This is a genomic window from Campylobacter concisus (genome assembly GCF_002165785.1).
Taxonomy (GTDB): domain Bacteria; phylum Campylobacterota; class Campylobacteria; order Campylobacterales; family Campylobacteraceae; genus Campylobacter_A; species Campylobacter_A concisus_W.
In genome coordinates this window covers 113,698-171,368 of sequence record NZ_NDYO01000004.1, presented here as the reverse complement: position 1 = coordinate 171,368, position 57,671 = coordinate 113,698, and the positions used below count along the sequence as shown (strand labels likewise).

Sequence of the window (57,671 nt, the reverse complement as noted above, 5' to 3'; positions counted from 1 at the left end):
TGCAAGGATAGAAACCGCAAGATAGGCCATCTCAAGCGGAGTTGTGAAGTTTGCGTGAAGCACCCTTTGGAAGAAATTTACGATTAAGACCATGACGATCACTTTGCCAAGCTTATCTTTTAGCTCATCAAGTGAATGCACTTCAAGTACCTTGCTCTGCTTTGACTGTTTTAGCTGTGTGATCTCTGAGATGAAAAGCTCGTAAATTCCAAAGCTAAATATATAAAGAACAAGTGCCATCAAGTATAGATCGATCGCTCCAACTATCTCACCGACAACTTCTGAGTGGAAATTTTCAACATGAAAATCTGCAGCAAAAAAATATTTATAAACCTCTAAAAGTACCTTGCCGACGTCATAGCTTGCAATGATAAAAAGTACGATCGCACCTAAAAGTCCAAAAACTACTGGAAAAAGTGTAAAGCTGTTGCTAGCAAGCAAAATTTTTTCAAATATCTTACGCAATAAAAATCCTTTTTATTTACTCTTGCATTGCAATCCACTTTTGTGCGATCCTGACGGCATTTGTCGCAGCTCCTACGCGGATCTGATCGGCACTACACCAAAGATGAAGCACATTAGGTCTGTAATTATCAACTCTGATCCTACCAACATAAGTCTCATTTGTATCGCTTGAAATGATAGGCATCGGATACTCTTTATTTGCTGGATTATCGACTACAACGACGCTTGGAGCTTTGCTTAAAATTTCTCTTGCTGTATCTGCGCTCACATCTTTGTCAAAGTGGATGGTGATCGCCTCAGAGTGGCTTCTAAGCACTGGCACACGCACACAGGTAGCGCTAACTTCGATATCTTTGTGAAGAATTTTTTGCGTCTCATTGACCATTTTCATCTCTTCTTTTGTGTAGTCATTGTCCAAAAAGACATCGATGTGAGGGATCACATTTAGTGCTAGGCGGTGCGCAAATACCTTTGGCTCGCACTCATCAAGCTTAAACTCAAAGAATTTTTGCATCTGAACGACAAGCTCTTCCATGCCCTCTTTGCCAGCACCGCTTGCTGCTTGGTATGTAGAAACATCGACTCTATTGATACTAAAAGCGTCGTTTAATGGTTTTAAAATTTGTACCATTTGGATAGTCGAGCAGTTTGGATTTGCGATGATACCGCGATTTTTCCACATAGCAATGTCGCTTGGATTACACTCTGGCACAACAAGAGGGATGTCTTTATCCATCCTAAAATGGCTGGTGTTATCGATGACTACTGCGCCACTATCAGCTGCAAATTTGGCAAATTTTTCTGAGACTGAACCGCCCGCACTAAAAAAAGCAATATCTATCTCATGCTCGCTAAAAACTTTTTCGGTTAGCTCTTTTACTTTGTAATATTTGCCATTAAATTCGATCTCGCTACCAGCACTTTTTGCACTAGCAAGCGGCAAAAGCTCTCCAACTGGGAAATCAACCTCTTCCATAACTCTAAAAAGCTCTTCGCCGACCGCTCCAGTAGCACCAACGACAGCTACGTTAAATTTTCTCATCTGCTCTCCTTATCTTTTTTAATTTTCGTAATTTTACTTAAATTTATGGCTATTTTTTGCTTCTGGCTTGTAAAAATAGATCTTTTGGAAAAATTTCATCGCCCTCGCTTAGTATCGCTGCACGCTGCACTACTGAAATGAGCTCTCTTATGTTGCCTGGATAGTCGTAGCTCAAAAGCTCCTCTTTTGCTGCTTTTGAGAAATTTTTAGCCTCAAAGCCATACTCTTTACAGCATTTGTCCAAAGCATCCTGCGCGATAGGTAAAATTTCATCTTTTCGCTCGCGAAGTGGCGGGATGAAAAGCGGGATCGTGTTTAGGCGGTAGAAAAGATCCTCTCTAAACCTACCTTCCTTCATTGCAAGCTCTAAATTTGCGTTTGTAGCACAGATGATGCGAACATCTATCTTTTCGCTCTTTGTAGCTCCAAGTCTTGTTATCTCGCGCTCCTGCAAGGCACGAAGCAGCTTTGGTTGTAAATTTATGGGCATCTCGCCGATCTCATCTAAAAATAGCGTTCCGCCATTTGCCAGCTCAAACTGCCCTTGTTTGGTTGTGACTGCATCAGTAAATGCGCCCTTTTCAAAGCCAAAAAGCTCACTTTCTATCAAATTTTCAGGGATCGCTGCCATATTTAGAGCGATAAATGCCGCATCTTTTCTAGGTGAGTTTGCGTGGATAAATTTAGCAAAAACCTCCTTGCCAACGCCACTTTCGCCACTAAGCATGACTGAAGCATCCGTTCTTGCCGCTTTTAGCGCGATATTGAGCGTAGTTTCAAGTACCTTTGAGGTGGCTAAAAAGCCGTTATTTTCGCTTTTTATTTCTACTTTTTTTATAGTTTTTGGAGTCTTTTGCTTTAGTGTCTGCACCCTTTTTATCGCCTCGTAAAGCGTTGAGACGTCAAATGGCTTAGTTAAAAAGTCCTTTACACCAAGCCTTACACTTTCGATTGCCTTATTTAGCGTAGCATTTCCAGTCATGATGATGACGTCAAATTTGTCATTTAGCTCTTTAATGAACTCAAGTCCATCCATTTTTGGCATATTTATATCAGTTATTATTAGATCAGTTTCGTTATCTATTTTTTTTAGAGCTTCAACAGCTGTTTTATAACTTTTGACATTTAGCTCTTCATACTCGCCAAGTGCGATCTCAAGCGACTTTCGCATATTGATGTCATCTTCTACTATGACGATATTCATTTGATCTCTTTTTTATTGAAGTGTGCCGATGATAGCGGATTTTGGCTTAAATTCCACCATAAATCTAACTGGCAAAATTTTCAAATTTGAAGCGTTTGAAATCTGTGCATTTTTGACATTAAGCTCATTTTTTATCATCACTTTTTTTAAGACAAAGCAGTCAAAAATTTCATCTTTATGTAAATTTAAAAAGCCAAGAGTTGTGGTGTTTTCATCTTTAAAAGCGTCTATCTGACAAAGAAATTTTGGTTTTGGATTTGGTGTTAAAGTCATCGCCTTTGAAAATGAAATTTCCTCAAAGGCAACTATTTGATTTTTCGTATCTACCTTTGCCCAGAAGATAAACTCCTCCAGACAAAAGGCAAAATTTAAAAGTATCGTTAGTAAGAAAAAACTTCTCGCCACTTATCTTCGTCTATCTTAAGCTCCATATTTACCTTATAAAGCCCGTCTTTGAAATTTTCACTTACGATCCTTGCGTTTTTGACAAGGCCTTGGACCTTTGAAGTGATAGATGAGTCGTTTAGCATAGCGTCTCTTACAGTATCTTCAGCGTTAATCTTTACGCCGTAGAGCTTGCCAGCAAGCTGCGAATAAGCATCAGCCATCGCTGCTCTTTTTGCTAAAGTTACAGACTGAGCATAAGAGAGCGAATTTAACGGAGCTATACCCTCACCTGTAGCTCTAAAAGTAGTCTCTCTTGGAGCACTATCATATATCATCTTCTCTTTTTTCATCACCTCTCTGAGATCGTCTTTATCGACCTTTTGGATGACTACATTGCGGTTTGATGTGCTTGTCGGCTCGCCCATAAAGCCATTAAATGTACAACCACTAAAAAGCGCCACCATTACAGCAAAAAATAAAATTTTAATCTTCATAAACAACCTTTTTATGCTTTTATTTAAAATTTAGCAGCAAAATTTATTCCAAAAGCCCCATATCTTCGCTTGGTACTTCTTCCTCGTCCTCGCCATCATCTGCCTTAGGGCATCTTGCGATACTTACAACATCATCGCCATCTACATTTACAACGATCACGCCACTTGTATTACGTCCTGCTTTGCGGATGCTTTGCATATCGACTCTTATCATCTTACCGCTTGATGTTAGTGCCATTAGATCTTGCTCTTCATCAACCATCACAACGCCCACTAAATCGCCTGTCCTGCTTGTTAGTTTCATACAGATGACGCCTTTGCCTCCGCGATTTGTCAAGCGGTACTCATCAGCGGTTGTGCGCTTACCGATACCTTTTTGAGATATGCTTAAAATTTCTTGATCATTGCTTTCGATGACAGCTGCGCCCACAACCTCATCGCCTGGCTCTTTAAATTTGATACCAGTTACGCCGCGTGCAGTTCTTCCCATTTGGCGAACTTTGCTGATCTTAAATTTAAGGCACATACCCTTTTTGGTAACGACAAATAGCATTGTCTCATCGCTTGAGTTTGCGTCCTCCTCAGCATTTGCATTATCTTCATCGATCTCATTTTGAAGCTCTTCAACTTCAAGCACCTCTGTCTCTACGCTTAGTTCATTTTCTGGGTCGGTGACCGGCATATCATCGTATGTCTGAGCGATGAGCGCAGTTACTAACTCGTCGTTCTCATCGAGGCTTATCGCTCTTACGCCAACTGAGCGAATGTTTTTAAATTCGCTTAAATTTGTGCGTTTTACGATGCCGTTTTTAGTAAAGAATGCTAGAGATTTACTCTCGTCAAAGTCAGTCGTTGGGATGATCGCTTTGATCTTCTCATCAGGCTGCAACTGGATCAAATTTACAACCGCTTTGCCCTTTGCTGTGCGGCTTCCCTCTGGGATCTTATAGACTTTTAGCCAGTATAGCTGTCCGCGGTCAGTCACAAACATAAGCGTGTCGTGTGTATTTGAAGTAAAGAAGCTCTCTATAAAGTCATCATCGTATGTCGTGACCGCTACTTTGCCCTTGCCACCACGTTTTTGCTTCTCGTATTGCTTGCTTGGCACACGCTTGATATAGCCGCGGTGTGTTATGGTTACAACCATATTTTCATTTGGTATGAGATCTTCGATGTCGATATCATCGTAGTCATCAACAATCTCAGTCACTCTTGGTACTTTAAATTTATTTTTGATCTCAAGAAGCTCTTCTTTGATCAAATTTTCAAGCAATGTCTCGCTCTTTAAAATTTCATCAAGTCTTGCGATCTCAGCCATAAGCTCAGCTAGCTCGGCCTCTAGTTTTTCTCTCTCTAGGCCTGTAAGCTTGCTTAGACGCATATCAAGGATAGCATTTGCTTGAAGCTCTGAGAGGTTAAATTTACTCATCAAGCCTTCTCTGGCAACCGCTGTATCGGCACTATTTCTAATAAGCTCGATCACCTCGTCGATATTATCAAGTGCGATCTTTAAACCCTCTAAAATGTGGGCTCTTGCGCGCGCTTTTTCAAGCTCAAATATCGTTCTTCTAATGATGACCGTTTTTCTGTGATTTAAAAATAGCTTAAGTAGCTCAATAAGGTTAAATACCTTTGGCTCTTTGTTATTAATAGCAAGCATAATAACGCCAAAAGTGCTCTCCATCGTGGTTGATTTAAAAAGATTGTTTAGCACGATGTCGCTCATCGCATCGCGTTTTAACTCGATGACTACGCGGATGCCGTCTTTATCAGACTCATCTCTAACCTCGCTGATGCCATCTATCTGCTTATCTTTTACGAGCTCAGCGATCTGCTCAATAAGCCTAGCTTTGTTTGTTTGATAAGGTAGCTCGTCGATTACTATGACGTCTTTGTTTGGCTTTTTTTCTATGTGAGTTTTGGCTCTTAGTTTGACCCTACCACGACCTGTGCGGTAGGCCTCTATGATGCCTTTTTTACCAAAGATGATACCGCCAGTTGGGAAGTCTGGACCTTTTATAAATTCCATCACCTCTTCAAGTGTCGCCTCTTTGTTTTCAAGAAGGAGCAAAAGACCATCTATTAGCTCATCAAGGCTGTGTGGTGGGATATTTGTCGCCATACCAACCGCGATACCGCTTGAGCCGTTTAATAATAAATTTGGCACACGACTAGGCAAAACATCTGGCTCAACCTCTCTATCGTCGTAGTTTGGCACGAAATCAACCGTGTCTTTGTCGATATCTTTTAAAAGCTCTTCAGTAAGCATAGTCATTCTAGCTTCGGTATAACGCATCGCAGCTGCGCTGTCGCCGTCTATCGAGCCAAAGTTTCCTTGTCCGTCAACAACTGGATAACGCATAGAAAATTTCTGAGCCATACGAACAAGTGCGTCATAAACCGCTGTGTCGCCGTGTGGGTGGTACTTACCGATGACTTCACCGACGATACGAGCTGACTTCATATAGGCACTTCTGCTGCCAACGCCAAGATTATCCATAGCGTATAAAATTCTTCTATGTACTGGCTTTAATCCGTCTCTAGCGTCAGGCAAAGCACGTCCGACGATAACGCTCATGGAGTAGTCAAGATAGCTAGTTTTTATAGACTCTTCGATATCAACTGATGCGATATCTTGGGTTAATTCAAGTAGATTGTCTTTCATTTTTTTCCTTAAATTTAGCTTGGCTGATTTTAGCTTAAAATTAATAAAAACTTGCTAAATAGCAAATCAGCGACTTTGGCAATAGAGCGATAAAAATTTTAGTCTAAAATTTTTACTATCTGCTCTTTTTTAAGAATAAAATCATAGCTAAAAGCATCAACAACGACTCCAGCGTAACTGCTCTCTTGTAGCATCGCAAGATACTCTTTTAGCCCTATCTCTATGCTCTCTTGCTCGCTATCGTTTCGCCAAAGCTTCATCGCCTCTTTGCTAGTAAATGCTGGAAAATAGCTAAGCTTCTCGCCCTCATCTTCAAGCAGGATAAATTTGATATTTGAGCCCTCTTCTTCATAAACCACACCACCATCAGGCTTTGCTAGCGCTTGGTTTAAAAGCACCGGAGCAAAAAAACTAGCCTTTTTCAAATCTGCTATCAAATTTATCTCATTTTGTTGGTTAGGCTCTTTTAAAAATTTATCCATCGCTTCTTGCATCTTAGCCCCTAAAAGCCTCGTCCACGGCCTGGCAGATTGTGTGAATGAAAAATATGTGCGACTCTTGAATTCTTGCTGTATCGCTTGAGCTAACGACTAAATTTAGATCACATCCTTCATTCATCGCACCACCGCTTTTGCCGCTAAGTCCGAGCACTGATGCGCCCATTTTCTTGGCACTTTTTATAGCTTCAAGGATATTTTTGCTGTTGCCACTCGTTGAGATCGCCACGAGCAAGTCGCCTGGCTGAGCCAAAGCCTCAAACTGGCGTGAGAAAACGTAGTCAAAGCCGTAGTCGTTGCCAATGGCCGTAAGTGCCGAAGTATCGGTAGTTAGCGCGATGCCAGGTAGTGGCTGGCGCTCGCTTTTATATCTGCCAGTTAGTTCAGCTGCAAAGTGCTGAGCGTCCGCCGCAGAGCCGCCGTTACCGCATATTAGCACCTTTTTACCATTTTTTAGCGTATCAGCCACCATCTGACAAGCGCGCTCTAGGCTACCTAGCAAATTTACATGCTCGCTAAAGGTCTTTTGGTGAGCCTCAAGCTCATTTTTTATCATCGTTTTTAGCATCTTTTATCCTTTTTATTATCCCTGTTGTGCTTTTGCCCTCGACAAAGTCAATCAGCCTGACCTCTTTTACGATCTCGCTGCCAACGACCTCTTTGCCCTTGTAGTCAGCCCCTTTTACAAGCACGTCAGGCTTTATCTTTGTTATTAAATTTAATGGCGTACCCTCATCAAATATCACGACATAATCGACAAACCCAAGCCCACTTAGTACGCAGGCTCTATCATCTTGCGAGTTTATAGGTCTAGCCTCGCCTTTTAGCCTCTTAACTGAAGCGTCTGAGTTTAGCCCGACAACCAAAAGATCGCCAAGCTCCCTTGCGCGCGCTAGGTATTTTACGTGCCCAGCGTGCAAGATATCAAAGCAGCCATTTGTGAAAACGACCTTTTTTTTGTCCTTTTGGCTCAAAATTTCTTCTAACTCTTCAACGGTTTTAAGCTTGTGCTCGAAATTTGCCCCAAATGAGCTATTTAACAGCTGTTCGATCTCGCTAAAGCTAGCTGTTGCACTACCTATCTTAGCCACGACAACGGCTGCAGCAAGATTTGCTATCTTTATCGCCTCTTTTATATCAGCCCCGTTTGCTAGCATGTAGCCAAGTGTGGCAAGCACCGTATCTCCAGCGCCAGTGACGTCAAAGACCTCTTTTGCTTTGGCAGTAAAGATATGTAGCCTATCATCATATAGCGCGATGCCCTCTTCTGAGATCGTGATGATCGAATAGGTCAAATTTAGCTCGTCTTTTAGCTGTTTTATCGCCTTTTCAAGCTCAGCTTTGTCTTTTATCTTTAAATTTGTAGCCTCGCTCGCCTCTTTTTTATTTGGCGTTAGAAGGGTTGCGTTTTTGTATTTTGAGTAGTCGCTACCCTTTGGATCGATGAGCACTGGGATCTTTAGCTTCACGCACTCATTTATGATCTCTTGACAGACCTTCTCACTAAGCACGCCCTTGCCGTAGTCACTTAGCAAGACGGCTTTGAAATTTGCAAGATTTTCTTTGATTTTTAAGACAAGCTCATCTTCTAATTTTATCTTGACAACGCTCTCTTTATCGATCCTGACAACTTGCTGGTGCGATGCCATGATACGGCTTTTTATCGAGCTTTCGCGTCCTTTTTCGATAAGGATTAGCTCATCTTTTACGTTTAGCTCAGCAAGCCTCTCTCTTATCTTTTTGCCAGCCTCGTCATCTCCTAAGACGCTAGCTACGCTCACGTTTGCACCAAGAGAAAGGAGATTTCTCACTACGTTGCCAGCGCCACCAAGTGTGTAGGTTTCGTTATTTATCTTTACAACCTGCACTGGTGCTTCAGGCGAGATGCGCTCGCAGCTGCCCCAGATGTAGTGATCTAGCATGAGATCGCCGACGACTAAAATTTTAACTCTCTTAGCCATTTATCTCTTCCTTATAAATTCTCTTTATCTCTGGCAAGTAGTCTTTTATCGCCTCTTCCAAGCTCCAAGTCGCGCTAAAGCCAAATGCTTCTCGAGCTGGGGCGACATCGGCCTCTGTGTGAAACTGATATGAGCCGATAAATGGGTTTTTGATGTATTCGTTGCCTAAATTTACGCCGATCTCACGCTGCAAGATGTCAGCGATATCTTGAAAGCTTCTAGCCTTGCCAGTAGCTGCGTTATAGACGCCACTTGGTGCGTCAAGCGCTTTTATGTTTGCGTCAATAATGTCTTTTATATAAACAAAGTCTCTTTTGATCTGGTCGCTACCTTCAAAGAGCCTTGGTGTCTTGCCGGCTAAAATTTGCAGGCCAAACTGAAGCACCATTGAGGCGGTTTTGTTTTTGAAAAACTCGCCCTTGCCAAAGACGTTAAAGTATCTTAACCCAACCACGCTCACGCCGCGCTTTGCATAAATTTTATTGATATTATCCATGCTAAGTTTGCTAAAGCCGTAAACGTTATTTGGCGCTTCGCACTCGCCAACGGTTTGTGGGCTCTTTGCGTTGCCATAAGTTGCCCCAGAGCTAGCGTAAATCATCTTTGCGCCCAAACTCTCGCAGATATCGAGCAAATTTACAAATGCGTTTATATTTGTTTTTATTAGCTCGTCTTGCTCTTTTACGGTCGTGTCAGAGATCGCTGCTTCGTGGTAGATGACATCTGGGCGAAAGCTCTTTATCTTTTCAAGTGTGCTCTCACCGTTTATGTCGCCAGCGTAAATTTCACCCTTAAATCCAAGTAAATTTTTAAAATGGCCAAAGCTTTTTAGGTTGCCATTGCTAAACGTCTCGTCGTTTCTAAATTTATCCACGACAAGCACGTGAGCATCTTTAAAATTTTCGTCAAAATAATGTGCTAGCGCCGAGCCTATAAAGCCAGCACCGCCAGTTATAACTATCTTTTTTCCATTTAAATTCATAGTGATTTTTCCTTTTTTAGCTTATTTAAAACATCTCTTACATCTTTAAAATTTATCCCATCAAGTAAGAAATTTCTACCAACCCCTGCCCTTTTGCCAGCCTTGACGTCGCTTGGCTTATCACCTATCATGAGCGAGTTTTCAAGGTCTATATTAAACTCATCGCAAGCATCAAGTATCATTTTTGGATTTGGTTTTCTGCAAGCGCAATCCGCCTCTGGAGCGTGCGGACAAAAGTAGACTTTGGTGATAAAAATTTGCTCTTTTTTAAAAATTTCAAGCATAAATTTATTTAGAGCGTCAAACTGCTCTTGCGTGTAGTAGCCCCTGCCGATACCTGATTGGTTTGTCACAACAAAGAGCTTATAGCCAGCATCGCTAAATTCTCTCAATGCGTCAAAAATGCCATCGATAAATTTAAAATCTTTTATCTCGTAAACATATCCAGCATCTTCGTTTATTACGCCGTCTCGATCCAGAAAAAGTGCTTTAATAGGCTCATTTTTATTCATTTGGTGATTATAGCCAAAATATTTTAACTAGCTTCTTGCGAATTTACCTTTTTGTACTATAATGCATAAACTTTTTTACAAAGGATGAAAAATGAAAAAATTACTAATTGTTTCTAGCGTTGCGGCTCTACTTTCAACTGCTGCCTTTGCTGCAGATGGTGCTGCTATCTACAAAAAATGCATCGCCTGTCATGGTGCAAAAGCTGAAAAAATGTTCAATAATAAAGTTCCAGCTTTAACATCTCTTGATGCAGCAGCTATCGAAGAGGCACTAAAGGGCTATAAAACAGGAGCAAATAAATTTGGTCTTGGCGCTATGATGAAACCAATCGCTACGCCAATGAGCGACGAAGATGCAAAAGCAGTAGCTGAATACATCCAAACTTTAAAATAATAATTAGGGGCATTAGCCCCTCCTGCATTTTTAAATTTATACTAATAATCCATAAAACAATACTAGGTGGGAATTTCTATTTTTATATTTAAAAATTATGAAACCTATTTTTACTAATCTTTCTTTTTACATATTAAAACAAAACTATTCTAGTCTTCAAAGCCATAAAACAACGCTTAGAAATAGCTAAGAGCGTAAGTAAAATAGAGGCTCGCAAACTCTTTACTGAAACAAAAACTAATGGAGTGCTTCGTATGGCTTACTACTGGGCGTATCAAGGAGCTTATGATGATTGTAGGGATTTACCATTAGATAAGTGTCCTATAACTCATCTAAACATTGATAGCAGCAGTAGAATGTGGAGTGCAGTAAAGACCTATTTAGGATATAAGGGAAATGATAGCACTCACGGACTATATGTATTACGCCATACAGTGGCTTCTAGGTTAGTGAGTTTGAAGGGATTTAATGCACATAAACTAATGAAATTTATGGGTCACAAGGATATTAAGAGTAGTTTGCACTATGTCCATCTAGGTGTAGAGGATATACGTGATGGCACAGGGCTTGGCGTTTAGCTTTTAGATGATAAAGATATGAGACATTTGGTTGCGGAGGACGGATTTGAACCGCCGACCTTCGGGTTATGAGCGTTATGGTCTTATTTTATGCTATAATGTTTCTAAAGGATAATTATGGAAAATAAGAATTTATGGGAGTTTTTAAAAATTAAACTCGATTTCTTAAAGCCTTTTCTTACCACACTTTTACTTTTAGATGCTGGTTTAATAGGTTTTATCTTTCTTAATTTTGATAAAAATGGGTTTATCTTAAATTTTTGCTCTACCATTGCAATCTTTTTGGTAAGTATTTTATTTTGTTATCTTTTGAAAGCGTGTTTAGACGTATTAAAAGAAATGAAAGGATTATTATAATGTCAATATTTGGTTTATTTTTAATAGTTGTTTTTGCTGTTTTAGTAACTTGGGCTGGCGTAAAAATATCTAAGGTTTGATCTTGAAAGAAGAATTTACAAAATTTAATTTAGAAGACTATTTAACAACCGATGAACTTAGAAAAGAATATTTAAATCAAGTTTGGTTTATGGCGATATCGAAGAATTTAAAAGGGCTTTGTTTTATATAGCAAAGTCAAAACCTAGATTTGAAAGCATATTTAAGGTTGTAAATGCTCTTGATATTAAGCTTGTTTATGCTTAATATCATTTTAGTCAAATTTAATTCATTTCTATTTTTATATCTTTTTTAATTTTTGTGTTCTTTGTTTGTCTGCTATCTCCCAGTCTTTTCATTTTTATTTTATCGCTTGTTTCTATTATTTCAACTAGGTAATAGTTAAAATCTATTTTCTTTATTATCTTTATATTGCTGTTTGTAGCTTTTTTAAAATATCCTTTAAATAATTTTTCTCCCTGATTGTCTTGGTTATAAAATTCTATGCTTATTATTCCTTTTTCTCTTGTATAACTCCATTTTTCGTGTATAAAATTTCCATTTTTTAGATCATATATAAAACCATCATCTTTAATTTCAATTTCCCATTTATTGCCGGCACTTGTAAGAAAATTAATAAATTGATTGTCTTCTGTTGTAATCTCCCATTTGCCCATTATATTTACATCTTCGCCAAAATCATAACTTAGTGCATTTGTTAAAAATATAAGTATTAGTAGTAATTTTTTCATTTATCTATCTCTTTTTTTAAAATTCTTGTTTTTATGTCTGAAATGTAGTATTGAATTTCTTGCTGTGATAGTTTTTCTAATAGTTCGATTAGCTCTTTATATGTAACATTTACGTATAAGTTTTCTTTATCTTCCTTTAAATTTAATCCATTTTCTATAACTTCAAATAATTCTTTTCTATTTTTTCGCCAGTTGTATATTGTTTTTTCGGCTATTTTTAGTTTCTTCGCGATTTCTGCATTTGTCATTTTTTTACCTGTAAAATTTACATATTTAAGCATTATTTAATTTTATATTATGTAATATTTACCTGTTGAAAATATGTAAATCTTACATATGTTTCGATTTTATCGAAATAATGTAAATTTTGCCCTGAATATGGCATTAAACTATTTTAGCCCCGTTTGGACGAAACACCTTTTCGGGGCTATGTTAAATGGTGTTTCAAAAAATAAATTAAAAAAGGTGTTAAAAATGCAAATCGTTAAATCTGAATATGATTTAAAGTATGTTCTTAGGGGTGGTCTTGTTAGAAGTTCGGCTTCTGGTAAGTTTGAAGGTAATGATTACTCTTCTTCTGTTCGTATTTCTTCATCAAATATCTATGACGTTGTTAATGAAAAGACTGGCTTTACTGATGAAGTAGAGCAAAAAGTAGTTTTTAAAATAATCTGCCCAGATAATAATACCGCTGGACTTGTAGCGGCTGCAATAAAAGAAAAATTTAAAAAAGGCGAAGAAATACCGGTTCAAGGTGGCTTCCCTAACGATCAAAGAATAATTACGATCGCAGATCCAGTTGAATACTTCCTATTTGATACAAAGCCTGCAAAAAAATCTGAAAATAAATAAAGGGGCCTATCCCCTTTAACTACTTATTTAAGTCCGTGTTTCCTTAGATAAGTAGTTAAAGGCTACTAAATTTAAACAAAAAGGGTTAGAGATGAAAAAATTTCTTTCTTCTACTAAAGCTAAGGTTCTAGGTGGTGTTGCTGCTGTTGGCGCAATGTCAAGTAATGCTCTTGCAGCTGGTATAACAATGGGTACAGATGGCACAGTAACTGGCGATCTTAATATTACTCCATTTATGGGCGTAGCTGGTGCAGTTATTGTTGTTTTGGCTGCAATTTTTGCTGTTAAAAAAGGTCTTTCTCTTTTAAAATAGCTTGTTCCCCTTTATTGGGGGGCTAATTTTTAAAAAGGTTAAAAGTGTATTTTGATTTTATAGACATTACGAAATTAGGATTTTTTCTAAATTCTTTCTTTGCTGTTGTAATTGTCTTTTTTGCTTGTGTTACTGCCATTACTTCCGCTTTTAGTCTTTTTAAAAATTAGCACGTAAATTTTAAAGCTTAAAGCAGAGTGCAAAGCAAAGCTTTAAGCCTACAAACGGAGTGCGTCAGTAATTTTTGGGGTTTAAATTTATGGATAAAGTCTTTCTTAACTTAACAATAGAGCAATATAACTTCTTGATGTCTACCACTGGGACTTTATGCGGTTTCTTGCTTTGCTTGTTTATTTTCATAATTCTCTCGAGAATTTAAAAAAGGTGTTTAAAATGTTTAATGTTATTGGTATTCCGGCTTTTGATTACTTCTTTTCTATCTTTATATGGTTTATGGTCTTATCTTTACCTATTTGTGCTGCTTTAACTCTTTTAACAAAAAGATTTTTTTAAGGCTTTGTGATGAAATTTCTGGTTAGATCTTTCATTTTCTTATCTCTTTTATGCTCTCTTGCTTTTTCTAAAAATTGCGCTAGTGGCTTATGTTCGGTTATTCGTGATAAAGACTTTGATAGCAGTTTTAAGCCTATCGATGGCAAATTTTTAAAAGGTAATAATTATTACGGTCTTAGATCGCCTGAAACTGGTTATTACTTTATCTATTCTTTTACAATTACTCAAGAAGCTTATTATTTTTTAGGCTCAAAAACTCCTGGTTTTTATGTTGGGTTTAACTCTAATCATGTTTATATAGGTGGCGAGCGTAGAACTGGCCGTTTTGGTCAGCGTGGTGGTGGTGGTGTTTTTGATTATTTTGTTGCTTCTGATAATCCTAAAGATCCAGTTTTTAATTATTATGATTTTATTGTCTTTGTTTCTCATGATGTTGCAAGATGTAAGCTAAATCAAGAATTTAACACCGATACTATGCAATGCGTTGATACTTGCCCAGCTGGTCAAAAATGGGACGTTGATATTAACGCTTGCGCTAATGATTGCACTGATAAAAATTTAAATAAATTTGGTTATTTTAATGGCACAACACAAGGAAAATGTGTTGATTGCTCAAACGTTTATAGTGATAGAGATATAGCTACTTGCCTTTGTGTTGGTCTTGGCTCTTCTTTTGGTGGTTCTGTTGTTTTTGTCTCTGATACTGAAAATCCAAGCATTGTTCGATCTTCTTGTGCTGATGGGACTCCGATTATTTTTAAACGTCGTTCAGATGAAGACCCAAATAAAGACAAAGACAAAGACAAAGACAAAGAAGATCCAAATAAGGATAAAGACAAGGAAAATCCAAATAAAGATAAAGACAAAGAAGATCCAAGCAAGGATAAAGACAAAGACAATAACAATTCTACGCCTGGCAATGGTGGTGGTTCTAGCGGTGGCAATAATAACGGCTCTGGTGGCAATAATGGCGGCACTGGTGGCGGTTCATCTGGTGGTACTGGCGGCACTGGTAGCGGCTCAGGTGGCGGACAAGGAAACGGTAATTCTGAAAACGCTACACCTGGCAATATAGATTATGGCGAGCTTGAAGAAAGAACCGCTGATCTCGCAAATACGTATAAGGAAAATATTAATAATCTTTTTGAGCCTATTGATGGTATTAAAAAAAGCTTAAATGATACTATCTCAAAAATCAAAGATGGCAATCTAATGAGCTTAAAAAAAGGCGGTATTCCTAATACTTGCCCTTTAAATTTTGATGTAGATATGGTTTTTTTCAGTAAAAAAGTTGTCTTTGATTTTTGTAGTATTCTTTCGCCGATTGCTTCTTCTCTTTATGTCTTTTTCTTTGTAGCTTTCTTTTTGTTGTTTTTATTTTTAATAGCCAAGCTATTTATTTTTACTTTTATGGGGTGGTAAGATATGCAAGCAATTATAGCTACTATTGTTTTATTCTTTCGCTTTTTTAAATGGGAAAATGCTATTAATTTTGTTTTTAAAGCAATTACATTTTCTAAAATGGTTGTTATTAACGTAATTTTAGGTGCTCTTGTTTTATCTTACGCTGCTGCTGTTATTTATATTATTAATTTCATCTATTCTAAGATTAACTACATTATTGATTATGTTAATAATCTCTCTATTGGTAGTGATAGGATCGTTACGACTGCTATTTCTGTTTTAAAATCTCTTGGTGCTTGGAATGCCTTTTGTGATGTATTTTCTATATTTTCGCCTATTCTTTTGTCTTTCTTTATAATTTACGCTACAAAAATAGGCATTACTGTTTTTAGATTTGTTCGTGAAACTCTTGTTACATTTATTTTGGCAAAGTTATAAAAAATGATTACTTATTTAGTTGGCAACCCTGGAAGCGGTAAAACATATTACGCAGTATATATGATTTATCAGATCTTTTTATTTGAGCCAAAGAAAACATTTTTATCTAAATTTTTTAAGCCTAAAGAAAAGCCTAATTATTCATTTTGCTACACAAATATAAATGAGTTTAAATTTGAATTATCAGATAAATTTAAAAAGTTCGATTTTGATGAGTTTTATCTAGGCTTAAGAAATTTATACGCTCTTTATAAAAATGGTGCAACTGATAATGAAGTTAATGAAAAAGCCAAAGAGCTAAATTTATATGGTTGCGTATTTGTTCTTGATGAGTGCCATAACTTTTTTAAAGATAAAAAAGACGAAATTTTAGTTTGGTGGCTTACCTATCATCGCCATTTATACCAAGATATTTATTTAATTACTCAAGATTTAACCTTAGTAAATAATGAATATAAACGTATAGCAGAGAAATTTTATAGGGCTGTTGATAGCGCAAAAAGATTATTTTCAAAGAAATTTCGTTATGAAGTTTTTGCTTCATATAGGCTTTATAAAAAAGATAGATTAGAGATTATTAATATTCCATATCTTGAAGAAGTATTTAATTTATATCACTCTGGACAAAGTTCAAATAAGAAATCATTTGTAAGATTTTATTTTTTACTGGCTATTGTTGTATTTATTTTTCTTTTGCTTTATTTTTATTTTGTTGTTATGTCTATTTTTAAGCCTGACACTCCAGCCGAAAACAATTTATCAATTCAAGATAAAACTTCTTTTCCAAATTCTCAAAAAAATAGTATTTCAGATTTTCCAGACATATTCAAAGACAATTCAAAACATAACACTAAAAATAGTTCCGATATACCAGAAATTTATATATATAACATTACTTGCGTTAATTCATCTTGCCATTTTGACGAAGATTATCATCTATATCCATTATCATTACTTAGCTACATATCTTCAATGTATACGCCATTATATTTCTATTATGAGCCAAAATCTCACGAGCTTGTCAAATATTACTATGTATTTGACAAGCCAGTTTTTCAAAATTTAATTTCAAAAAATAACAAAGGTGTTTCCGATGAAAAGTTTAATCAAGTTCCTAGTTCTTCCACTTCTGTTTTTAAATAGCTTGTTTGCTGCTGAAATTTATACTGATCTTTTAGATTTCGCACGTCTTACAAGTAAGGCTAACAATATAGCCATTGTAACCGATGAAAGCATACACCAGGGCGAATATTATTTCATTTATGAAGACGAAGTTAAGATCACTATTGCAATGTTTAGAAAAATGCTTGAAGCTAAGAATTTATACCTTTATAAAAAGGATAATTTCTACTACGTAAGCTCTCAAAAATTGCCTGATTATGATCTTAGGCGTATCGAGCTAAAGAATTATGTTTACGATGATGTAAATAAAATTCTTGGCCAGTTTGATTTAAATGCTACTTACTCGACGTCTTCTAATTCGGTTTTCTTTAGAGCTGATGACTATATATTTGACCAAATTAAAGAAGCCATTTCAAAGATTGATAAGAGCCTGGAGCAAGTAACTTTTAAGCTGACTATCACTGAAACAAATTTAAAAGACATTAAAGATTTAGGCACAAATTTAAAAGGCTTGCTTAAGCCACTTAATCACGGCGATTTAGCTTATTATATTAATCTGCTTACTTCTCCTTATATTTCTAATTCAAATATTATTAAAAACGATGATAGAGCCTTTTTTGGCATATTAAATTTTCTTGATACAAACGGCATTACAAAAATTATCTCATCGCCAGTATTGACGGCAAAAAATTACACTGAAGTTTATTTTAGTTCCGTTCAAAATATCCCTTACCTAGTTTCAAAAACTGATATATCAAACTTAAATTATCAAAAGACTGATAGCTACGAATATAAAGACATTGGTTTAAAGATAAATTTAAAGCCTATCATTTTATCTGATCATATTGATTTTGATTTACACTTAATACTTGAAGATATTCTCTCTCAAAGTACATCATTAACGCCCATTGTTTCAAAAAAGGAGCTTAAAAGCTCGTATTCTTTAAAGCGTGGCGACGTTCTAGTTCTTAGCGGTATTAATAAAACGACTACTTCTAAGCAACGTAATGGCGTTCCCATACTTAAAGATATATGGCTTTTAAAGTATCTTTTTTCAGTCGAGCAAGACAGCGAGATAAATTCTGTTCTAACGCTCACAATTCAAATTATTTAATTGTTTTAGGGGTGTAGGGGATTTCCCCTACAAAAGGCGAGAAATAAAGCTTATTGGCACGTTTTGCTTAATCGAGCCGTGCAACTAATATGTTTTTTGGGTTTAAAACACCCCCTTTCGCCTATATGTGTTTTGGCGTAGCCAAAAAAGGCTGCCTTTGGGCGGACGAAGTCCGCCACAAAGCAGCCCTTGTCAAATTAATAAAAAACTCTTAGGTTTAAGGAAGCGATTATGCGAGCGAGAAATTTATATGGTGTTTCTCCCCTTGACGTTGAGCTTTGCCAAGCAAAGCTTGATAGCCAAAGGGAATATATGCGCTCTTTCTCTTTTGTTAATGTTAATGGCCAGATTAGAAATTTGCTAGATATTTCAATGTCGGCCAACTTTAGCGATAAATATTACGCCGAGGTGTCCAACCGCGTGAATGTGTTTAGCTCTTTTGCGATAGATTATTTTCAAGTCCCAGTATTTTTAACCATCACTCTTAACGGCTGCTTTAGGGGCGCATTAAATGGCGATTATTCTAAATTTATGCCGATTGATTATAGATATTTGCCTGATGAAGTTAAGTATAAGGCTAAAAATTCAGCGCCTTTAAGTATTTCTGATTTAGTAGCCGTTCTTAATCATCAATGGAATTTATTTATTATGCGATATTCCTATAAATTTAAAAATATCGATAGAAGCTATATAAGGTGCTTTGAGCCACACAAAAAAGACGGCGTGCCACACATTCACGCTTTATTTTACGTCCCAGCTCACACAATAGATTTTATGAAAAGAATTTATACTGATATTTTTTATGCTCCACAAAACCTAAAAACAAACGCTATCACAAGCGAGCAAGAAAAAAACGGCGAATTAAACGGCTTTCAAACCAGTATCAATAATCCCAGCGGTTATGTTATGAAGTATATCCAAAAGACTTTCATCAACCTAAAAGAAACGCAAGATTTTGATGAGCTTTCAGCCTGGTATGTAAAGCATAAAGTAAGAAGATTTATAAGCTCACGCACTAAAGTGCCGTTATGGGTATATAGAAAGATTAATTTTATTAGCACAATGCAAGACTTTTATCACTTAAACGACTTAAAAAACGATCATAGAGCAATACTCGAGTGGAATAAAAAAGATGATTACATATATATAAATTTGCCTTTTAACAAAGAAGAGATTATTTATTTAAATGGCAGATTGGAGCATTATATAAGTGGTAGGCTTATGAATTTTTACGATAGATTGAAAATTGATGGCCAAAAAGATGAAAACGCAAAAGATGAAATAAAAAGCTTTGGCACTAATTTAAAACAAAGACAAATTTTAAAGCTTTGTGATGAGCTTTTTAAAAGCGATGAAAAGTCTAAACCAGTAAGCAGAATGAAAGATTACGAGTTAGTTAATTATTATCAAAGCTTGGGCGGTGATGTAAATGCCCAGCATTTAGCCTATGTTGAAAATATAATGCTCGATAGGGAATTAGATAACTTCACACACTATCACAAAAAGCACGATCTAAATGCCCCTGATATTGATAGTTTTGTAGATAGACTTTTAATATGTAATGAGTTTTAAGGAGTATATTATGAAAAAATTATTAGTTGATTGTTCTCACTATCCTTGTTATTATTTTCCACAATTAGATTTAGGCATTTCCGTAGAAGAATTTGATTTATATAATTATGAAGAATTTGATACTACTTTTTTTGAAACTTATTATTCTTTTTCTAAATATGGTTTACATGATTTTTCTAGTTTTGGTGATCTTCTTGATGCCTTTGCTAAAAAATTTGATTATGATTGTTTTGAGTATATTTAATGACACTAAATGAGCTTTTTAATAATTACATTAGCTTTTACGAGCTTATTTTAAGTCCGACTACTTTAAGAAGTGATATAGCTACTTATAACAAGCATTTTAAAAACTCACTTGGCTTAAGAGAAATAGAAGATATAAATTTTATCGATATTCAAAAGTTTTGCAATGATCTTATCAAGCAAGACTACAAGATAAAGACTATTAAGAATATCGTTGCAAAGCTTAAGGTTATTTTCAAGCTTGGTATCAAACTGGAGCTAATAAATAAAAATCCTTGCGATTTTATTGAGCTTCCAAAGTTTGATAATAAAAGGTATTTTGATTACTCGATCACTATTCAAAAACGCTTTATCAAGGCTATTTGTGAAAATACCGATCCAAGCTGTGATATATTCTTTTTTCTACTTCATGGCAGACGAAAGAATGAAGTATTAAGCTTAAAATTTAGCGATATAAATTTTAAGACCAGGACTTATATTATCCCCTTTAAAATCAATAAGGCTAAAAGAAATATGATTTATAAAATGAGCGATGAGCTGTTTAATCGTCTTTATAAAAGATTTTTGATAGCCAAAAAAGAAAATAAGCTAAATGATTACGTCTTTATTAATCCTATGACTAACGATAAATTTAAAGATTTACGTAAAAGCTGGGCTTCACTTCTTAAAAAAAATAATTTACCTAAAATCAGGCTTCATGATATAAGGCATCTAATTGGCACATATTCAATTAATTATTTAAAAATTCCGATCGAGCAAGTGTCTTTTACATTGGGGCATACAAATATAACTACAACACAAAAATATATTACTGCAAACGTCAAAAAATCAAAAGAAACTATCGAAAATTTACTAAAATCAATTTCAGAATAATTTAAGCATTTTAAAAAGTGTTTTAAACATCGATAAAATGGGCATTTGGTTGCGGAGGACGGATTTGAACCGCCGACCTTCGGGTTATGAGCCCGACGAGCTACCACTGCTCTACTCCGCGATAAGTATTATTTAGGATTTAAAAAGTGGATGGGGTAAGAGGATTCGAACCTCTGAATGACTGGACCAAAACCAGTTGCCTTACCGCTTGGCGATACCCCAATGTTTTTAAGAATTGTAATTATATAGATTTTAATGTGCTTTGTCAAGACTTTTTAGAATTTTAAAAAAATTAAAATTCTAAATTTAGAGCAACTTACATCTTTAACTATAAAATTTCCCTTTGTCCTTTTGCATTCACTGGGCTTAAAATACCCATTTTTTCCATTTGTTCGATTATATTTGCAGCTTTGTTGTAACCTATTTTTAGACGTCTTTGCAGATAACTGATCGACGTTTTTTGCTCACTTAAAATGATCTCTTTAGCCTCTTCGTAAAGCTCATCAAGTTCATCTTCTCCTAGAGTACCAGCGGCCACACTTCCGCTTGTGCCTTCTTCTATTAAAAATTTCTCATCATAAACTACATCTTGTTGCTCTTTTAAGAAATTTACAACCGTTTCTATCTCTTTTTCGCTAGCAAATGGTGCGTGAAGTCTTATCACACCAGGGCTTCCTGGAGGTGTAAATAACATATCTCCGCGTCCGAGCAAGCTCTCAGCTCCCATTTGATCAAGGATAACCTTACTATCGATCCTCTGCCCTACCCTATAGCTTATCCTACTTGGTAAATTTGCCTTTATGAGGCCAGTCACGACATCAACGCTTGGACGCTGGGTTGCCACTATCAAGTGTATGCCGCTAGCCCTTGCCATCTGTGCTAGACGGCCGATATAAAGCTCCACGTCTTTGCCACTAGTCATCATCAGATCAGCAAGCTCGTCGATGATCACAACGATGTATGGGAACTGCTCACCGCATTCCTCTTTCATCTTTTCGTTGTAACTCTCTATATTTTTCGTACGAGTTTGGCTCATTATCTTATATCTTCGCTCCATTTCAGCGACCATATTGGCAAGTGCAGTGATTGCTTTTTTAGCCTCTGTAATAACCGGTGTTAAAAGATGTGGAATATCGTTATAAATACTAAATTCAAGCATTTTTGGATCGATCATCATTAAACGCAAAGTTCGTGGGCTATTTCGGTAAAGCAAGCTTAGAAGCATTGCATTTATGCCCACGCTCTTACCTGATCCAGTAGTTCCAGCGATAAGTAAATGCGGAAGCTTTTTAAGATCGGTCACAAAAGGTGCACCAACGATATCTTTACCAAGAGCCATGGTTAGTGGACTGCTAGCGTTTTTAAATATCTCGCTCTCTAAAATTTCTTTGAGATAGATAGTCTCTAAATTTTGATTTGGCACCTCGATGCCTACGACGTCTTTACCAGGAATCGGCGCTTGGATACGGATCGTTTGAGCTTTTAGTGCCATCGCTAGATCATCTTGAAGTGTTAAAATTTTACTTACCTTGATATGTGGAGCTGGACGAAACTCAAATGTCGTGACAATAGGGCCAGTGTAAGTTCGCACCACATCGCCATCTATCTTAAATTTTCGCAGCTTATCTAGTAAATTTGAAATTTGCTGATCAATCTCGGCTTCATTGACATTGTGCGAGCGTTTTGGTGGATCGTTTAAAAATTTAAGTGGTGGCAGAACAAAGTCTTTTGGCTTTTCGACCTTGCCTCGCTCTATTTGATCAAGTAGCTTTTTGTTTTCAGCCACTTCATTTAATATCTCTATGCCATTGATTGTCGATGTCTTGCTCTCTTTTACTGGTTCAAGCTCCAGCTCTTCATCTAAATTTTGCTCATCTTCATTTACCACTTGAGCATCTATTAGCTCTTCTTCTTTTATCTCTTCAGATTTTGATCTCTTGCGTTCTAACTTTGGAATTTGTCTTGGTTTTATATCCTTTAAATTTTTGCTCTCCTCGTAGCTTTTTGGCTCTCTATCGACAAAAGCCTTTCTCAAAACGATAATAAAATTTTCTCTAAAGGCAAGCCCAAGTGAAATAATAAACATCATAAGTATAGCAACCGCAGTGCCGATAGAGCCGATCACCTCTTTTAAGGCACTAACTATAAAATTTCCAATTATACCGCCATTTACACTTGAAGCACTCAAGGCTTGAAACATCAAAAAAGCTACAAAAAAGAGGAAAATTCCTACTAAAAACTGAGCAAAATCAAAGTCAAATTTCTTAAAATTTTTATAGACAAAATAGCCTAAAATGATCAATAAAAATGGATAAACATACGCGATAAGTCCAAAATATTTGATATTTAAAATACCAAGGCTTTGTCCAAGCGAGCCAACAAAGTCAGCAGTTGGAGCAGCTGTAGCGATACCAAAATATATAAAAATGCAAACAAAAATTGTAAATAAAATATGTCGTAAAATTTTAGATCCTTTATAAAAAAGGCTTATTATAGCACGCTTGAGTTTAATTTTAAAAAATCAGCAAGCTCAGCGGCCTGCTGATTTAAATTTTAATTTAAATAATTTAGCAAGCTTAGTTGATTTATCTTTGCACTTGCTTGTAGGGTTGCTTGATAAGATAGTGAAAGCTGCGTAAATTTCAAATATGACTCCGCATAGTCTGCATCAATTACATCATTTTTAACAGTTTGCACATTCACTTTCATTACTTCGGCTCGCTCTTTTGTAGCTGTTAAAAGTCTTGATTGAGAGCCGATCTTTGTAAGCTCTTTATTTGCATGATCTATTAAATGATCAAGCCTTTGTAATGCACCTTGCATGCCGGTATTTCGTGGATCATTACTATTTGCATCAGCTCTATAATATCCCTTTCTAACAGCTTCGATCATATTATCAAGGTCTTGAAAAACGCTCGTACTTGGCTCATCAATAGTTAAGGCATTATTTTCATTAAAGCTAAAGACAGAACCCTTTCCTTGAGGATGGCCAGCATTACCAGCTGTATCTCTACCAGTACTATCGCCATCAAATTTATCGCTATTTTTTGCATCATGCATAGTTACTTCTATGTTTGTTACTGATTTTGTCTTATCAGTTAAAACCATTCTGCCTTTATCATCTAAAGTTGTCTCTACCGCGCCCTTTGTTTTTGATAAAGCCTCTTTATAGGCATTATAGTTTTGATCTCTTTTTACTTTTTCTATATCTGTATCAAAATTTGCGTTTTCTGCATGTGGAGGGTTTGGAATATTATCGCTTGCTGCCATAGCAACGATATCCATAAGCTGCCTATAAGTAAAATCGCTAGCGTAAGTTCTATAACTTCCAAACTCATCTGAGTTATAAACTGTTAAAGTTCTAGTTGCAGAAGGTGTGCCGCCTGGTGATGTAGATGTTATTTCAAATTGCACTGGAGTATTTGTACCCCCTGCTGTGCCCATTTTTACCTTTATGTCATATTTTGTACCAGTGATTGACTTTACTTGTAAATTTATCTCTTGGTTGTCGATATTAAAAAGCTCTCTCTTTCTAGCGTCAACATCTTTTGGATATAAATTTCTATCGTAGCTCTCTTTTGTACCAGAAACTTCGCTTAGCTTTGTCTGATCTGTTGCATATTCGCCCGTTCTTCTAGCTACTTGAGGTAAATTTGCGATTAGCTCATTATCCTTTCTTTCAAATCTAACCTTATCATAGTCAAATGCATTTGTCGCGTTTCCATCTTTATCGGTATATTTGCTCTTTACAAACTCAGTGATATGAACCGTTTTTGGAACGTTATTTGCCATAGTTTCAAGATCTTCAAGAGAATTTACCGCATCAAGTGCGTTGTTTTGAGCGATTGCACCGCGATTTGGTGCTACTGATGTGGCTGCAACCATATGAAAGTCAATAGTTTGATTACCTTTAGTAAGATCTTTTATATTAAATTGTCCATCGTTATTTATGCTTACATCAACAACCTTTGTTGTTTTCGTATTACCAAATTCCATACCGATTTTTTCCATAAGTCCAGCCATTGTTGTATTTGCACTCATCTTAAATTTGCTAGTAAATGTCGTGCCGTCTGGCTTTTTGCCTTGCATGAAAAAATATGTATCCGGAAAATTTACATTTGAATTATCTAAAAAATCATAATCCGGATTTATTGTTCCATTGTAAGAGCCATCACTTCTAACCACTGAATCACTAGCGTAATTTAGCCCAATCATATTTTTTATCTTGCTATTATCGTTTAAAAATTTTGGTGCATAAGAGATGTCGGTTCTAGTTTGATCAGCTAAACGAACATTTGTGGTCAAAATTTTACTGTAATCACCATCTTTTCCTAAAAATAGATCATATCCTGGGATATTGTAAGGAAGCTCAACCTGAGCGCCAGCTGATGTTTTCATATAGTCACGGTTACCTTGATACTTTCCTGCACCATCTATTGGCTTTGTATCAACGGCGCTTCCAGAAAACAAAAACTGCCCATTAACCGAAGTGTTTGCAATATTCACAAGGTGATTTTTTATACCTTGAAGGTCATTTGCCAAAGCCTCTAGCGATGTCTTACTATGCACGCTGCTAGCTGCTTGGACTACTTTTGTCTTAAAATTTTCAAGCTGTTTTTCAAACTCTTGCAATGCATTATCTGTATTTTTTGAGAAATTTACAGATTTACCAGTGGCATCAACTACTTGAGTGAGAGTAGTCGCTTCATAATCAAGCCTCATTGCATCATTATAAGTCGCAGCACCATCGTATGGATCTTGAATTTTCAAACCATTTGAGAGCTGCTTATAGCTTTTATTTACACCAGTCATATTTTTTTGGTAGTCATGTAAAGTCTGACTAAAACGTAGTTGGTTTGTTATTCTCATAATTTTTTCCTAAATTTTTATTCACTCTAAGCAAAAATGATTCCGCTTGTTTTTATATCGGTAAAAATTTGATTTTTTTTAGCACAAAAAGTTTATTGTATAATCCAACAAAAATTTATATATAAAATAGGTAAGAAAAATGGCACTAAAAATTCTCTTTTCTCCAAGCGAAAGCAAAATTTCTCTAAATACGAATAATAAATTTAATGGTAGGGATTTGATATTTCCAGAGCTTTTTGACAAAAGAGTTGAAATTTTAAACAGATACGATGAGTTTTTAAAAAACGCAAATTTAGACGAGATAAAAAAGCTTTTTGGGCTAAAAGAGCTTGAAGAGAGCAAGCAGCTGCGAGAAAGCCTATCTCAAAAAGGCAGCATAAAGGCCATCTTAAGATATGATGGAGTGGCTTATAAACATCTAAACTATCGTGGTTTAGACAATGAGGCACAAAAATATATAGATAATAATGTTTTAATATTTTCAAATTTATTTGGACCTATCTTGGCAAAGGATGAGATACCAGAGTACAAACTAAAACAAGGTGAAAAGCTAGATGGCTTTGAAATTTCAAAATTTTATGAAAAAAATTTTAGTAAAGCGGTTAATGATTTTTTGCAAAATGATGAGATTTTAGACCTTAGAGCTAAGTTTTATGAAAAATTTTACACTATAAAAAAAGAATACATAACTTTTTGTTTTGTAAAAAATAAAAAAATAGTGAGTCATCACGCAAAAGCGTATAGAGGCGAAGTCTTGCGCCAGATAGCAAATAAACTTATAAAAAATAAAGATGAACTATTGAGTTTAAATTTTAAAAATTTAAGGCTTATTGATATGAAGAAGATGGGGTTAAAAAATGAAATCACATTTGAAATTTGCGAGTAAAGGTTTAAAAATTAGCTTTTTTGTTAAAAAAATATAAAAAAAGAGCTAAATTTGGGGAAAAAGTATTGTATTTTTTTTTAAAAGAGTGTAATATAGCCACATAACTTCTTAAAAGGATGGTTCATGAAAAAAGCTGAATTTATTCAAGCTGTTGCCGACAAGGCTGGTCTTTCAAAAAAGGATACTCTAAAAGTTGTTGATGCTACTTTGGAGATAATCCAAGCAGTTCTTGAAAAAGGCGATACAATTAGCTTTATAGGCTTTGGTACTTTCGGTACTGCTGACAGAGCTGCAAGAAAAGCTAGAGTTCCTGGAACTAAAAAAGTTATCGACGTTCCTGCTAGCAAAGCAGTTAAATTCAAAGTTGGCAAAAAACTTAAAGAAGCAGTTGCTGCTGGTGCTGCTAAAAAAGGTAAAAAGAAATAATTTCTTTTTAGGGGAGCAACTCTCCCCTTTTTTCTTTCTTCTCACAAATCTAAAATTTCAATCTTAACTTAGCCCGAGTGGTGAAACTGGTAGACGCGCCAGACTCAAAATCTGGTAAGGGCAACCTTGTGTCGGTTCAAGTCCGACCTCGGGCACCATTATATACCTAAATACTTTCTAAATTTATCCGATATTATCTGCAACATCTTTAAAAAGGATTTTAGATGAATATTGCATCATTGAAATATAACTTTATAAATTTAAAAGATTTAGAAAATCATACAGATATGCTCCATGCCTTTAAGGATAAACAAGATTTAGAGATAAACAATGAACAAATTTCAAGTCTAAAAGAAAGTATAAAGGCAAGCAAAGTTATAAATATCACTGATGCTGAGATAAAAGAGCAAAACAGACACAAAATCCTACAAAAAGTAGAAGAAATTTTAAATAACTACTCAAAAAATTTCATCTACAGCAACAATAAAATTCACTCCGATGGGCTTTCTAGAGGCTATAATTTTAATGAAAATGCCTACTTTAAAAATATAAAGGCTTTAGATAGCAGCAGCATGCTAAATACACTAAAAAGTGGATACCTAGAAAATACAAAATTTAAAAATTTAAATGATTACGCTTATTCAAACACTCTAAAAACAAAATATGGCGAAGTAGAAGTATTTTTAGATATTTACGGCGATAACGATAAACTTGGCACTACAAAATTAGAAAATAATAGCTATCTTTTTAGCTTTGATAGCAACAATGACGGCGTGCTAGACCAAAAAGATATACTCTTTGATAAGCTAAAAGTAAGAGGTTATGACAAAGACGGAAATGAAAAAATAGCAAATTTAAGCGACGTGATGCCAAGGGTTGATCTCAGGCAGTTTATCAGCACAAATGTCATAAATCACAACCAAATAGAAAGAGAAGAGCTAAATCGTAAAGCAACGATCACAAATAATCCCGATCTTTACGTGGATACAAAAGATATTGATTATAGGTACTCTTACTACGCCTCAGATCCAAATACTTTGTTCGCTGCAGAAAACAGATATGAAAAGATAGAGAAAAATGATATAAATAATTTCTTTAAAAAATATGCCCAAAAAGATGGCTGGGTCGATCTAAGACACAATAACATCTTTGGCAAAGATAGCTCTTTTAAAAATTTTGCCTATCTTAAAGTGGGTTTTGATGACACTGCAAGACTAAGCGAGTTTAATCCGATCATTGAGCCGAGCAAAGATTACAAAAAAGATGAAAATTTCTCATATATAAAATTTCAAAAAGATAGTTTTATGAAATTTTACAAAGATTATAACGCTGAGTTTGACGCATACAACAAAATGATAGAAAATCTTGGCAATAATTTAAAGAAATTCGAAGAAAATTCAGACTCTTATATATCAAAGCTTGAGAAGACAAAATCAGCCAAAATGATCGCGATGGAAAATGAATTTAAGCAAGTAACTGGGTTTGAGTTTAGTATCTCGAATTTAAAAAAGGTAAAAAAGGCTTTTATAACAAATGAAGCCACAGCTGCCGCATCTTTACAAGATAGCGATAGCGTCATAGCTATGAAGCTAAACAAAGATGGTACCATAAGGCTAAAATTTGATAGTGGTAGAGAGATAGACGTAAAAGAGCTTTATAACGATACTGGCAAGCTAAATACATCAAGCGAGCTAAAAACTAGCATAAATTTAGAGGCAAAAGATATGAATAATGTGCAGTTAAATAGCTTGGATTTTAAGGATATTGGCTTCATGCAAGGTGATAAAATCGTAAGCCTAAAAGATGCTGGAGCGATCGCTATTGCCAATCTATCGAATAAATTTGAGAGTAAATTTTTAATCAGTCTAAATAATGGCAAAAGCATATCTACAAGAGAAATTTATAATATCAGCTATCTTGAGAATGATTTAAAGAGTAAAGAAAAGATAGATGAGAGAGATAAATTTTATAAAAAAGTTGATATTAAGGCATAAATTTTGAGAGCAAATTTTAAAAAAGGTTTATTGTAATTTAATCTTATGGGTCCTATAATCAATTTTCCGTAAAAATTTAGATTTATAAAGAGAATGCTATGAACTTCACTCCACTTTTTGCAATTTTTTTCATAATCGCAACTGGTTTTTTTGCTAAAAAAGTCGGCATTGTTGAGCAAAAGCACTCAATCCCATTTGTGGATTTTGTCCTTTGTTTTGCAATGCCTGCGCTAATCTTTGACAAAATTTACCACGTCAATGTTGATGTTTCACTCATAAACACCATTTTAATCGGCTTTGGCTCAACAGCTATTAGTGCTGTCATGGCATTGGTGCTTGGTAAGATCTTTAAATTTACTAAAGTAACAACTGTCAGCATGGTCATGCTAAGCCTTTTTGGTAATACCCTATTTGTCGGTATGCCTGTCATTCAAGGCTTCTTTGGCGATGCGATGGTAAATGAAGTCATCTTTTACGATCAAATAGCCACTGGTATCCCGCTTTCGATCCTTGGGCCACTTATTCTCTCTTTTGCTGCACCAGAGAAGGTTTCCCTATTTCAAAATACGATGAAAATTTTAAAATTTCCGCCATTTATCGCGCTTATTATGGCTCTTATCTTAAAAGAAGTCCCTTTGCCAGAATTCATCTTTGCTCCACTTAGGATGTTTGAGGGTAGCGTTACTCCGGTGGCACTTTTTGCGATTGGTGTTGGACTTAACTTTAGTAGTATCACAAGCTCATATAAAGGCGTTAGCGTTGTGCTTTTGTGTAAGATGATCTTACCAGCTATCGTATTTTTCATCATATTAAAATTTTCAGGTATCCAGATGAACAAAACTTGGGTCGTTGGCCTCTTTCAATGTGCAATGCCAACATCAGCCCTTGCAAGTGCGATGGTCATAAAAGCTGGCCTTGATAGCTCGCTAGCCATCTCATCAGTGGCCATAGGCGTGCTTTTTTCATTTATCACGCTTCCAGTTATATATTTTGTATTTGCGTAAATTCACGCTCACTTCACACTAAAGAGATAGTATTTCATCATATTTCATTTAAAGGAGACGTTATGAAGAAATTACTACTAGTTGCACTTGGTGCTATGTTTATGCTTGGTGGTCTTGCAAATGCTACTGAAATGATGAAAAAAGATGACATGGGCAAAGACGAGATGATGAAGAAAGAGCAGATGATGAAAGATGACATGGGCAAAAAACCCATGATAAAAAAAGATGAAATGAAAAAAGATGACATGGGCATGAAAGACGAAATGAAAAAAGATGACATGGGTATGAAAAAAGACGAAATGAAAAAAGGCATGTAAAGGTGCTTAATGGTTAGAATTTTGCTCGTTGAAGATGATGAAATTTTACTTGATCTCATCAGTGAGTATCTAAGCGAAAATGGCTATAAGGTCACTACTTCAGATAATGCCAAAGATGCACTTGATCTCGCCTACGAGCAAAATTTCGACCTGCTTATACTTGACGTCAAAATCCCACAAGGAGATGGCTTTTCACTTCTTTCTTCCTTAAGAGAGCTAGGTGTTAGCGCACCTAGCATCTTTACCACCTCGCTAAATACCATTGATGATCTTGAAAAAGGCTACAAAAGTGGCTGCGACGACTATCTAAAAAAGCCATTTGAGCTAAAAGAACTACTCATACGTATACAAGCACTTCTAAAGAGAAATTTCTCACATCACAGTGGAGATGCGATCAAAATTTCAAGCGATTTTAGCTTTCATCCACAGAGCAAAACCCTAAGTAAAAACGGCGAAAATGTAAATATCTCGAGCAAAGAGAGCGACCTGCTCGCCCTATTTTTGCAAAACAAGGGCAAAATTTTAACCAAAGATGAAATTTTTAATAAAATTTGGAAATATAACGAGGAGCCAAGCGAGCTTAGCCTTCGTGTATATATTAAAAATTTACGCCAAATCTTAGGCAAAGAGGCCATTTTAAACAAGCGTGGAGACGGCTACATCTATGTCTGAAAAGACACAAATTTTATTTAAAATTTTATCCCTTTACCTTGTTAGCTCTGTGCTATTTTTGAGCTATTTTTTTATACACGACTACCAAAATAAAAAAGAAGCACTCATCTTAAATGAGGTAAAAAGCCTAAAAGAGATCAAGATGGGCATATATATGAAAGCCAGAATGAGTGGCCTAGGCTCGGTCTCAAGCCTCACAAACGAAAAGGGCGTACATGCTTGTATCGTACTGGAAAATGGCGAGAAAATTTATAAAGATTTTGAGTGCAAAAATATTAACAAAGGCAAAAATGTAAATTTAATAGACGGCAAGGTAGCGATCTTTGAAAAGATCCAGTATATGGAGGATAACGCCACGGACGAGCTCGCACGCGCAAACATCTTTCTAGTTGGCAAAAATATCAACGGCGAAATTTTATCCTTGCAAATTTCGACCACACTAAAGGCTGCATTTTTCCTATTTGCCCTGCTCTTTGTCGCCCTTTATCTAGCAAAACTAAGCCTAAGACCGCTTTATGAAAAGATAGATACACTAAACCGCTTCATAAAAGACTCCACGCACGAGATAAATACGCCACTTAGCGTCATCTCTATGAGCATTGAAACAGCTGATCTTGAAAATTTAAACGATAGAAATTTAAAGCGTTTTAACAACATCAGCCTTGCCGCAAAAAATCTAAGCGGAATTTATGACACGCTTGTACATCTATGCTTTAATCTAAATAAGCCAATTAAAAAAGAGATAATTGATCTAAAGCTACTAGTATCACAAAAGATTAACTATTTCTCGCCATTTTTTGCAAAACGTGGACTTAAGATAGATGCCAGTCTAAAGCCAAGCTTCATAAACGCAGACCTTGAAGATATGGGTAAAATTTTAGATAATCTCCTAAGCAATGTCGCAAAATACGCAGAGCCGAATACCGAGGTCGGTATCATTTTAGAGCAAAATTTCTTTAGCATAACTAATCTAGGTCACGGCATCAGCAAGGAACAACAAATGCAAATTTTTGATCGCTACACGAGATTTAACGACGATCAGGGCGGCTTTGGCATAGGACTAAGCTTGGTTAAGAGTTGCTGCATAAAAAATGGTATAGAAGTAAAGTGCCAAAGCGAACTTGGCAAAGAAACTACTTTTTCACTTTCTTGGAAAGACTAAACCTAAAATTTCTAATATTAGATAATAAATTTTATTAAAAAAAATAATTTATAGTAAAAATTTATTTTTGATAAATTTTATTAATATTATAATCCTTTTACAAAATCTTAATCAAGGAGAAAAGTATGAAACTACTTGAAAAATACGGGCTTTTCATAAATGGTGAGTGGCGTGACGCAAAAGACGGCGCTACCCTTGATGCCAAAAATCCAGCAAACGGCGAGCACCTTGCAAAGATCGCAGATGCGACTGAAGAAGATGTAAATGATGCAGTTCGTGCTGCACGTGAGGCTTTTAATAAATTTAAACATACCACAGTTAGCGAGCGAGCAAAACTGCTAAATAAGATCGCTGACATCATCGATGAAAACAAAGAGCATTTGGCAAAAGTCGAGAGTATGGATAACGGCAAGCCGATCCGCGAAACGCTAAATGTTGATATTCCTTTTGCAGCAGAGCATTTTAGGTACTTTGCTGGCGTTATCATGGGCGAAGAAGGCAGCGCGAATGTGCTTGACGAGAAGCAGCTTTCTATCGTTTTACGCGAGCCACTAGGAGTTGTGGGTCAGATCGTTCCTTGGAATTTTCCATTTTTGATGGCAGCTTGGAAGCTAGCTCCAGTGATCGCAGCAGGCGATGCGAGCGTATTTAAACCTTCAAGCGAGACAAGTCTTAGCGTGCTTGAGCTATTTAGGCTGATAGATAAAATTTTGCCAAAAGGTCTTATAAATATCATAACTGGTAAAGGCAGCAAGAGCGGCGAGTGGATCAAAAACCATCCAGGCCTTGACAAGCTAGCATTTACTGGCTCAACAGAGATCGGCCGAGATATCGCTATAGCTGCTGCTCGCCGTATCATCCCAGCCACACTTGAGCTTGGTGGCAAGAGCGCAAATATCTTCTTTAGCGACGCAAATTTAGACAAAGCGCTTGATGGCCTTCAGCTTGGAATATTATTTAACCAAGGTCAAGTTTGCTGCGCAGGATCGAGAATTTTCGTAGAAGAGAGCTTTTATGACAAATTTATAGAGGCTGCGGTTAAGAAATTTAGTACCATAAAAGTTGGCGATCCGCTAGATCCAAATACCCAAATGGGCTCTCAGATCAACAAAAAACAAGCTGAGCAGATATTAGAGTACGTCGAGATCGGTAAAAAAGAAGGCGCACAAGTAGCAGTCGGTGGCAAAGCCTACACCGCAAATGGTTGCGACAAGGGCGCATTTGTCGAGCCAACACTGTTAGTTGATGTGACAAACGATATGAGAGTGGCTCAGGAGGAAATTTTTGGACCAGTTGGCGTTGTGATCAAATTTAAAGATGAAGCCGAGCTTATCAAAATGGTAAATGATAGCGAATATGGCCTAGGTGGCGGTATTTTCACGCAAGACATCACAAAAGCGCTAAGAGTTGCAAGGTCTATGGAGACTGGCAGGGTTTGGATCAATACTTACAACCAAATCCCAGCAGGCAGCCCATTTGGCGGATATAAAAACTCAGGTATAGGCCGCGAAACACACAAGATCATACTTGAGCACTACACTCAAATGAAAAATATCATGATAGATCTCACCGGCAAGGTTAGCGGCTTTTACGCACAATGATTTTAGGGAGCTTAGGCTCCCTTCTGCTTTAAATTCCTTAAATTTTAAATATCTTTTACTAGGTTTTAATTTTATATATCGCTAGCATTACGCCAATATAGTACAGCTATACAAAAGTGTTTTCTTTACACTACATTTTTAAGCTTAATAGACTAAAATTTGGCACAAAGGAGAAAAATTGAGCGAGCAAATTTATATCATAGGCGATGTGCACGGCTGTTTTAACACACTTTTAGAGCTTATCAAGCAGTTTCCAGACAAAGAAAAATCACAAATTTGCTTTGTCGGAGATGTGATAGATCGGGGGCTTTTTAGTTGCGATGTAGTCGAGCTTATCATACAAAATAACTATAAAATGGTAATGGGAAATCATGAGCGCAGGCTGCTAAGTAATAAACTTGAATTTCTAAACAACAAAGTGCCATTTGACAGGAGCTGGTTCTTTGGAAACGGCGGAGAAGAGACATATAGATCATACCTTGGACAAAGTGTGGAGTTTAAGCAAAGGCATGTGGATTTTTTAGAAACAAGGCCAGTTTATCTGGAGTTTAAAGAGTGTAAAAACCAAAATGGCGAGCATTTGGTCGTTTCGCACTCGGCTGTTGGTAAATTTTGGACTTTAAGAGATGATGATAGCTCAAGAGATGAGTTTAGAAGGCATGTACTATCAGGCAGAGGCGATATGATGCAAGTTGAAGGCATATTTAATGTCTATGGCCACACGCCAGTGCGCGAGGCTAAGCTCTATACAAATAGCGCAAATATCGATACGGGATGTGTTTTTAATGAAGAAGGATATGACAAGCTAAGTGCCTTAGAATTTCCATCGATGAAAATTTATACGCAAAAAAATGTTGAAAATTTTAATAAACAAGGATAAAAATGTGGTTTTCTAAAAAGAGCTCTAGCTTTGCAAGCAGGGTTGATAAATTTTGGAGCGAGTTTGGCAAAAATTTAGACGCCATCAAACAAAATTTAGAAGATAAAAATTTTGAAGCTGCAAGTAAAATGACCGAAGAAGCGCTAAATTTATGTTTAGTCGATCCAACTTTTATGATAGGCCTTATTGATGGAAAGATCGATCTAGTACTCACTCCAGAAGGACTTAAACATAGGCTTTTGTGGCTTAAATTTATAAAGTCACGCATGCCAAAAGAGTATGAGTCAAAGCTTACTTGCACACTTGGCAAGCCACGTGCACCACGAAACGTCGCTACTATACAAATGTATGGCGTAAGCGTTGATGCAAATAAGGTCATGGTCTATGCAAATTTCAACGACAAAAGCGTAGATATGTGCCTATATAACGAAACTCTAAGCAAGCTTAAAAGCGAAGATGAAAATAAGGCTTATACATTATCGCTCATACTTTGTGACAACGTAGTTGGCGAGATGATCATGATAAATATGCTTGGAGAGTTTGAGATAATAGACGAGCCAAGAGAAAAAGGCGTGCCGCTAATCGACTTTGCCGATCTTATAGATGAGAAATTTGGTAAAGAAGCCTCAAACGAGCCGCTTAAGAATTTTATGGTCTATGAGCTAGAGCCTCGCTCAAACAAGCTACGTGACGACGTTTTCACAGGATATACATCTCTTAGCGAGCTACTAAACGAATACTACGACGGCGCAAGCGATACTTATAACGAAGCTTTTGAGCTTGGTATAAATTTTTGCTTTTTAGCCATATCTCACGGTGGCGACATACAGTTTGGCGTTGATAGCAAAAACAAAATTTCAGACGCGCTAAAAGAGAGTGAAATTTGTGAGATCATAGGTGAAGCAAATGGCGAGATGCGATCTTACATAGATCTTATCTGCTTTGACAAAGATGAGCTAGAGAAAAAGGCTAAAGAATTTAGTAAAGAGCTTGGCATAAAGATAGAAATTTGCGAGTTTAAACGCTGATTTTACATAATATTCTACATAAAATAATACAAATCATACTAGCTGGTAAATTTATAAAAATATATTGCCAGCTAGTACTAACTATTAAATTTATCTTTTAAATTTGGAGCTATTTGAAAGATAAGCACAAAGCTTTAGTCCATATAAAAAGATGATCCACGAGATGTATATCCAGACAAAGAAGAAAAGTACGGCTGAAAACGAGCCATAAACGCTTAAATAGGTTTTGTTATAAAGGACGTAGTAGACAAAGGCCGACTTGCCAATATACCAAACAAGCGAGGCGGCAAATGAGCTAAAAAATGCGCTTTTAAACTTTATCTCGTCATTTACTGAGATGAGATATGTGATGCAAAATATCGCCCAGATGATGAGATATGGAAATATGCTCAAAAAATTTATCGAGTTTGTGATCACGTTTGAGTTTAACATCTCTTGAATGAGGCTTGAAAGATAAAAACTACCAGCAAGACCAAGTGGTGCGAGCGTAATAAGCGTCCAATACGAGCTAAGTGCTGACCAAAATCCTCTAGCCTTACTTGCACGTGTCACTTTTAAAACTACATATTCATAGTCGCTAAAAAACATGGCTGATGTAAATATCATCGCTACAAAGCCAACTAAGCCTAAATTTCCGCTATTTTGTAAGAAATTTTGCAAATAGTTTGAGATGATCTCTTGATTACTTGGCAAAAGAGCCGAGAAGATAAAGTCCTGAATCTTGGCGTAATAATCCTCAAAACTAGGCAGTTTTGTAAAGATAGAAAACGATATAAGAAGTATCGGAATGATCGATAAAATCGTATGAAAACTAAGGCTTGAGGCGTAGTGAAAGAGCTCTTTGTCCTTAAGCGTTGGGAGTAAATTTAAAAACTCCTTTAAATTTTGCTTACTTAAGGACAAACGGCTCATTTATCAGTTATCTTCTTCGAAAAGTTTTTCGTAGTGAGCGTCGTAGTTGTTAATGTGCTCGCTATTTAGCTTCCAAAACACAGTGTCTATGTCGCTAACTCTTGTATAAAATGGTAGCTGATAGTACTCAACCTCGCCACTTTTAAATTCTTTTAGCACTTTAAAGCTTTGGCAATCGGCAAAAACGCTTCTGCCATCCATCGCTACGAAAATTAGACCAGCTGCACTTTGAGCACACATTTTTCTAAAGTCATCTCTACTTGGATTTGGCTTGTACTCATAGCTTAGATATGCTCCAATAAGATCTGGATGGATAAATATCATATTTGGAAACGCAGATGTGATCTCTTCATAAATTTCTTTATTTGGCACGATGATTAGTGAGCGATTGTAAAGATAGTTTAACACGACCATATCGCCACTTGCAGGTGCAATGCCTGGAAGTGGAAGTGCCTTTTGCTCTAATAGGTCAAACACCTCAAATCTAATCTTAGCAAAGCCAGAATTTTTTGAGATAACGCTAACTCTTGCGATGATAGAGCTATCAGTATCAAATTTATGAAGCACAACGCCACTTGAGCCGATTAAAATTTCTGGACTATCAACTATCGTCGCTGTGCCATCACTATCGACGCTAATTATAGGAGTTCTATACTCATTTAAAGAAAAATCGGCCCCAAAAGCAAAGCCAAAAACTAGCGATAAAATCACAAATATACGTTTCAAAAATATCTCCTAGGTTTAAATTTTTAGAGCGATTATAGCCTAAAATGCTTTATCTTTTGCAAAATTAAAGCAAGTTTTAGTTAAAATCCCGCCAGCTTTTTAAAAGGACATTAATGCCTCGTATTTTTATAATTTTTGCAATATTATCTATAAATTTATACGCTATAAAGCCAAGTGTCGAAGAGCTTAGCTGGCCAAATGGAAGTAACTTCTTAAATTTCTTAGAGACAAACAAAATCCCACTTTCACTTTACTATAACTTAGCAACCGAAGATCAAGAGCTAACAGAAGAGATCATCGCTGGCACAAAGTATCAAATTTATAAAGACGACAACGGTAACACTAAACAAGTACTAATCCCTGTTAGTGACGAGCTTCAAATGCATATTTTTAGAGATGACAATGATAAATTTAAGCTCGAATTTCTTCCCATCTCTTATCAAAGTGAGGATAAATTTTTAGCCTTAAAGGTGGACAAATCAGTCTCTGAAGACATTTTTGACTACACTGGCTCTGGCACGCTAGCTCTTGGCTTTAAAGAAATTTTTAAAGGAAGTGGCATTGATTTTAAAAAGATAAACAAAGGCGATACGATCGCTATCGTTTATAATCAAAAAATACGTATGGGCCGCTCTTTTGGCACTCCAGAAATTTATGCTGCGATGATAGAAACAAAAAATAAACGATACGTTATGTATAAATTTGAAGATAAATTTTATGATAAAAACGGCAAGAAAAATGATAAATTTTTACTAGTCCGCCCTCTTGCAAACGCTAGAATCACATCAGCTTTTACCCTAAAAAGATGGCACCCTATTCTTCAAAGATATAGAGCACACCTTGGCGTTGACTACGGTGCTCCAAAAGGAACACCAATCAAAGCTGCAGGCGATGGTACGGTTAAATTTGTTGGACAAAAAAGCGGATATGGCAGAACCGTCATCATCTCTCACGCTGGTGGCTATGAGACGCTTTATGCCCACTTAAATGGCTTTGCTAAAGGCATAAAAGGTGGTCTAAAAGTCAAGCAAGGTACGCTTATAGCCTACGTTGGCACAAGCGGTATGAGCACAGGGCCACACCTGCATTTTGGTCTTTATAGAGACAATAAGCCTATCAATCCAGAAAGTGCAATAAAGGTCGTCAAAAGCCTAGAAGACAAGAAAGAATCAGCTAAATTTAAAGCAGTTGTTAGCAAAAATGATGAGCTAATAAAAAATGCTTTAAATAATGAAAAAGAGTACCACAAAGTGGAATTTTTCCCTAATGTAATAGAATTTTAAAGGCAAATTTTGAATCAAGAACTAGATGAAGCAAAAGAGCTGATAGATCAGCATTTGGATGAAAATTTAGAAGACAATGAACTCTCACCTTATGAGCTAGCCCAACACCTAAAAACACTTAAAAAACATGACGAAGAGCTTTTTGCTAACTATCTTGAGAAGCTAGACCCTGAAATTTTAGGCGACGTTGCTATCGAATTACCTGATCACATGCTAAAAGATGTGATCGAACAACTTCCAGCTGAAAAGATAGTAGAGGCACTTGAAGAACTAGAGAGTGATGATGCGACTGACTTGCTTCAATACATCGAGGACATTGACGAGGATAAAGCTAGAGAGCTTTTTAACGAGCTTGATAGAGAAAACCAAAATGAAATTTTAAGACTTAGAAGCTACGAAGAAGATAGAGCTGGTGCTCACATGCAAACAGAGCTTTTTTCGGCTCATCTTGAAGAAAAGCTTGGCAATGCAGTAGCAAGACTTAGACGAGAAAAGCAAGAAGGCAAGCTAGAAAATATCTCTCAGCTTTTTATCATCGATAAAAATGGCGTTTTACAATACGCTATCCCACTTGAAGATCTTATACTTTTTGATTTTACAAAGACACTAAAGCAAAATATCGAGTCAGCACAGATCGATCACTACAAGCCACATGTTGCAAATGATATGGACCTTATGCAAAATGTCGCTGATATGTTTCAAGAGTACGATCTAAACGTTATTGCAGTTACTAGTAGCACTGGAATTTTACTAGGTCGTATCACGTCTGATGATATTCACGACTACATTCAAGAGAGTGCAACTGAGCAAATTTATAACCTAGCCGGCGTTGATGACGAGTCAGAAGAGGATGATACGCTATTTAAAGCAGGTCGTGGTCGTGCGGTTTGGCTTGGTGTAAATTTACTAACAGCTCTTTTTAGCTCATCCATAATCGGACTTTTTGATGAGACAATCGCAGCCTACGTCGCTCTTGCTGTTTTAATGCCAATAGTTGCATCAATGGGCGGAAATACCGGCACACAAGCGCTTGCCGTTACGGTTCGTCGTCTAGCACTTGGTGAGATCGAGTTTAAAGATGCCAAAAATGTTCTAAAACGTGAGGTTAGTATTTCACTCATAAATGGACTAATCTTTGGTGTGGTAATGGGCATAATCGCCTCTGTTTGGTTTGACAAAGGTATGCTTGGCGTTGTTATCGGGCTTAGCATGGTTACGAATTTATTCTTTGCTGGCTTTTTTGGCACGATCATACCTTTAACGCTAAGGCGCTTTAACATAGATCCTGCAGTCGGCTCAGCCGTCATTCTTACTACTTTTACTGATGCGATAGGATTTTTTAGCTTTTTAGGACTTGCAAAATGGATACTACTATAACTAATTTAGAAATTCTGCCTCTTGGTGAGTCAAAATATCTAAAGCCATTTAAGATGAAATTTATGCAAAATGGTGTCCAAAGAGATTGGGACTGCGTAAAAGTGATGAATAGTGTTAGTATTTTTTTATATCACGAGCAAAAAGATGCCTTTTTGTTTGTAAAGCAGTTTCGCCCGGCTGTTTGGTACTCACAAGAAAAAGAAGGCATCAAAACAAATGAGCAAGGCTTTACTTACGAGCTTTGCGCAGGACTTATGGATAAAGGACTTAGCGAAGAGCAAACAGCCAGAGAAGAAGCGATCGAAGAAGTAGGCTATGAGCTAAAAAAGATAGAGCGTATCACGATGACGTACGGTGCTTTTGGCTTTGGAGGCAACACACAAACTATGTTTTACGCAAAGATCGATGAGAGCATGAAGGTAAATTCTGGTGGTGGCGTCGACGGCGAAGATATCGAGCTTGTTTTCATAAAACGAGAAGATATGATGAAATTTGCCTTTGACGAGAGCAAAGTCAAGGGCTTTGGGCTTATCTTTGCTTATTTGTGGTGGGAGAAATTTAAAAGCTAAAATGATATCTTTTTAATAAGCGCAAAAACAACGACTGCCACTAAAAAGATACCAACTAATATCACATAATCAGACATAACAAGCCTTTAAATTTAAGTTTTGGCCTATTGTAACCAAAATTTTAAATAAAGTAAGAACTTTATAACCGCACATATCATAAAATAACTCAAAAACGCACAAGGAGAAGATGATGAGCGAAAATGAAACTCTTTTTATAAACCGAGAACTAAGCTGGCTACGCTTTAATTCAAGGGTGCTCGCTCAGTGTGAAAAGGAAATTCCTTTACTTGAAAAGCTAAAATTTATAGCCATTTATATGACAAATCTAGACGAGTTTTATATGATCAGAGTTGCTGGCTTAAAGCAGCTTTTTGCAGCTGGAGCTACTACAAGCAGTGGCGATGGTATGAGCCCACTTGATCAGCTAAGAGAGATTAGAAAATATTTACAAAATGAGCAAAATTTAGTAGAAGATCACTATAAAAAGACAGTAAATGCTCTTAGTAAAGAGGGACTTTTTATAAAAAATTATGACGAGCTTGATGATAGTTTGAAACAAAAGTGCGACGAATACTTTTTCTCAAATATCTTGCCAGTCATCGTTCCTATCGCTGTTGATGCGACTCATCCATTTCCGCATCTAAACAACCTTAGCTTCTCTCTTGCCGTTAAGCTTGCTGATATTGAGCATCCAGAAATTTTAAAATACGGCATGATAAGAATTTCAAGAGTCTTGCCACGTTTTACACAGCCAAGTAGTAATGTTTTTGTGCCGATTGAAATGATCGTACACCGCCACGCAGAAGAAATTTTTCCAGGGTATAAGCTACTTAGCTCGGCTGCTTTTAGAGTGACAAGAAATGCTGATATCGTCATCGAAGAAGAAGAAGCAGATGATTTTATGATGATACTTGAGCAAGGGCTAAAGCTTCGCAGAAAAGGAGCTTTTGTTCGTATGCAAATCGATAAAAACGTAGATGCTGATATCTTGGAATTCTTAAATTTTCATATGAAAATTTTTCATAAAGATGTCTATTTTTCAAGCATTCCACTCACTCTTAGCTCGCTTTGGGAGATAGCTGGAAGTAAAAATTTTACCCACCTAGCAAATACACCTTACGTTCCAAAGACACTACCACCATTTGGTAATGGCATATCTGTATTTGACGCCATAGATAAAGAAGATGTGCTCTTAGTGCATCCATTTGAGAGTTTTGATCCAGTTGTAAGCTTTATAAAAGAAGCTAGTAAAGATCCAAAAGTCATATCTATTCGAATGACACTTTATAGAGTCGATAAAAGCTCACCAATAATTCAAAGTCTAATAGACGCCGCAAGTGACGGCAAGCAAGTAACCGTGATGGTTGAGCTAAAGGCAAGGTTTGACGAGGAAAATAACTTGCACTGGGCAAAGGCACTTGAAGACGCAGGTGCGCACGTGATATATGGCATCACAGGCTTTAAGGTGCATGCAAAAGTTAGCCAGGTCATCCGCCAAATCGGCGATAAGCTTAAATTTTATATGCACTTTGGTACAGGCAACTACAACGGCAGTTCGGCTAAAATTTATACTGATGTTAGTCTATTTACGAGTAAAGAAGAATTTAGCCAAGATACGACTTCGTTTTTTCATATCCTCTCAGGATATAATAAAAATCGCCGTCTAAACGCTCTTAGCATGTCGCCTTTTCAGATAAAAGAGCGCATTATCGAAAAGATAAGAGTGGAAGCTAGCAAAGGCAGCGAGGGTAGGATCATCGCCAAAATGAATGCGCTAATCGACGAAGATGTGATAAATGAGCTTAGCCGCGCATCAAACGCAGGCGTGAAGATCGATCTTATAGTTCGTGGTGTGTGCGGACTAAGGCCTGGCATAAAAGGCAAAAGCGAAAATATAAAAGTTCGCTCAATAATCGGCAAATACTTAGAGCATGCTAGAATTTTATATTTCAAGCACGCCAATCCAAAAATTTACATCTCAAGTGCTGACTGGATGCCAAGAAATCTAGAGCGTCGCTTGGAGCTTATGACGCCTATTTTTGAGCCAAGGCTTCAAGAGAGGTTGCTTGAAATTTTAGAGCTTCAGCTAAGCGATAATGACCTAGCTTTTGAGCTACAAAATAGCGGTGAATACGTAAAAGTAGCAAGAAGTAAAAATGAAAAAGTAATATCTTGCCATGAAGTTTTGGAAAATTATATATCTAAAATTTATAAATCCGTAAAAAAAGATACAGATAAAGCAAAAGCCGATATGCTCGCAAGCAAGCTCTTAAAAGAGAGCTAAAAACAAATTAAGCTTTTAGACCCAGTCTAAAAGCTATTTTTAAATTAGCATAAAAACACTAGCGTTTGATTAAGTAAGTCTTATTAAAAATTTCAAATCCGCAGCAAAAAGCAAAATTTATAAATTTACTTGAGTACCTCAAAGCTAACCAAATATTTCAAATTTTTTAAATAACTCTGGCTCATCTTTTACGATACCGCGCTTAATTAGATCAACAACTACTTCGCGGTCACAATCCGTTTGTAACGGCCAATCTCTCGTATATCCCTCACGCTCATCTTTACTAGTGGCATCTACGCAGAAATTTTCGCCCTCGATGTAGATATCACGCAAGGCATCGATATTATTTGTCACACGCCAAAGTAGCATATATGGGTTTTCAAGGTGATTTTGCATATCTACAACGATAAGGAGTTTGAAAAATTCTCTAAATGTCAAAAGCTTGTCAAAAAGCTCTTTTACCGCACAGTCTTTTTCAAATTTCACTACACAAATAGGCGTTTTGGTATCCGTTTTAAACTGCCTAAGCTCTTTTACATTTGGAGTAACGCTTTGAAATTTAGCCAAAAGCTCGCTGTCGCTTAAAACCACAGGGCTAAATTTACAAAAGTTTTGCGTCGCATCTACGCCGAGTTTGCCACCAAAACACGAATTTGGACTAGCATGATCAAGCTGATCGCACACACCTTGGCTTATTAGCACACTTTGGCTACCAAAATAATTTAAAACAAAGCTAGTAAATTCATCATAGTCTTTAAGCTCAGGCGCATCAGCTCCAACAAAAATGGCATGTTTTACAAAACTCATCTGTCCAACGCCCCAAAATGCGTGCATAGCCTGCTTTGCATGAGCTGGATAGAGCGTATTTATCTTGGCTAAGATTAGGTTGTGAAAAACGCCATTTTCAGGCATATTGTAGTCCAGTAGTTCAGGCACGGTCGTTCGCAAAAGCGGCAAAAAAACCCGCTCAGTCGCCCAGCCCATATATTTATCCTCAAGTGGTGGCTTTCCAACCACAGTCGCGTGAAATATCGGCTCACGCTTACTAGTTATCGCCGTTACATCCATCACCGGAAAAGGCTCGATAGGTGTATAAAAGCCAGTGTGATCGCCAAATGGCCCCTCGAGTTCGCTCTTAGTAGTATCCACGAAACCCTCTATCACGTAGTCTGCATCGTGCGGGACGCAAATTTCATTCGTTAAGGATTTTACAAGTTTGGCTGGCTCTTTGCGGATAAAACCATAAAGCAAAAGTTCAAAAACTCCCTTTGGAAGCGGTGCTTGCCCACACCAAATATAAAGCGGATCACCGCCAATGGCTACTGAAACTGGCATTTTTTTGCCTGCACGCTTGTACTCGTGAAAGAAATTTGCACCGTCTTTGTGGATCTGCCAGTGCATGCCAAGGTGGTTTTTGTCATAAATTTGTAGGCGGTACATGCCTAAATTTTGCAAATTTCCATCCAAGCTTTGCGTATAAACCTGCCCCATCGTAATAAAAGCGCCACCATCATGCGGCCATGTTTTTAGTGCTGGGAGTGATAGCAAATCAGCATCCTCACCTATAAATTTCACCTGCTGGCACTCACCCTCACCTTTTAATCTCTTAGTAAAAATTTTTCTCATGCTAAAAAGATAGGCTAAAAAATCAAGCTTTTCTTTGAAATTACGAGGTTTTTTGGGTTTTAAAAGCTTTTCTATCTCTTCTGCTATCTCATCAGGCTTTAGCCCAAAGATAAGCTCAAGCGCGCGTTTTGAGCCATAGATATTTGTAAGCACTGGGGCAAATTTACGCCCAGTTTTTTTGCAAACTGGGTTTTTAAAAAGTAACGCTTGCGAGCCCTCACGCTTGACCTCGATATAGCTTGCATGCGCGATCTCAAGATCAATATCTGTTGGCTCATCGATAACACAAAGTAGATTATTTTCTTTTAAAAGCTTGATGTAGTCCATATTTCGCCTTTTTGATTTTTGGGCGATTTTAGCCAAAAATAGCTGAAAAAGGCTAAGCAAAGCGGATGCCTATTATTTATCACACTTATCAATAGTTATCAGAGTATTTGATCGCTATCTCGGAGCCACCTTTGCGATATTTCCTCGCCGTTTAAATAGACGCAAGTACTCTAAATTTATACTCCATTGTCGAATGTGCGCAAACTAGTGTTCAACGCACAGCCACACATGGCCAGCATACTTACGTCTTTTCCAAAGTAATTCATCACAAATTTTTTGTTAGGTTAAACACTAGATGGCATCACAGTTTTGAAAACGGCAGTAATTTTTTTTAATTACTTCGATATGCTACATTTTAGCAGTTTGCCAAATATCTCTTTGCTATATTTCATAAAACGCTCATTAAGCTTTACATCCTCTATATCAACGCTAATAACGCTATCTTGCACCTCAAAAATGATGCTCTTATCAGTGATCTTCACCCTTTTGCAAGCGTTATAGCAAACGTCGCCGTTGCACTCTGCGTATATGCCGTTTATGTCGGCGTTTTCGTCGTCATCTTTTTTGAGCTTGATCGGTCTTTGAAAGATTATGTAGTTTTTGTAGTCGTATTTGTCGTCTGCAAGACCGATCATATAGTAGTTGTCTTTGCTATTTTTAGTAGCGGTTAGGGCTTTTGCTTTAAATTTTAGCTCAAACACACTCTAAGCCATCTCTTCAGCGCGTTTTAGAAGTTCTTTCGCCCCTTTTTCTATAAATTTATGAGCTAGCTCCTTGCCAACGCTTTGAAATTTATCTTTGCTAACCTTTAAGCTATCTTTTATAAACTCGCTTCCATCAGGCAGACCAACGATCGCATCGATAGAAATTTTATCACCTTTTAGCCTTGCACTTATGCCTATTGGCACCTGGCAGCCACCCTCCAAAACGCTTACAAAGTCACGCTCGATAGTCGTTTCTATAACTACATTTTCGTCGTTTAGAAAAGAAATCTCATCTAAAATTTGCTTCTCATCTCTAGCCTCTACCCCAAGAGCACCCTGCCCCATTGCAGGTATCATCTCGTCAAAACCAAATGTGTAGATATGTGCCACTTCAGCCTTGATATTTAAGCGATTTATGCCAGCCATCGCCAAAATGATTGCGTCAAATTCACCCTCTTTTAGCTTTCTAAGTCTAGTTTGCACATTTCCACGAAGCGAGATAATCTCAAGATCAGGCCTCATGATAAGTAGCTGCATCTTACGGCGCAGACTCGTTGTACCAACCTTTGCGCCATGTGGTAAGTCACTAAATTTAGCAAATTTCTCACTTATCATCGCATCTCTTGTATCCTCGCGTGAGCAAATCGCTACAAGTTTAAGCCCTTCTGGAAAGACTACTGGCACATCCTTTAGGCTATGCACCGCGATGTCAGTCTCGCCTTTTAGCATGCTATCTTCAAGCTCTTTTGTAAAAAGCCCCTTACCGCCGATCTTCGCAAGTGGCGTGTCAAGTATCACATCGCCCTTTGTCTTCATACCCTCAAGTACGACCTTCACACCCTTGTGCTGCGCCTCGATCCTAGCCTTGATATACTCGCTTTGCCAAAGCGCTAAGATACTCTTTCTAGTTGCTATTTTTATCTCTTTCATCGTCTCTCCTAATTTACTATTTTTGGCTCTTCTATGACCTCAACATCGATAATCTCGCCATCGTCTTTTTTAGCATTCTGCTCGCTAAAATTTTGAAATTTAAACTCCTGATAGCTCTCGTTTTTCGCTGCATTTTTCTTAAATATCAAAGAAAAAACGACTACGGCTATACCAAAAATATCTGTTAAAATTCCCGGTAAAAACAAAAGCATTCCGCCAAAGCTAAGCCCTAACTGGCTAAATAAATTTCCGCCAAGAAAGCTTTTAAACGCCACTTGAGGCGAATTTAAACTAGAAAATCCAGCATTAAAAAGAAGTGCGATGCCAACAAATCCAGAGACCAGCACCTCAAGAAAGTAGTTTAAAAAGCCAAATTTATCAACAAAAAGATAGATAAATATCGCTTCTATCAAAAAAAATAAAAATGCGAAAAATCTCATAAGCTTTCTTTTATCTTTTTAAAGGCTTCATTTGTGTCGATCGTTTCTTTACTTAAACCATCTCTTGTGATAAACTCAACCTTGCCATTTGCAAATTCTTTACCCACAAGTAGCGCATAAGGGAAGCCGATGAGTTCAAAGTCATTCATCTTAACGCCAAATCTCTCGTTTCTATCATCAATAATAACGCTAATGCCAGCTTTTTTAAGGCTCTCATAAAGCTCAAATGCAAATTCCACGCCCGCCTCATCTTTTAAATTTGAGATGATGATCTCCACGTCAAACGGCGCACACTCTTTTTTCCAGATGCAGCCCTTCTCGTCATGGCTAGCCTCTATCATCACAGCGATAAGCCTGCTTATACCAATGCCATAGCAGCCCATCAAAAATGGCTTTGCCTTGCCGTTTTCATCAAGATATGTCGCGTTCATCGCAGCTGAATATTTATCGCCTAGTTGGAAGATATGACCGACTTCTATGCCCTTACTAAGTTTTAAATTTCCGCCACACTCTGGGCATTTATCGCCCTCTTTTACCTTTACAAGGTCTTTAAATCTCTCTTCATTAAATCCGCTAACACTAACGCCAACAAAGTGGTAATCCTTTTCGTTGGCACCACATATCATATTATTTGCGCCTTTTAGCTCGTTGTCTATGTAAAATTTCACATCTTTTAGCCCAACCGGCCCGCAAAATCCAGCCACAAGCCCAGCTTTTATAATCTCTTCTTCGCTAGCATCGACAAGTTCGAGCGCCTTGCAAGCATTTTGTGCCTTTATCTCTTGAAGCTCGTCATCACCCCTTACAAAAAAGACCACGACCTCTTCCTTGTCCTCAAAAATCGCCTTTTTCATAACAGCTTTTATGCAGTAAAACTCGCTAACTTTGAAAAATTCTGCCACACCTTTTATAGTCTTTGTATCTGGCGTTTTAAATTTAGCCGCATCCGCCTCTGGAGCCTCAACCTCGCTAACTCTTGGCTTGCGTCTTGCCGCCTCGACGTTTGCAGCATATCTGCAAGCCTCGCAGCAAAGTATATCGTCCTCGCCATTGTTTGCAAGCACCATAAACTCTTTACTGCCACTTCCTCCTATCGCTCCGCTATCAGCCTCAACAGCTCTAAAATTTAGCCCCAAGCGGGTAAAAATTTTGCTGTAAGTTGCCTCCATAAGGTCAAACTCACGCTTTAGATCCTCTTTGCTCGAGTGAAAGCTATAGCCATCTTTCATAGTAAATTCACGCCCTCTTAGTAAGCCAAAGCGTGGTCTTGCCTCGTCACGAAATTTAGTATTTATCTGATATAAATTTAATGGCAGCTGCTTATAGCTAGTAACCTTACCACGCACCAAAGCAACGGCTGCCTCTTCGTTTGTCGGACTTAGCACAAAGTCATTTTCTTTTCTATCCTTAAAGCGTAAAAGCTCCTTGCCAAAGACGTTGTAGCGGCCACTTTGTTTCCAAAGCTCGCTTGAAGTAACCACGCTAAAGCTCACTTCTAGCGCTCCAGCCTCGTCCATCTCCTCTTTTACTACACGTGAAATTTTATCGTGCATGATCTTTCCAAGCGGCAGATAGTTGTAAAGTCCGGAGCCAAATTGCTCGACAAATCCACCCCTGATCAAAAACTGATGACTTGGCAAAGATGCGTCTTTTGGTGCTTCTTTAGTCGTTGGGGCGTAAAATTTACTAAATTTCATCTATATCTCCTGCTTGAAAATTTTGTTCATCTTGTATGTCAAATAAAAATTTAACTCCATTTGAAAGCTCACTCGCTCTCTCCTCGTCTGCAAGTCCTTTTAGCTTCATAGTTGGCTGGTGCAAAAATGCCTTAAAGACTTGATGGATGAGCTTTTGCGCCTCCTCAAAGTCGCTATGTTTTAAATAACCCTTTTTTATCGCCTTTTCTAGCTCATTTTTAGCACAAATTTCAGCTTGCTTGCGGATCGATTTTATGAGTGGAACGCTCATATCTTCTTTTAAAATTTTTAAAAATTCGCTTGTGCCTTGACCTACGATCGAATAAGCCTTTTGTGCTTGCTCCTCTCTTAGGGCTAAATTTTTCCTTACTATCTCCTCTAAACTATCAACCGTATAGACAGTAATAAATTCTGTATTTATAAGATCAATATCCCTTGGTACGGCAATATCAAAAAAGTATCTGTGAAATTCTCTTGGTTCGATTATGGCGTTTGTGATGATAGCGTGCGGGGCCGCGGTGCTTGAAAATATCAGATCGTAATTATTTACATACTCTTTTAATTTTAAAATGCTATCCCAGCTAGCGTTATCACCCAGGCTATCAACTAGCTGCTCAACACGATCCGAGCTTCTGTTTATGATGATCACCTCTGCGCCACTTGAGATTAGGTGTTTTGCTGCTAGCTCGCCCATTTCGCCAGCTCCTACGACGATAGCGGTTTTGCCTTCAAGCGTGCCAAAAATTTCTTTTGCTTTTGCCACAGCAACGCTTGAAACAGAGATAGGGTTTTTAGAAATTTGAGTTTCATTTCTAACTTTAGCAGCACATTTACATGCATAGTGGATGATTTTACTGATTTGTTCGCCGCAAGCTGAGCTATCGTAAGCAAATTTAAAAGCATTTTTTAACTGCCCAACGATCTGCGTCTCGCCGACGACTAGGCTATCAAGCGAGCTTGCCACGGCAAAGAGGTGGTGCACAGCTCCGCTATCTTCATAAATATCAGCCCTCTCATAAAGCTCATCTTCAAAAACACCTGAAAATACAGACATGCATCTAAACGCATGCGTCGTTGCACTTTCTAGATCACTAACGCTTGCAATTATCTCGACTCGGTTGCATGTGTTTAAAACCATACATTCGTTTATACTTTTGTTTGATCTTAGTAGTTTTAAAATTTGCTCTTTTTTCTCATCGCTATCAAATGCAAGCTTTTCTCTAACTGAAATATCAGTATTTTTATATGTAAAACTTATATCTAAATAGTGCATTAAAATTCCCTATCTATCATGCTTTTTATGATCCCTTCAAGCTCGGCGTTTTTATACTCTTTTATCGATTCTATCGCTTCATTTCCAAGCCTTTTTGCTTCATTTACTGCTTTTTGAAGCGAATTTGTCTTAACAAATTCCTCTTTTAGCCATGAAATTTCGCCCGCGTTTAGCTTCTTTGACCAAAGCGATTTAAGCTTTGTCTTACCAGCTTCGTCTAAGCTCTTATAAAGATAAATGTAAGGAAGTGTCGTTTTGCCTTCGACAAAGTCATTGAGTGCTGGCTTGCCAAGCGTTTTCTCATCTTGAATTATGTCTAATATGTCATCAACGATCTGAAACGCAAGGCCTAAATTTTTGCCATAAATTCCAAATTTCTCGCTATCTTTGCCAGCTAGCTTTGCTCCGCAAATAGCCGTGGCTTCTATCAAAACAGCTGTTTTATAGTAGATCATTTTTAAATATTCTTGCTCGTTTTCATTAAAATTTTCAGCCATTTTCACATCCATCATCTCGCCGATACTTAGCTTGCTGACTGCATCTGAGATGATAGCTGCGATGCTTGGATCAAATTTTGTAAGCTCAAAATAAGCCTTTGAGTAGAGGATGTCGCCCAACATAACCGAGTTTTTACTACCAAAAAGCGCGTTTATGCTTGGCTTGCCGCGTCTTATATTTGCCTCGTCTATGACGTCGTCGTGTAGTAAGCTTGCAAGGTGGATGAGCTCGATGATAGCGCAAAGCTTAAGAGAAATTTCACTCTCGCCCGCTATTTTTAAAAGAAGTTTTGAGCGCAGCTTCTTGCCTGAGCTTATCTTTAAAAACATCTCAAACGCCCCTTTGTAGCCAAGCTCGCTTATAAATTTACCCATTATTTCATCGATTTTATCCATTTTTATCCTTCTATTTAGCCTCATCTGGATCTCTAAAACCCACATCCACACGCTTGCTCTCATCTAGCAGAGCCACCCTAAAATGCGCCTTTTTATCCTTAAAATCAATAAATGATATATAAAGGCTTACGCTCTCATTTGGCGGCATCGTAAAATCAGGCAAAACTCGCTGCATATAGGTGTTTTGTCCTTGTCTTAGCGAAAAGACCATCTGCCTTGGATAGCGCCTAAAAAAGCTTTGCACAGTGATATTTGTACTATCAAATAGCGTCCAACGAAAGTCAAACGTTTCAACCCTTTGGGTTCGCTTTTCAGTTATAAAGACCCTAGCCCACTCATCTTTTTTAAGCTCAAATGTATGCACCGAACTTGGGTCAAAATTTGGCTCTTTTGCAAAAGCAATGGAGGCAAGCAAAGCAATGAGCGCGAAAATCTTACTCATTTTGGCTTAAAATTTCTCCGCTAAGCTCGATATATAGGTCATTTACTCCGTTATAAATTTTATCTTGCTCTGAGACTATAAAATTTCTGATCTCGCCCTCGCTAATGCCATGCTTTTCGCAAAGCTCGCTCATAGCCACAAATTTTTCAAAAATTTTATCTATCTCGTTTTTAACCAAAACGGCATTTGCGTTAAACAAAATGTCATAAAATTTATCCCTCGCACTGCCCTCAAATATATCTATCATCGCTGTTTCTTTGAAAATTTCTTAAGATTATAGCCAATTAAAACTAAGTTAGAAATTTAATATTATCTCCCACGCCTCGCTAACATTTTTGGCGTTATACGTGGCTGTTTTGCTCTCCTCGCCAAATCCCCAGCAAACTTGTACATAAGACATATTTGCATTTTTAGCCGCTAGCTCGTCTTTTAAGCTGTCTCCTACAAAGATCGCTTTGTTAGCTTTAGTTTTACTAACAGCTAAGTGAAGCATCGCAGGATCTGGCTTTTGCGGTATCTCTTTGCTAGCGCCGATAACCTCGTCAAATAGCTCATAAATTTCATTTTTCTTTAAAATTTTCTCTAGTGTATCGTGTGGTGCATTGCTTGCCAAAACAACCTTGTAGTGAGCCTCCCTGCACTTTCGCAAAAGCTCTTTTACACCATCATAGGTAGTCGCACACTCATCGTAAAATTTCTTAAATTTCTCTTCAAAGCCCTCTTTTAAACTCTTGCTTGGAGTGTCGATGCCGTAAAACTCAAGGGCCAAATTTCTACCTGGCTCGTTGATCGCTTTTATGATAAATTCCCTATCAAGTGGCGATAAATTTAGCTCATCTCTTACTTCATTTACCGTTTTATATATCGCCTCGCCGCTATCGATCACCGTGCCGTCCATATCAAAAATAACTGCTTTCAATCCTCATCCTTAAATTTATTTTTATGTTTTTCTTTTTTATATGTCTTTTGATTTTTGAGCTTATCAAGCAGGTTTGCCGCCTTTAAAAGCTCCTCTTTTGGGGCGTTTTTGATAAGCAAATTTATAAAATTTTCTAGCGCCTTTGAGTATGGCTGATCAAGATAGACAGCCTCGACTTTTTCGATGACTTTCGCGTTTTTCTCCACTCTTTGGCGAAATTCAGCCTCGTCAAAGTCATCTCTTTTTAGCCCATTTATCGCTGATTTTGCAAATTTTTCTAGCGCACGAAGATATTTTACACGTTTAAATTTGTCCGTAACTTGGTTCAAATTTTTCCTTTTTTTTGGCAAATTATATCAAAATTTGATTTTATCCCCTAAATTTTGGCTTTGCTAATGTATAATTTACGCCAAAATCACCTTAAAAGGAGCAAAAATGAGGCAAGAAACCGCTGCGATCCACGTAGGCTACGACACACATGAGGGCTTTGGCACGATGGCTGTGCCTATTTTTCAAAGCACGGCTTACGACTTTGGAAGTGCCGAGACTGCGGCTGCTAGGTTCGATCTAAAAGATGGCGGCCACATCTACACAAGGCTTGGCAATCCAACGACAGATATCTTTGAAAAGAGGGTCGCTGCGCTTGAGGGCGGAGCCGCTGCGATAGCGACTGCAAGCGGTCAGTCAGCTTTGTTTTACAGCATCATAAATTTAGCCCAGGCAGGTGATAACATCATCATCGCCAAAAAAATTTATGGCGGCACGACAGTACTTTTTACGCACACACTAAAAAGATTTGGCATAGAGGCCAGAGTCTTTGACAGCGACACGGCTGATGATCTGGAGGACTTGATAGATGATAAAACGAGGGCTATATTTTTTGAAACGCTCTCAAATCCGCAAATTTCTATCCCAAATATAGAAAAAATCGTAGAAATTTCAAACAAATATGGCATCATTAGCATCACCGATAACACCGTGCCAACGCCTATCATCTTTCAGCCACTTCGCCACGGCGTCGATGTTTGCGTGCATAGTGCTAGCAAATATATGAGCGGTCAGGGCCTTAGCCTAGCAGGTGTGGTCGTAAGCGCAAATCACCTAAACGAAAAGCTAAAAGGCAACAAGAGATATGAACATTTTAACGTGCCAGACGCGAGCTATCACGACATCGTCTATGCTGATATGACGGATCGTTTTGACATCTACACACTAAGAATGAGACTAGCTATCGTGCGTGACATCGGTGCTGTAATATCTCCGTTTAACTCTTGGCAGCTTATACAAGGGCTTGAAACGCTTGCGGTTAGGGTTGAGAGGCATTCACAAAATGCGCTAAAAGTGGCTAAATTTCTAAACTCTCACAAGCATGTAAAAAGCGTGGCATACCCAGGACTTGCCGACAACGTAGATCACGCAAAGGCACAAAGATACTTTAAAGACGGCATGGCTAGCGGGTTATTTTGCTTTGAAACTGATAGCTTTGAACGCGCAAAAAAGATGTTAGAGCGCGTAAAACTATTTAAGATAGTGGTAAATATCGGCGATACAAAGTCGCTCATCACGCATCCAGCCTCAACTACTCACCAACAGCTAAGCAGTGAAGAGCTCATCAAAGCTGGCATTACAAAAGAGCTAATAAGAGTTAGCATAGGCCTTGAAAACGCAGAGGATCTGATCGCTGATCTAGCTCAAGCTTTAGAATAAAGAAATTTCTAGCTCATTCTGGGCTAGAAATTTAAATTTTACTATAACTTTAAATACCTTGTCTGAACTTGTATCCGCTCTCATTTGAAATGAGAGTATTTTACATTTAAAATGAGAGCGGGATAAGGATAAAATTTGCTTCACTATCATTTTAAATGTAAAAATATATTTTTAAATAGCTTTTTACAGAATTCTAAAGGTTATGCTAAACATAGATTATCTAAATTTAAAGGGATAAGGAAAGAGAATTTCTTATTACATTTAAAGGAATGTGAATTTAAATATGATACTAAAACTACACAGGAAAACTTATATCAGAAACTACTAAAATTGATAAGAGAAAATCTGCTTAAGTTTTGTTGAGCATTTAAAAAATCTCAGCTTAAAATTTCACTCAAAGCAGCGTTTAAATCACCAAATTTAAACTCAAACCCCTGTTTTAGTAAATTTACAGGTCGCACATCTGCACCTTCAAGCAATATCGCCGAGCCTTCGCCAAATTTTAGCTGCAAAACAAAGCTTGGGACATTAAAAATGGCTGGGCGTTTAAGTGTGTTTGCAAGGGCCTTTGTGAAGCTTTCATTGGTAGCAAATTCTGGCGAAACAAGGTTAAAAATGCCTGAAATTTCACGATTTAGCACAAGCTCATAAGCTTTTAGCAAATCGTCCAGATGCACCCACGAAAAGCTCTGCTTTCCGCCTGCCAAAACGCTGCCAAGACCTAGCTTAAAAATCGGCAACATCTTAGCCAAAGCACCGCCCGTTTTGCCATCAACCCCTCTGCCAAGCACTACGCCAAGCCTAAAAATCGCCGTTTTCACGCCAAGCTCACTGGTCTTTAACGCTTCATTTTCCCAAGCCACCGCCAATTTTCCCAAAAATCCTTTATTAAAATTCTGCGAACTTTCATCGTGTATTAAACCGCTCTCATAAATGCCAACCGCCGAAGTTGAGATGAAAATTTTGGGCTTTTTTGAAGTCTTTGAAAGTGCCAAAATAAGGTTTTTCGTACTTGCAATTCGGCTATTAAAAAGCTCATTTTTATAGCTTTGACTCCATCTTTGCGAGATGTTTGCACCAGCTAAATTTATTAGAGCATCACACTCTTGTAAAATCTCAGTCAAAGCTGAAATATCCGCATAAATCTCACGCTTTATTTTTAAAATTTCATGCCCTTTTGAAGCTAAAAACTCACACAAATTTGAGCCAACAAAACCACTCGTGCCATTTATCGCTATTTTCAAGTTTGTCCTTATCAAATTTTCTTAATTGCAATTTTCACTTTGCTTCAAAGCGTGTATTTTAAGAAGTTCATCCTTTTTTGGTTTTTTAGATTATACCAAAAAGGATGAAATTTTATTATTTTATTATCGCTGAATTTCGCAAGAGCATATATTTTTCTTAAGAATTTAAAAGCTCATTTGTAAGGTCTAAAATTTATGTATTATAGACCTTCAAAAGGATTTGAAGCTACGTCCTTGCGATCAACTATATAAGGTATGAGAGCTGCGTGACGTGCTCTCTTGATCGCTTTTTCTACCATCTCTTGGTATCTTTTTGATGTGCCAGTTAGGCGTCTTGGCATGATTTTAAATCTCTCTGACAAGCAATACTTTAAAAGTGAAGTGTCTTTGTAGTCTATAAAATCAATCTTTGCTTCTGCAAATTTGCAATTAACCCATCTCACTTTTTTTGTAAAAAAATTTCTCATTTTTAACCTTAATGTAAAACTTGGTTACAAGACAAATTCAAATTAAAAATCTACCGCCCATTATAGAGGTATATACGGTTGCGCTTTTTGCTGCATGTGTTTTATAAAAATTTTATTAGTGAAATAGTATAAATTTAATAAGTCAAATACTTAACCGTATCTTGATAAAGCACTTGATTTTCGCATTGTATCAGTAGCAGGTCATTTTCTTCAAAGATTGTTGAGCCGGTCGGCTTTTGATATTCGTTTTTACGCTTTATTAGGATTATTAAAAACTCAGTTGGAAGCTCAAGCTGAGCCAAATCTTTGCCAATTAGTTTTGAGCCATAGTGGATGGTATGCTGGCGAAGCGTGTAGCTTAAGATCGGCGAGTTTTCTACTACCTTAATATCCTCTTGCTCGCTCTCTTTGACCTTAAATTTATCAGCTGCAAAGCCAAGCGACATGCCCTGTATCAAAATCGAAATCAAAACCATAAAAAATATAATGTTAAAAATCATATCCGCATCACGTATGCCATCGACATAAACATAGGTAGCTAGTACCACTGGCACAACGCCTCTTAGTCCAACCCAAGAGATAAAAATTTGCTCATTTATCTTAAATTTTGAAAATGCAAGTGATGCAAAAACACCAAGTGGTCTTGCAAAAAACATAAGCCATAATGCCAAAACAAGCGCCATTAGTGCCGTTGCTGGAAGCTCGGAAGGATTTACTAAAAGACCAAGCGTCAAAAAGACAACTATCTGCATCGTCCAAGCGATACCATCGTGAAAACCGACTAAATTTTTCTTATGAGAAAACTCTTTTTTGTTTATGAAAATTCCAGCAATATAAACAGCCAAGTAGCCATTGCCACCAACTTTAAAGCAAAGTGTGTATAAAAGCAATATCCAAGCGATAGAAAAAACTGGATAAAGGCCCCAGCTTTTTAAGCGAAGTCTATTAAAGATAGCTGGCAAAGTTACACCAAACAAATAGCCCATAGCGATACCTATACCAAACTGCTTAACTAGCGTAATAGCCCACTCAGATGCTGTCGGTGTGCTATTTAGCGAGATCATTTGAATGATGGTCATAGTTAAAAATATCGCCATTGGATCGTTTGAGCCAGATTCTAATTCAAGCAATGGTGCAATTCTATTTTTAAGTGAAATTTTCTTAGCTCTTAGTATGGCAAATACCGCTGCTGCATCTGTCGAAGAGATAATGGAGCCTAGCAAAAAGGCCTCCGCCCAAGTAAAATCAAGAAGATATTTTGCTACTGGAGCGATAGCTAGTGCGGTTAAAAAAACACCAAGTGTAGCAAGAGCCAAACCTCTACCAAAAATCGGCTTTCGCTGCAAAATCAGTATCTAGTCCACCAGCATAAAGTATAAAGATAAGTGCTAGCATGCCGACATTTTGAGCGATCACTTGATCATCAAAATTTACGCCAAGCAGCCCATCTGAGCCAGCTAGCATACCAACACCTAAAAATATTATTAAAGATGGAATTCCAAATTTATCAGAGATCTTACTTAAAAGAATACTAGTTATAAGCAAAACTGCAAAAAATAGTAGTAAATTCTCCAAACAAACTCCACAAAATTATATTAAATCATACTTTCAAAAGCTTCAAATTTTTCTTGATTTGAAAGCATTTCAAGCAATACACCATAATTATCTTTTATCTCATCTTGAAGCTTAGTAGTAAGCTCTTTAGCATTTCTTCCATCTTTTGGATAACTTACTATCAAATCAATTGGCTCAGCGTTTAAAAACTCTTGAATACCCGATAACAGTTCGCTAGCTCCTCTTTCATTTGTTCCATGAAGCACGACCACATAATGTTCATTCTCTCTTACAACGACGTCAGTTTGTCTTAAAAATTTTTCAAATAGTTCACTATACTCTTTAGTGCTTGGCAAAGAAAAATATATCAAAGATAAATTTTTTGCATAATCTTTTACATTTTTATAACGATTTATAAAAGCTATTTCAAGATCTATTATTGATAAAATATCAACTGGTGAGAAAATTTTTGCTGCCATTTTTAGCCCTCTTTTGTTTATTATGTTTTATTTAAGTCACTATTATATCTTGTAAATTTTCAAAAACAAAGACATTCATTCCGTTTTTATATTCGTATCTAAATTTGAGTCCATGAGCATCAAGTATATTGCTAACTATATATAAACCTAGTCCAAAACTCTTTTGCGTATCCTCTCCTTTGATAAATGGCTGGATATAAAAGTCAAGATCATTTTTTAGCTTCTCA

Annotated in this window: 59 protein-coding genes, 3 tRNA genes and 3 pseudogenes (2 of these 65 only partly in view); 30 read left to right on the top strand and 35 right to left on the bottom strand. The window is 37.1% G+C overall.

Annotation, left to right across the window (positions count from 1 at the left end; translation table 11 throughout):
* The 11 genes from B9N62_RS03530 to gmhB form a co-directional block, all read right to left on the bottom strand.
* Nucleotides 1-465, bottom strand: the 5' portion of a protein-coding gene (locus tag B9N62_RS03530) for a YqhA family protein (protein ID WP_087584394.1). 42 nt of this gene lie to the left of the window's left edge; the window shows 465 of its 507 coding nt (coding positions 1-465); the start codon lies at nt 463-465; its stop codon lies beyond the left edge, outside the window.
* 16 nt (nt 466-481) lie between these two features.
* Nucleotides 482-1,507, bottom strand: coding sequence for an aspartate-semialdehyde dehydrogenase (locus B9N62_RS03525; RefSeq protein WP_087584393.1), 1,026 nt, complete (start codon nt 1,505-1,507; stop codon nt 482-484).
* Between the two features lie 49 nt (nt 1,508-1,556).
* The gene (locus B9N62_RS03520; protein ID WP_087584392.1) at nt 1,557-2,711 is read right to left on the bottom strand and encodes a sigma-54-dependent transcriptional regulator; all 1,155 of its coding nucleotides are present in this window, start codon (nt 2,709-2,711) and stop codon (nt 1,557-1,559) included.
* A 12-nt stretch (nt 2,712-2,723) separates the two neighbouring features.
* Nucleotides 2,724-3,116, bottom strand: coding sequence for a hypothetical protein (locus tag B9N62_RS03515; protein ID WP_087584391.1), 393 nt, complete (start codon nt 3,114-3,116; stop codon nt 2,724-2,726).
* Entirely contained in the window at nt 3,092-3,592 is a 501-nt protein-coding gene (locus tag B9N62_RS03510) for an LPP20 family lipoprotein (RefSeq protein WP_087584390.1), read from the bottom strand. The genes B9N62_RS03515 and B9N62_RS03510 overlap by 25 nt, the downstream gene beginning before the upstream one ends.
* Nucleotides 3,593-3,635: 43 nt before the next feature.
* The gene (gene gyrA / locus B9N62_RS03505; RefSeq protein WP_087584389.1) at nt 3,636-6,257 is read right to left on the bottom strand and encodes a DNA gyrase subunit A; all 2,622 of its coding nucleotides are present in this window, start codon (nt 6,255-6,257) and stop codon (nt 3,636-3,638) included.
* A gap of 98 nt (nt 6,258-6,355) precedes the next feature.
* Nucleotides 6,356-6,751, bottom strand: a complete 396-nt coding sequence (locus B9N62_RS03500; RefSeq protein WP_087584388.1) for an SseB family protein — start codon at nt 6,749-6,751, stop codon at nt 6,356-6,358.
* A gap of 1 nt (nt 6,752) precedes the next feature.
* Nucleotides 6,753-7,322, bottom strand: coding sequence for a D-sedoheptulose 7-phosphate isomerase (gene gmhA, locus B9N62_RS03495; protein ID WP_087584387.1), 570 nt, complete (start codon nt 7,320-7,322; stop codon nt 6,753-6,755).
* Complete coding sequence (gene rfaE1 / locus B9N62_RS03490; protein WP_087584386.1) at nt 7,297-8,715, bottom strand: D-glycero-beta-D-manno-heptose-7-phosphate kinase; 1,419 nt, start codon at nt 8,713-8,715, stop codon at nt 7,297-7,299. The genes gmhA and rfaE1 overlap by 26 nt, the downstream gene beginning before the upstream one ends.
* A complete protein-coding gene (gene rfaD / locus B9N62_RS03485; protein WP_087584385.1) occupies nt 8,708-9,697 on the bottom strand; it encodes an ADP-glyceromanno-heptose 6-epimerase in 990 nt (329 codons plus the stop codon). The genes rfaE1 and rfaD overlap by 8 nt, the downstream gene beginning before the upstream one ends.
* Entirely contained in the window at nt 9,694-10,209 is a 516-nt protein-coding gene (gene gmhB, locus B9N62_RS03480; RefSeq protein WP_087584384.1) for a D-glycero-beta-D-manno-heptose 1,7-bisphosphate 7-phosphatase, read from the bottom strand. The genes rfaD and gmhB overlap by 4 nt, the downstream gene beginning before the upstream one ends.
* A gap of 91 nt (nt 10,210-10,300) precedes the next feature.
* On the opposite strand from gmhB, the gene B9N62_RS03475 reads away from it, so the two are divergent.
* The 4 genes from B9N62_RS03475 (at nt 10,301) to B9N62_RS10730 (ending at nt 11,749) form a co-directional block, all read left to right on the top strand.
* Complete coding sequence (locus B9N62_RS03475; RefSeq protein WP_072594134.1) at nt 10,301-10,603, top strand: c-type cytochrome; 303 nt, start codon at nt 10,301-10,303, stop codon at nt 10,601-10,603.
* Between the two features lie 254 nt (nt 10,604-10,857).
* Nucleotides 10,858-11,181, top strand: a complete 324-nt coding sequence (locus B9N62_RS03470; protein ID WP_087584383.1) for a tyrosine-type recombinase/integrase — start codon at nt 10,858-10,860, stop codon at nt 11,179-11,181.
* A gap of 117 nt (nt 11,182-11,298) precedes the next feature.
* Nucleotides 11,299-11,538 carry a hypothetical protein gene (locus B9N62_RS03465; protein ID WP_072594132.1) on the top strand — a complete coding sequence of 80 codons (240 nt, stop codon included), beginning with the start codon at nt 11,299-11,301 and terminating at the stop codon, nt 11,536-11,538.
* A gap of 82 nt (nt 11,539-11,620) precedes the next feature.
* Nucleotides 11,621-11,749, top strand: coding sequence for a hypothetical protein (locus B9N62_RS10730; RefSeq protein WP_257640174.1), 129 nt, complete (start codon nt 11,621-11,623; stop codon nt 11,747-11,749).
* A 91-nt stretch (nt 11,750-11,840) separates the two neighbouring features.
* Here B9N62_RS10730 and B9N62_RS03455 read toward each other — a convergent pair whose 3' ends face one another.
* Together B9N62_RS03455 and B9N62_RS03450 are read right to left on the bottom strand one after the other, a co-directional pair.
* Complete coding sequence (locus tag B9N62_RS03455; protein ID WP_087584382.1) at nt 11,841-12,308, bottom strand: transcriptional regulator; 468 nt, start codon at nt 12,306-12,308, stop codon at nt 11,841-11,843.
* Complete coding sequence (locus B9N62_RS03450; RefSeq protein WP_085657447.1) at nt 12,305-12,556, bottom strand: DUF1828 domain-containing protein; 252 nt, start codon at nt 12,554-12,556, stop codon at nt 12,305-12,307. The genes B9N62_RS03455 and B9N62_RS03450 overlap by 4 nt, the downstream gene beginning before the upstream one ends.
* 226 nt (nt 12,557-12,782) lie before the next feature.
* Between B9N62_RS03450 and B9N62_RS03445 the strand changes: the two genes are divergently transcribed.
* From B9N62_RS03445 to B9N62_RS03405, 9 genes are all read left to right on the top strand, one after another.
* Nucleotides 12,783-13,160 (top strand): hypothetical protein, encoded by a 378-nt coding sequence (locus tag B9N62_RS03445; protein ID WP_257640173.1) that lies wholly within the window; start codon nt 12,783-12,785, stop codon nt 13,158-13,160.
* Between the two features lie 91 nt (nt 13,161-13,251).
* On the top strand, nt 13,252-13,473 hold the full coding sequence (locus B9N62_RS03440; RefSeq protein WP_087584380.1) for a hypothetical protein: 222 nt from the start codon (nt 13,252-13,254) through the stop codon (nt 13,471-13,473).
* Between the two features lie 522 nt (nt 13,474-13,995).
* On the top strand, nt 13,996-15,408 hold the full coding sequence (locus tag B9N62_RS03435; protein ID WP_087584379.1) for a hypothetical protein: 1,413 nt from the start codon (nt 13,996-13,998) through the stop codon (nt 15,406-15,408).
* 3 nt (nt 15,409-15,411) lie between these two features.
* A complete protein-coding gene (locus tag B9N62_RS03430; protein ID WP_180382151.1) occupies nt 15,412-15,828 on the top strand; it encodes a hypothetical protein in 417 nt (138 codons plus the stop codon).
* Nucleotides 15,829-15,831: 3 nt separating this feature from the next.
* The gene (locus B9N62_RS03425; RefSeq protein WP_087584378.1) at nt 15,832-16,971 is read left to right on the top strand and encodes a zonular occludens toxin domain-containing protein; all 1,140 of its coding nucleotides are present in this window, start codon (nt 15,832-15,834) and stop codon (nt 16,969-16,971) included.
* The gene (locus tag B9N62_RS03420; RefSeq protein WP_087584377.1) at nt 16,922-18,064 is read left to right on the top strand and encodes a type II secretion system protein GspD; all 1,143 of its coding nucleotides are present in this window, start codon (nt 16,922-16,924) and stop codon (nt 18,062-18,064) included. The genes B9N62_RS03425 and B9N62_RS03420 overlap by 50 nt, the downstream gene beginning before the upstream one ends.
* Before the next feature lie 231 nt (nt 18,065-18,295).
* Nucleotides 18,296-19,636: a rolling circle replication-associated protein gene (locus tag B9N62_RS03415; RefSeq protein ID WP_087584376.1), complete on the top strand. Its 1,341-nt coding sequence runs from the start codon at nt 18,296-18,298 to the stop codon at nt 19,634-19,636.
* A gap of 10 nt (nt 19,637-19,646) precedes the next feature.
* On the top strand, nt 19,647-19,880 hold the full coding sequence (locus B9N62_RS03410) for a hypothetical protein (protein ID WP_087584375.1): 234 nt from the start codon (nt 19,647-19,649) through the stop codon (nt 19,878-19,880).
* The gene (locus tag B9N62_RS03405; protein ID WP_087584374.1) at nt 19,880-20,752 is read left to right on the top strand and encodes a tyrosine-type recombinase/integrase; all 873 of its coding nucleotides are present in this window, start codon (nt 19,880-19,882) and stop codon (nt 20,750-20,752) included. Before B9N62_RS03410 ends, B9N62_RS03405 begins: the two co-directional genes overlap by 1 nt.
* 46 nt (nt 20,753-20,798) lie before the next feature.
* On the opposite strand, the gene B9N62_RS03400 is transcribed toward B9N62_RS03405, so the two are convergent.
* From B9N62_RS03400 to B9N62_RS03385, 4 genes are all read right to left on the bottom strand, one after another.
* Nucleotides 20,799-20,873: transfer RNA gene (locus B9N62_RS03400), tRNA-Met, on the bottom strand.
* A 26-nt stretch (nt 20,874-20,899) separates the two neighbouring features.
* Nucleotides 20,900-20,974: transfer RNA gene (locus B9N62_RS03395), tRNA-Gln, on the bottom strand.
* A gap of 106 nt (nt 20,975-21,080) precedes the next feature.
* Complete coding sequence (locus B9N62_RS03390; RefSeq protein WP_374188102.1) at nt 21,081-23,162, bottom strand: FtsK/SpoIIIE family DNA translocase; 2,082 nt, start codon at nt 23,160-23,162, stop codon at nt 21,081-21,083.
* Between the two features lie 143 nt (nt 23,163-23,305).
* Nucleotides 23,306-25,621 (bottom strand): flagellin N-terminal helical domain-containing protein, encoded by a 2,316-nt coding sequence (locus B9N62_RS03385; protein ID WP_087584372.1) that lies wholly within the window; start codon nt 25,619-25,621, stop codon nt 23,306-23,308.
* Nucleotides 25,622-25,760: 139 nt separating this feature from the next.
* Between B9N62_RS03385 and B9N62_RS03380 the strand changes: the two genes are divergently transcribed.
* The 11 genes from B9N62_RS03380 to B9N62_RS03330 all read left to right on the top strand — a co-directional run bounded on the left by B9N62_RS03380 (nt 25,761) and on the right by B9N62_RS03330 (nt 35,591).
* Nucleotides 25,761-26,507 (top strand): YaaA family protein, encoded by a 747-nt coding sequence (locus B9N62_RS03380; protein WP_087584371.1) that lies wholly within the window; start codon nt 25,761-25,763, stop codon nt 26,505-26,507.
* A gap of 123 nt (nt 26,508-26,630) precedes the next feature.
* On the top strand, nt 26,631-26,933 hold the full coding sequence (locus tag B9N62_RS03375) for an HU family DNA-binding protein (protein WP_087584370.1): 303 nt from the start codon (nt 26,631-26,633) through the stop codon (nt 26,931-26,933).
* Nucleotides 26,934-27,004: 71 nt separating this feature from the next.
* A tRNA-Leu gene (locus B9N62_RS03370) sits at nt 27,005-27,091 on the top strand.
* Nucleotides 27,092-27,157: 66 nt separating this feature from the next.
* Entirely contained in the window at nt 27,158-28,927 is a 1,770-nt protein-coding gene (locus B9N62_RS03365) for a response regulator (protein WP_087584369.1), read from the top strand.
* 98 nt (nt 28,928-29,025) lie between these two features.
* Nucleotides 29,026-29,931, top strand: coding sequence for an AEC family transporter (locus B9N62_RS03360; protein WP_085657464.1), 906 nt, complete (start codon nt 29,026-29,028; stop codon nt 29,929-29,931).
* A 62-nt stretch (nt 29,932-29,993) separates the two neighbouring features.
* Nucleotides 29,994-30,248 (top strand): pyruvate kinase, encoded by a 255-nt coding sequence (locus tag B9N62_RS03355; protein WP_054196512.1) that lies wholly within the window; start codon nt 29,994-29,996, stop codon nt 30,246-30,248.
* Nucleotides 30,249-30,257: 9 nt separating this feature from the next.
* Nucleotides 30,258-30,920 (top strand): response regulator transcription factor, encoded by a 663-nt coding sequence (locus tag B9N62_RS03350; protein ID WP_087584368.1) that lies wholly within the window; start codon nt 30,258-30,260, stop codon nt 30,918-30,920.
* Entirely contained in the window at nt 30,913-32,082 is a 1,170-nt protein-coding gene (locus tag B9N62_RS03345) for a sensor histidine kinase (protein WP_087584367.1), read from the top strand. Before B9N62_RS03350 ends, B9N62_RS03345 begins: the two co-directional genes overlap by 8 nt.
* A 125-nt stretch (nt 32,083-32,207) precedes the next feature.
* Nucleotides 32,208-33,683, top strand: a complete 1,476-nt coding sequence (locus tag B9N62_RS03340; RefSeq protein ID WP_087584366.1) for an aldehyde dehydrogenase family protein — start codon at nt 32,208-32,210, stop codon at nt 33,681-33,683.
* 178 nt (nt 33,684-33,861) lie between these two features.
* Nucleotides 33,862-34,563 carry a metallophosphoesterase gene (locus B9N62_RS03335; RefSeq protein ID WP_087576930.1) on the top strand — a complete coding sequence of 234 codons (702 nt, stop codon included), beginning with the start codon at nt 33,862-33,864 and terminating at the stop codon, nt 34,561-34,563.
* Nucleotides 34,564-34,565: 2 nt separating this feature from the next.
* A complete protein-coding gene (locus B9N62_RS03330; protein WP_087584365.1) occupies nt 34,566-35,591 on the top strand; it encodes a hypothetical protein in 1,026 nt (341 codons plus the stop codon).
* Nucleotides 35,592-35,681: 90 nt separating this feature from the next.
* Here the strand turns inward: B9N62_RS03330 and B9N62_RS03325 are convergent, their stop codons facing one another.
* A complete protein-coding gene (locus B9N62_RS03325; RefSeq protein WP_087584364.1) occupies nt 35,682-36,503 on the bottom strand; it encodes a YihY family inner membrane protein in 822 nt (273 codons plus the stop codon).
* 3 nt (nt 36,504-36,506) lie between these two features.
* Nucleotides 36,507-37,229: a plasminogen-binding N-terminal domain-containing protein gene (locus B9N62_RS03320; RefSeq protein ID WP_087584363.1), complete on the bottom strand. Its 723-nt coding sequence runs from the start codon at nt 37,227-37,229 to the stop codon at nt 36,507-36,509.
* A gap of 113 nt (nt 37,230-37,342) precedes the next feature.
* On the opposite strand from B9N62_RS03320, the gene B9N62_RS03315 reads away from it, so the two are divergent.
* The 4 genes and pseudogenes from B9N62_RS03315 to B9N62_RS03300 form a co-directional block, all read left to right on the top strand.
* Complete coding sequence (locus tag B9N62_RS03315; RefSeq protein ID WP_087584362.1) at nt 37,343-38,512, top strand: peptidoglycan DD-metalloendopeptidase family protein; 1,170 nt, start codon at nt 37,343-37,345, stop codon at nt 38,510-38,512.
* Nucleotides 38,513-38,521: 9 nt separating this feature from the next.
* Entirely contained in the window at nt 38,522-39,889 is a 1,368-nt protein-coding gene (gene mgtE / locus B9N62_RS03310) for a magnesium transporter (RefSeq protein WP_087584361.1), read from the top strand.
* Nucleotides 39,874-40,458 (top strand): NUDIX domain-containing protein, encoded by a 585-nt coding sequence (locus B9N62_RS03305; protein WP_087584360.1) that lies wholly within the window; start codon nt 39,874-39,876, stop codon nt 40,456-40,458. The genes mgtE and B9N62_RS03305 overlap by 16 nt, the downstream gene beginning before the upstream one ends.
* A 178-nt stretch (nt 40,459-40,636) precedes the next feature.
* Nucleotides 40,637-42,742 (top strand): annotated as a pseudogene (locus tag B9N62_RS03300) (RNA degradosome polyphosphate kinase); the annotation flags it as partial.
* A gap of 144 nt (nt 42,743-42,886) precedes the next feature.
* Here B9N62_RS03300 and B9N62_RS03295 read toward each other — a convergent pair.
* The 11 genes from B9N62_RS03295 to B9N62_RS03245 form a co-directional block, all read right to left on the bottom strand.
* Nucleotides 42,887-44,695, bottom strand: a complete 1,809-nt coding sequence (locus B9N62_RS03295; RefSeq protein WP_087584480.1) for a menaquinone biosynthesis decarboxylase — start codon at nt 44,693-44,695, stop codon at nt 42,887-42,889.
* 335 nt (nt 44,696-45,030) lie between these two features.
* A complete protein-coding gene (locus tag B9N62_RS03290) occupies nt 45,031-45,396 on the bottom strand; it encodes an Imm10 family immunity protein (RefSeq protein ID WP_087584358.1) in 366 nt (121 codons plus the stop codon).
* A 3-nt stretch (nt 45,397-45,399) separates the two neighbouring features.
* Nucleotides 45,400-46,329 (bottom strand): hydroxymethylbilane synthase, encoded by a 930-nt coding sequence (gene hemC, locus B9N62_RS03285; RefSeq protein ID WP_087584357.1) that lies wholly within the window; start codon nt 46,327-46,329, stop codon nt 45,400-45,402.
* Between the two features lie 8 nt (nt 46,330-46,337).
* The gene (locus B9N62_RS03280; protein WP_087584356.1) at nt 46,338-46,769 is read right to left on the bottom strand and encodes an FxsA family protein; all 432 of its coding nucleotides are present in this window, start codon (nt 46,767-46,769) and stop codon (nt 46,338-46,340) included.
* Nucleotides 46,766-48,466, bottom strand: a complete 1,701-nt coding sequence (locus tag B9N62_RS03275) for a proline--tRNA ligase (protein WP_087584355.1) — start codon at nt 48,464-48,466, stop codon at nt 46,766-46,768. The genes B9N62_RS03280 and B9N62_RS03275 overlap by 4 nt, the downstream gene beginning before the upstream one ends.
* The gene (gene hemA, locus B9N62_RS03270; RefSeq protein ID WP_087584354.1) at nt 48,456-49,739 is read right to left on the bottom strand and encodes a glutamyl-tRNA reductase; all 1,284 of its coding nucleotides are present in this window, start codon (nt 49,737-49,739) and stop codon (nt 48,456-48,458) included. The genes B9N62_RS03275 and hemA overlap by 11 nt, the downstream gene beginning before the upstream one ends.
* Nucleotides 49,739-50,632, bottom strand: coding sequence for a polyprenyl synthetase family protein (locus B9N62_RS03265; RefSeq protein WP_087584353.1), 894 nt, complete (start codon nt 50,630-50,632; stop codon nt 49,739-49,741). The genes hemA and B9N62_RS03265 overlap by 1 nt, the downstream gene beginning before the upstream one ends.
* A gap of 10 nt (nt 50,633-50,642) precedes the next feature.
* A complete protein-coding gene (locus tag B9N62_RS03260; RefSeq protein ID WP_087584352.1) occupies nt 50,643-51,074 on the bottom strand; it encodes a hypothetical protein in 432 nt (143 codons plus the stop codon).
* Complete coding sequence (locus B9N62_RS03255) at nt 51,067-51,321, bottom strand: DUF2018 family protein (RefSeq protein ID WP_087578691.1); 255 nt, start codon at nt 51,319-51,321, stop codon at nt 51,067-51,069. The genes B9N62_RS03260 and B9N62_RS03255 overlap by 8 nt, the downstream gene beginning before the upstream one ends.
* 48 nt (nt 51,322-51,369) lie before the next feature.
* Nucleotides 51,370-51,993: an HAD family hydrolase gene (locus B9N62_RS03250; RefSeq protein ID WP_087584351.1), complete on the bottom strand. Its 624-nt coding sequence runs from the start codon at nt 51,991-51,993 to the stop codon at nt 51,370-51,372.
* Nucleotides 51,990-52,322, bottom strand: a complete 333-nt coding sequence (locus tag B9N62_RS03245) for a hypothetical protein (RefSeq protein ID WP_072594946.1) — start codon at nt 52,320-52,322, stop codon at nt 51,990-51,992. The genes B9N62_RS03250 and B9N62_RS03245 overlap by 4 nt, the downstream gene beginning before the upstream one ends.
* A gap of 106 nt (nt 52,323-52,428) precedes the next feature.
* On the opposite strand from B9N62_RS03245, the gene B9N62_RS03240 reads away from it, so the two are divergent.
* Complete coding sequence (locus B9N62_RS03240) at nt 52,429-53,700, top strand: O-acetylhomoserine aminocarboxypropyltransferase/cysteine synthase family protein (protein WP_087584350.1); 1,272 nt, start codon at nt 52,429-52,431, stop codon at nt 53,698-53,700.
* Nucleotides 53,701-53,841: 141 nt separating this feature from the next.
* Nucleotides 53,842-54,063, top strand: a pseudogene (locus B9N62_RS10725) (IS1595 family transposase); the annotation flags it as partial.
* A 14-nt stretch (nt 54,064-54,077) separates the two neighbouring features.
* On the opposite strand, the gene B9N62_RS03230 reads toward B9N62_RS10725, so the two are convergent.
* The 5 genes and pseudogenes from B9N62_RS03230 to B9N62_RS03210 all read right to left on the bottom strand — a co-directional run.
* Nucleotides 54,078-54,944: a TIGR01777 family oxidoreductase gene (locus B9N62_RS03230; protein ID WP_087584349.1), complete on the bottom strand. Its 867-nt coding sequence runs from the start codon at nt 54,942-54,944 to the stop codon at nt 54,078-54,080.
* Between the two features lie 200 nt (nt 54,945-55,144).
* Complete coding sequence (rpsR, locus tag B9N62_RS03225; protein ID WP_087584348.1) at nt 55,145-55,411, bottom strand: 30S ribosomal protein S18; 267 nt, start codon at nt 55,409-55,411, stop codon at nt 55,145-55,147.
* Nucleotides 55,412-55,545: 134 nt separating this feature from the next.
* Nucleotides 55,546-56,986: pseudogene (locus tag B9N62_RS03220) on the bottom strand (potassium/proton antiporter).
* A 20-nt stretch (nt 56,987-57,006) separates the two neighbouring features.
* The gene (locus tag B9N62_RS03215) at nt 57,007-57,444 is read right to left on the bottom strand and encodes a hypothetical protein (protein WP_021090991.1); all 438 of its coding nucleotides are present in this window, start codon (nt 57,442-57,444) and stop codon (nt 57,007-57,009) included.
* A 31-nt stretch (nt 57,445-57,475) separates the two neighbouring features.
* Nucleotides 57,476-57,671, bottom strand: the end of a protein-coding gene (locus B9N62_RS03210; protein WP_087584347.1) for an ArsS family sensor histidine kinase. It continues 1,046 nt past the right edge of the window; 196 of the gene's 1,242 nt are visible here — the last part of the coding sequence; its start codon lies beyond the right edge, outside the window; it ends in the stop codon at nt 57,476-57,478.

Bases quoted from the DNA above. Each gene is read 5' to 3' on its own strand.
- B9N62_RS03280 (WP_087584356.1), bottom strand. From the start codon at position 46,769: ATGAGATTTTTCGCATTTTTATTTTTTTTGATAGAAGCGATATTTATC.
- B9N62_RS03315 (WP_087584362.1), top strand. From the start codon at position 37,343: ATGCCTCGTATTTTTATAATTTTTGCAATATTATCTATAAATTTATAC.
- B9N62_RS03415 (WP_087584376.1), top strand. From the start codon at position 18,296: ATGCGAGCGAGAAATTTATATGGTGTTTCTCCCCTTGACGTTGAGCTT.
- gyrA (WP_087584389.1), bottom strand. From the start codon at position 6,257: ATGAAAGACAATCTACTTGAATTAACCCAAGATATCGCATCAGTTGAT.
- rfaD (WP_087584385.1), bottom strand. From the start codon at position 9,697: ATGAATTTAAATGGAAAAAAGATAGTTATAACTGGCGGTGCTGGCTTT.
- B9N62_RS03470 (WP_087584383.1), top strand. From the start codon at position 10,858: ATGGCTTACTACTGGGCGTATCAAGGAGCTTATGATGATTGTAGGGAT.
- rpsR (WP_087584348.1), bottom strand. From the start codon at position 55,411: ATGAGAAATTTTTTTACAAAAAAAGTGAGATGGGTTAATTGCAAATTT.
- B9N62_RS03465 (WP_072594132.1), top strand. From the start codon at position 11,299: ATGGAAAATAAGAATTTATGGGAGTTTTTAAAAATTAAACTCGATTTC.
- B9N62_RS03435 (WP_087584379.1), top strand. From the start codon at position 13,996: ATGAAATTTCTGGTTAGATCTTTCATTTTCTTATCTCTTTTATGCTCT.
- B9N62_RS03500 (WP_087584388.1), bottom strand. From the start codon at position 6,751: ATGCAAGAAGCGATGGATAAATTTTTAAAAGAGCCTAACCAACAAAAT.
- B9N62_RS03350 (WP_087584368.1), top strand. From the start codon at position 30,258: ATGGTTAGAATTTTGCTCGTTGAAGATGATGAAATTTTACTTGATCTC.
- B9N62_RS03405 (WP_087584374.1), top strand. From the start codon at position 19,880: ATGACACTAAATGAGCTTTTTAATAATTACATTAGCTTTTACGAGCTT.
- B9N62_RS03425 (WP_087584378.1), top strand. From the start codon at position 15,832: ATGATTACTTATTTAGTTGGCAACCCTGGAAGCGGTAAAACATATTAC.
- B9N62_RS03260 (WP_087584352.1), bottom strand. From the start codon at position 51,074: ATGAGTAAGATTTTCGCGCTCATTGCTTTGCTTGCCTCCATTGCTTTT.
- B9N62_RS03475 (WP_072594134.1), top strand. From the start codon at position 10,301: ATGAAAAAATTACTAATTGTTTCTAGCGTTGCGGCTCTACTTTCAACT.
- B9N62_RS03385 (WP_087584372.1), bottom strand. From the start codon at position 25,621: ATGAGAATAACAAACCAACTACGTTTTAGTCAGACTTTACATGACTAC.
- B9N62_RS03430 (WP_180382151.1), top strand. From the start codon at position 15,412: ATGCAAGCAATTATAGCTACTATTGTTTTATTCTTTCGCTTTTTTAAA.
- rfaE1 (WP_087584386.1), bottom strand. From the start codon at position 8,715: ATGGCTAAGAGAGTTAAAATTTTAGTCGTCGGCGATCTCATGCTAGAT.
- B9N62_RS03360 (WP_085657464.1), top strand. From the start codon at position 29,026: ATGAACTTCACTCCACTTTTTGCAATTTTTTTCATAATCGCAACTGGT.
- gmhA (WP_087584387.1), bottom strand. From the start codon at position 7,322: ATGCTAAAAACGATGATAAAAAATGAGCTTGAGGCTCACCAAAAGACC.
- B9N62_RS03420 (WP_087584377.1), top strand. From the start codon at position 16,922: ATGAAAAGTTTAATCAAGTTCCTAGTTCTTCCACTTCTGTTTTTAAAT.
- B9N62_RS03455 (WP_087584382.1), bottom strand. From the start codon at position 12,308: ATGAAAAAATTACTACTAATACTTATATTTTTAACAAATGCACTAAGT.
- B9N62_RS03355 (WP_054196512.1), top strand. From the start codon at position 29,994: ATGAAGAAATTACTACTAGTTGCACTTGGTGCTATGTTTATGCTTGGT.
- B9N62_RS03440 (WP_087584380.1), top strand. From the start codon at position 13,252: ATGAAAAAATTTCTTTCTTCTACTAAAGCTAAGGTTCTAGGTGGTGTT.
- B9N62_RS03365 (WP_087584369.1), top strand. From the start codon at position 27,158: ATGAATATTGCATCATTGAAATATAACTTTATAAATTTAAAAGATTTA.
- B9N62_RS03345 (WP_087584367.1), top strand. From the start codon at position 30,913: ATGTCTGAAAAGACACAAATTTTATTTAAAATTTTATCCCTTTACCTT.
- B9N62_RS03520 (WP_087584392.1), bottom strand. From the start codon at position 2,711: ATGAATATCGTCATAGTAGAAGATGACATCAATATGCGAAAGTCGCTT.
- B9N62_RS03215 (WP_021090991.1), bottom strand. From the start codon at position 57,444: ATGGCAGCAAAAATTTTCTCACCAGTTGATATTTTATCAATAATAGAT.
- B9N62_RS03275 (WP_087584355.1), bottom strand. From the start codon at position 48,466: ATGAAATTTAGTAAATTTTACGCCCCAACGACTAAAGAAGCACCAAAA.
- B9N62_RS03380 (WP_087584371.1), top strand. From the start codon at position 25,761: ATGGCACTAAAAATTCTCTTTTCTCCAAGCGAAAGCAAAATTTCTCTA.
- B9N62_RS03295 (WP_087584480.1), bottom strand. From the start codon at position 44,695: ATGGACTACATCAAGCTTTTAAAAGAAAATAATCTACTTTGTGTTATC.
- B9N62_RS03325 (WP_087584364.1), bottom strand. From the start codon at position 36,503: ATGAGCCGTTTGTCCTTAAGTAAGCAAAATTTAAAGGAGTTTTTAAAT.
- hemC (WP_087584357.1), bottom strand. From the start codon at position 46,329: ATGAAAGAGATAAAAATAGCAACTAGAAAGAGTATCTTAGCGCTTTGG.
- B9N62_RS03305 (WP_087584360.1), top strand. From the start codon at position 39,874: ATGGATACTACTATAACTAATTTAGAAATTCTGCCTCTTGGTGAGTCA.
- B9N62_RS03340 (WP_087584366.1), top strand. From the start codon at position 32,208: ATGAAACTACTTGAAAAATACGGGCTTTTCATAAATGGTGAGTGGCGT.
- B9N62_RS03375 (WP_087584370.1), top strand. From the start codon at position 26,631: ATGAAAAAAGCTGAATTTATTCAAGCTGTTGCCGACAAGGCTGGTCTT.
- B9N62_RS03255 (WP_087578691.1), bottom strand. From the start codon at position 51,321: ATGATAGATATATTTGAGGGCAGTGCGAGGGATAAATTTTATGACATT.
- hemA (WP_087584354.1), bottom strand. From the start codon at position 49,739: ATGCACTATTTAGATATAAGTTTTACATATAAAAATACTGATATTTCA.
- B9N62_RS03525 (WP_087584393.1), bottom strand. From the start codon at position 1,507: ATGAGAAAATTTAACGTAGCTGTCGTTGGTGCTACTGGAGCGGTCGGC.
- gmhB (WP_087584384.1), bottom strand. From the start codon at position 10,209: ATGAATAAAAATGAGCCTATTAAAGCACTTTTTCTGGATCGAGACGGC.
- B9N62_RS03410 (WP_087584375.1), top strand. From the start codon at position 19,647: ATGAAAAAATTATTAGTTGATTGTTCTCACTATCCTTGTTATTATTTT.
- B9N62_RS03450 (WP_085657447.1), bottom strand. From the start codon at position 12,556: ATGACAAATGCAGAAATCGCGAAGAAACTAAAAATAGCCGAAAAAACA.
- B9N62_RS03330 (WP_087584365.1), top strand. From the start codon at position 34,566: ATGTGGTTTTCTAAAAAGAGCTCTAGCTTTGCAAGCAGGGTTGATAAA.
- B9N62_RS03510 (WP_087584390.1), bottom strand. From the start codon at position 3,592: ATGAAGATTAAAATTTTATTTTTTGCTGTAATGGTGGCGCTTTTTAGT.
- B9N62_RS03265 (WP_087584353.1), bottom strand. From the start codon at position 50,632: ATGGATAAAATCGATGAAATAATGGGTAAATTTATAAGCGAGCTTGGC.
- B9N62_RS03445 (WP_257640173.1), top strand. From the start codon at position 12,783: ATGCAAATCGTTAAATCTGAATATGATTTAAAGTATGTTCTTAGGGGT.
- B9N62_RS03240 (WP_087584350.1), top strand. From the start codon at position 52,429: ATGAGGCAAGAAACCGCTGCGATCCACGTAGGCTACGACACACATGAG.